Below are 56298 nucleotides of genomic sequence, written 5' to 3'. Positions count from 1 at the left end.
GCGGGCACCGTGCTGGCGAGGAGGTCGACGCGCTCGAGGTCGTCCGCGAGGACCTGCACGTGGGTGGCGACATCGAGGGCACGGGCGAGGTCGACCAGCGACGCGGCCCGATCCGGGTCGCGCACCAGCACCGTCAGTTCGCGGGTGCCGAGCCCGGCGAGCGCGAGGAGGATGGAGCGGGCCGTCGCACCGGCGCCGACGATGGCCGCGCGGCGCGGCACCAGATCGGTGTGGAGGCGCCACGCCAGCGCGAAGCCGGGGACGTCGGTGTTGTGGACGCGGGGATGGTCGCCCATCACCAGGGTGTTGCCGCCCCCCACGAGTTGGCTCGGCTCGTCGACCTCACCGTAGGCGAGGATGGCCTCCTTGTGCGGGGCGGTCACGCTCAGCCCCGCCCACTGCGAGTCGGCCAGGCGCTCCCGCACGAACCCGTCGAGCTCGCCCGCGGTCACGTCGACAGCCTCGTACGTCCAGTCGAGATGGTTCGCCTCGTAGCCGGCGCGGTGGATGGCGGGCGACAGGGAGTGCTCGGCGGGGTCACCGATGACGGCGCAGCGCATGGTTCAGCAGCGTCCGGTGTTGGCCTGGCACCACTGCTGGAACTTCACCACGTTGGCCTGGTGCTCCTCGTAGGTGTTGGCGAACAGCGTCTCGCCGCTGTCCAGATCCACCGTCACGAAGAACAGCGCGTCGGAGTCCGCGGGGCTCAACGCGGCGTTGATGGCCGTCTCGCCGGGGTTGTTGATGGGCCCTGGCGGGAGCCCCTCGTAGAAGTACGTGTTGTACGGATTGTCGGTGGCGCGCTGCTCGGCGGTCGTCGTGACCCCGCCGTCGCTCCCCGCGAAGTAGTGCACCGTGGAGTCCATCTCGAGCTTCATGCCGGCCTCGAGGCGGTTGTAGATCACTGCGGCGACGAGTGGCTGGTAGTCGGAGTTGTGCACCTCGCCCTCGATGATCGAGGCGACGGTCAGCACGGTCATGGGGTCCGAGCCCATTGCCTCGGCCCGCTCCACCAGGTCCACCCGGTTGGCGACGGTGTTGAACTGGCCCACCTGGGTCTGGAGGATCGCGAACGGGTCGACCGGCTCGGCCACCACGTAGCGGGCGGGGAACAGGAAGCCCTCCAGCTTCCCGCCGGCCCACTCGGGCAGCCCCAACTCGCCCGCACGTCCCGCTGCTGCCTGGATCTCCTCCAGCGGGACCCCCAGCTCGTCGTGGATGCGCTGCTGTTGCTCGGCGAGCGTGAGCCCCTCGGGGAACGTGATCCAGATGCGCTGGATGTTGGCCGGGTCCAGGAGCATCGCCATGGCCGTCTCGGCAGGAAGCTCCTTGCGGAGCTTGAATCGGCCGTACTGCAACTCGTTCGACTGGCCGGAGCGCTGGGCCACGGTGCGGAACTTCCGGACGGACTTCACGACGCCGGCCTCGTAGAGGATGTCGCCGATCTGGGTGATCCCCGCGCCCCGCGGGATCACCACCTCGACCTCCGCGCCGCCCTCGCCGACGTAGTCGTCGTCCGGGGTGACGAGGCTGGTGTACAGCTCCGAGGCCTTGGAGTAGGCGTACCAGCCGCCGCCGATCAGCACGGCCAGCGACAGCACGACGGCGAAGACGCCGCGCCCGTAGTAGGCCACCTGGTGCCAGTCCAGCGGCTTCTTCTCGTCCAGCCCAGCCATCAAACCTCCCGTTCCACGACTTCGCCCGCGGGCAGTCCCGTGCGGGCTTCCGCGTCGAGCGCGGCCTGCAGGATCTCCACGGCCGCGGCCTGGTCGATGATGCCGCGTTGGGAACGCGTGCTGCGACCGGCGCTGCCAAGACTACGTGAGGCAGCCGCAGTGGACATGCGCTCGTCGACGAGGCGGACCTCGGTCGGGGCGATCGAGTCCGCGAGCGCGCGCGCCCTGGCGATGACGAACTCGGCGGCCGGGCCGTACTCCCCACGGAGGTTGATCGGCAGCCCGACGTAGACGATGCCCGGCTCGTACTCCTCGACGACCGCGCGCAGGGCGCCCAGCTCGGCCGGGCCGGCCGTCACAGTCTGGACCGGGTACGCGAACGAGGTGCGCGCGCCGGCCGCGGCGATGCCGATCCGGGCCTTCCCCCAGTCGACGCCGAGCCTCGCGGAATCAGGCATCGACCACGGCGGCGCGGATGGCGGCGAGCGCCTCGGGGGCCTTCGACGCGTCGGCGCCGCCGCCCTGCGCCAGGTCGTCCTTGCCTCCGCCCTTGCCGCCCAGCGCACCGGAGGCCAGGCGGATCAGCTCGCCGGCCTTCAGGCCACGGGCGCGGGCCGCCTCGTTGGTCGCGACGACCACCGCCGGCTTGGCGTCGCCGCCGACGAGCGCGACGACACCGGGGGTGCCGCTGTCGAGCCGGGCCCGGAGGTCCGTGGCGAGCGTCCGCAGGTCGCCGCCGCCCACCCCGGGCAGCTCGGCGGCGAGCAGGTTCGTCGCGCCGACGTGCTCCAGATTGGCCAGCAGTGCGTCGGCGCCGGCGAGCAGCTTCTCCGACTGCAGTTGGGCGATGTTCCGCTCGGCCTCCTTGAGCTGCGCCACGAGCTTGGCGATGCGGTCGGGCAGCTGCTCGGGCTGCACCCGGAGCGTGTCGGTGAGCTCACGGACCAGTGCGCGCTCCGCGGCGAACTGGCGGAAGGCGTCGGCAGAGACGAGCGCCTCGACACGCCGCACCCCGGAGCCGATGGACTGCTCCGAGAGCAGGTTCAGCACGCCGATCTGGGCGGTGGAGGCGACGTGGGTGCCGCCGCACAACTCCCGCGACCAGGGGCCGGCGAGTTCGATCATGCGCACGAGCGGCGGGTACTTCTCCCCGAACATGGCCATGGCCCCGAGGTTCTTGGCCTCCTCGAGCGGCATGACGTGCTCGCTGACCGCGAAGTTGTCCAGGATCGCGCGGTTGGCCCGCTCCTCCACCTCGCGCCGCAGCTCGTCGCTCATCCCCTGCGCCGCGGAGTAGTCGAAGCGCAGGTAGCCGGGCTTGTTGTAGGAACCGGCCTGGGTGGCTCCGCTGCCGATGAGCTCACGGAGCGCGGCGTGCACGATGTGCGTGGCGGTGTGTGCCTGCGCGGCGCCGTGGCGCGCGACCGGGTCGACGAGCGCGTCGGCCAGCGCACCGTGCGACAGCTCGCCGGAGACGTTCACCTTGTGCACCACGAGCCCGGGGACGGGACGCTGCACGTCGAGGACCTCGAGGCTGAAGTCCGGACCGAGGATCTGGCCCTGGTCCGCGTCCTGGCCGCCCGCCTCCGCGTAGAAGGGGGTGGCCTCCAGGACGAGCTCGACGGTGGAGCCGTCCGCGGCGCGGTCGGTGACCTGGCCGTCGACGATGATGCCGCGGACCCTGGTGGCCAGCTTCAGGTCGTCGTAGCCGGTGAACGGCGTCTCGCCCTGCTCACGGAGCTTGCGGTAGGCCTCCTGGTTGGCGGCGCCGCCCTTCTTGGCCTTGGCATCCGCGCGGGCGCGCTCCTTCTGCTCGCGCATCAGCGCGTCGAACGCCCCACGGTCCACCTTGAGGCCCTGTTCCTGGGCCATCTCGATGGTCAGGTCGATCGGGAAGCCGTACGTGTCGTGGAGCTGGAACGCCTCCTGGCCGCCGAGCGTGGTGGCGTGGGCGTCCTTCGCCCGGGACACCGCGGTGTCGAACAGGACCGTTCCCGCCTGCAGCGTGCGGCGGAACGACTCCTCCTCGGCCGCGGCCGCCTGCGAGACGCGGTCCCACGCCTGGCTGATCTCGGGGTAGGACTCCTCCATGAGGGCCTTCGATACGGGCAGCAGCTCGCCGAGGACCGGGTCCTGCACGCCCAGCAGTCGCATGGCGCGGATGGCTCGGCGCAGCAGGCGTCGCAGGACGTAGCCGCGCGCCTCGTTGCCGGGCGTGACACCGTCGGTCATGAGCATGAGGGAGCTGCGGACGTGGTCGGCCACAACACGGAAGCGCACGTCGTCCGCCTCGTTGGCGCCATAGCGGCGCCCGGACATCTCGGAGGCCTTCTGGATGACGGGGAACACCTGGTCGATCTCGTACATGTTCGCCACGCCCTGCTTGAGGTAGGCGATGCGCTCGAGCCCGGCGCCGGTGTCGATGTTGCGGTGCGGCAGCGGGCGCAGCACGTCGAAGTCGTCCTTGGCGCGGACCTGGGAGAGCTCCTCCTGCTGGAACACCAGGTTCCAGATCTCCAGGAAACGGTCCTCGTCCGCGTCCGGTCCCCCGTCGGGCCCGTACTCCGGGCCCCGGTCGACGTAGATCTCCGAGCAGGGGCCGCCCGGGCCGGGGACGCCCATGTGCCAGTAGTTGTCCTTGAGGCCCCGCTCCTGGATGCGCTCGCGCGGCACGCCGACCTGCTGCCACAGGTCGATGGTCTCCTGGTCGCCGTGCAGTGCGGTAACCCAGATCTTCTCGGGGTCGAAGCCGAGCCCGCCCTCGGACTCGGGGTTGGTCACCAGCTCCCAGGCGTACTCGATGGCGCCGGCCTTGAAGTAGTCGCCGAAGGCGAAGTTGCCGAGCATCTGGAAGAACGTGCCGTGCCGGGTGGTCTTGCCGACCTCGTCGATGTCGAGCGTGCGGACGCACTTCTGCGCCGAGACGGCGCGCTTGAACGGCGCGGGCTCGTCGCCGAGGAAGTACGACTTGAACGGCACCATGCCGGCGTTGACGAACAGCAGCGTCGGGTCGTTGTAGAGCAACGAGGCGCTCGGCACCACCGTGTGGGAGTGGCGCTCGAAGTGCTCGATGAAACGGTTGCGGATGTCCGCTGTCTTCATGGTCCTAGTTCTCCGGGAGGTTCAGTTCTCTACGCAACTCGGCTTCACGTTCGGCCATTGCGGTGCGGAAGGTGGCGGTGAAGCGGCCCAGGTCGAGGGCCGCGTCGTCGCCGTGGGCGGCGATCTGCCTGCGCAGGGGCTCCGGGACGTACTCCCGGTAGATCCTCCTGCCGCGGAAGATGACGTACGAGGCGGCCGCGGCGCCGGCGCTGAACCAGAAGAAGCCCTTCACTGCCGGGTCCCCTGGATGGCCTTGCGCACGCCGTAGCTGAAGGCGGCGGTCTTGACGAGCGGCTTGCGGAACACTGCGCCCATCAGGTTCGAGAACTGGGCGGCGTCCTCGGACACGTCGGCCGCGTGGGCGGCGACCTTCCCCGCGTCCTCCGTGACGGTGCCGATCCGGTCCAGTTCGGCGTTCGCGCTGGCCACTGTCACCCGGAGGTCGTCGAGCAGCGGCACGGCGCGGTCACCGACCCGCCCCAGCAGCTCGCGCGCCTCGTCGAGGGTCTTGTTGAGCTTGATCAACGGCACCGCGACGAGCGCGACGAGGACGCACAACGCGATCGCGGCCACCATGGCGGCCAGTTCAGCGACGCTCATCGTCATCTCCTCGGGTCCTCGACGGCGTAACTCTATCCGAGAGCACTTCACGGATCGAACGGACGCGTTCGGCGATGTGCTGCTCCACGCCGTTGCTGGTGGGCTCGTAGTACACAGTCCCCACGAGGTCCTCCGGCAGGTAGGTCTGGGCCACGATGTTGTGCGGATAGCTGTGCGGGTACTTGTAGCCCTCGCCGTGCCCGAGCTTCTTGGCCCCGGAGTAGTGGGCGTCGCGCAGGTGCGCGGGAACGGGTCCCCCCTTGCCCGCCCGCACGTCGGCGATGGCAGCGTCGATCGCGGTGTAGGCGGCGTTCGACTTCGGGGCGGTCGCGGCGACGACGGTGGCGTGCGCCAGCGTGATTCTCGCCTCGGGCATGCCCAGGAGCTGGACGGCCTGGGCGGCGGCGACGCAGGTGGGCAGCACGTTGTTCGCCGCGAGTCCGATGTCCTCCGACGCGGAGATCATCAAGCGGCGCGCGATGAACCGGGGGTCCTCCCCCGCCTCGAGCATGCGGGCGAGGTAGTGCAGGGCGGCGTCGACGTCGGAGCCGCGGATCGACTTGATGAACGCGCTGATCACGTCGTAGTGCTGGTCGCCGTCGGGGTCGTAGCGCAGCGTGGCGCGGTCCACCGCGCTGGAGAGGATCGCCGGCGTCACCACCTGCTCGCCGAGGGCGACGGCGGACGCCGACGACTCCTCGAGGTAGGTGAGCGCCCGTCGGGCGTCGCCCCCGGCCATGCGCACCAGTTCCTCCCGGGCGGCGTCGTCGAGCTCGACGCGCCCGCCGAGACCCCGCTCGTCGACGAGGGCCCGCGCCACGAGCGCGTGGATGTCGTCATCGGTGAGCGGCTTGAGCCGCAGCAGGAGGGACCTGGAGAGCAACGGGGAGATGACCGAGAATGACGGGTTCTCCGTGGTGGCCGCGATGAGCGTGACGATCCGGTTCTCCACGGCCGGCAGGAGTGCGTCCTGCTGGGTCTTCGAGAAGCGGTGCACCTCGTCGATGAACAGCACTGTGGGGGTGCCCTTGTGCAGCGCACGACGTGCCGCGTCCAACTCCGCGCGGATCTCCTTGACCCCGGCGGAGACCGCCGAGACCTCGACGAACCGCGCACCCGACTCGCGGGAGACGATCGACGCCAGCGTCGTCTTGCCGACCCCTGGCGGGCCCCAGAGGAACACGCTCATGGACTGGCCCTCGACGAGGCGGCGCAGCGGCGAGCCGGGTGCCAGCAGGTGCTGCTGGCCGACGATCTCGTCCAAGGTGCGCGGCCGCATCCGGACGGCCAGCGGGGCGCCCTCGTCGCGCGCAGCGGACAGCGAGCCGACCGGCTGGTCGGTGTCGAGGTTGCCGAAGAGGTCGTACGTCACGCCCTCCAGCGTAGCCGGGCCCACCCCGCCGCCCGGCTCGGTGATCCGCCGATCGGTGAGCGTGGCCATCGGGGACGACCGACTACGGTGGAGGACATGCAGCTCTCGATCCTCGACCTCGTGTCCGTGTCCTCAGAACAGTCCGTGAGCGCCGCGATCGAGGCGTCGATGCGGGCAGCCGAGGTCGCGGACCGACTCGGGTACCGGCGGCTCTGGTTCGCCGAGCACCACAACACGGCCGCGGTGGCCTCGTCGTCGACGGCCCTCCTGATCGGGCAGGCGGCGGCGCGGACCGGCCGGATCACCGTCGGCTCGGGCGGCATCATGCTGCCGAACCACTCGCCGCTCGTCGTCGCCGAGGACTTCGGCACCCTCGCCAGCATGTTCCCCGGCCGCATCGAGCTCGGCCTCGGCCGGGCACCCGGCACGGACCCCGTCACGGCCAGGGCGTTGGCCCGTTCCAGCGCCGAGCCGCAGGACTTCATGGACAACGTCCGGCTGATGCAGACCTGGTTCGACTCCGGCCAGGTCGGCGGCATCACCGTCGGCGTGGCCAGAGGTACGCGCGTCCCGATGTGGCTGCTCGGCTCCTCCACCGCGGGGGCCACGATGGCCGCCATGCTCGGGCTGCCCTACTCCTTCGCGTCCCACTTCGCCCCCGACATGCTCGAGCAGGCCGTCGCCACCTACCGGGACCACTTCAACCCCGGGGCGCCCACCGCCCAGATCGAGCAGCCCTACGTCTCGATCGGGGTGAACGTGCTCGCCCACGAGGAACCCGGAGCGGCGGAGCACCAGTTCACTACCACGCAGAAGATGTTCCTCGCGCTGCGCCGCACCGGGGGCCGGCTCCCCCTCCAGCGGCCGGGCGCCTTCGACGAGGAGATCACCGACGTCGAGATCCAGATGATGGAGCACATGCTGCGCTACCGGGCGGTCGGGACGCCCGACGTGGTGGCGACGCGCCTGCGCGAGATCGCCGAGGCGACGGGCGCCGACGAGCTCGTCACCGTCACCTACGCCCACGACCCCGCCGTCCGGTTGCGCTCGCTGGAGCTCGTCGCAGAAGCCTGCGGGCTGGGATGACCACCCACTACCGCGCCGTCGTGATCGGCGCCGGCCAGGCGGGGCTCGCCGCCTCGCACGAGCTGCTCACGCGCGGACTGCGCCCATGGCACGACTTCGTGGTCCTCGACGCCAACGACGCCCCGGGCGGGGCCTGGCGGCACCGCTGGGACTCGCTGACCCTCGGCAAGGCCCACGGGATCGCGAGCCTCCCGGGGCTGCCGTTCGGTAAGGCCGACGAGACGGTGCCCGCGTCCGTGGTCGTCGCCGACTACTACGGCGACTACGAGCGCAAGTTCGGACTGCCCGTGGTCCGACCCGCGCCGGTCACCAGGGTCACCTCGCCCGACGGTCCTCGCCGCGGCCCCCTGCGCGTCGAGTACGAGCACGAGGGCGCCCGGGTGCTCACCACCGACGTCCTCCTCAACGCCACCGGCACCTAGGACAACCCGTTCGTCCCCCACATACCGGGCATCGAAGGCTTCCGCGGGAGGCAGCTCCACACCGTCGGCTACACCCGGGCCGAGGACTTCGCCGGGCAGCGGACGCTCGTCGTCGGTGGCGGTCTCAGCGCCGTCCAGTTCCTGCTGGAGCTCGAGCCGCACACCGAGACGCTCTGGGCGACGCGCCGGCCCCCGAACTTCACCGACCGCGGCTTCGACGCCGGCTGGGGCCTGGCCGTCGAGCACGCCGTGCGCGAGCGCACCTTCGCCGGGCAGCCCACCGCCTCCGTGGTGCGCACCACCGGCATCCCCCTCTGGCCGCCCTACGTCGACGGGGTGGAGCGCGGGCTGCTCGTGAGCAGGGGCATGATCGACCGCATCCTGCCCGACCGTGTCCGCTTGGGGGCGCCGGCCGGCGACCGCGCGGAGGGCCTCGGCCCGGCCGCGACGGACCGGCTCGTGCTGCCCGCGAGCTGGCGGCCCTTCCCGCCCGGCCACGAGGAGCCTGTGGACGTCATCTTCTGGAACACGGGGTTCCGCCCGGCGATGCGGCACCTGGCGCCACTGCGGTTGCGGGCCGCGGGCGGCGGCGTGCGGATGGCCGACGAGGTCACGGTCGCCGACGACGACCGCGTGTACCTCGTCGGCTACGGGTCCACGGCGTCCACGGTCGGGGCGACCCGCGCAGGCAGGCTGGCGGGTCGCCTCGTCGCGGAGCGGTGCGGGGATCAGCCCAGCGCGACCTTGATGACCGTGCCGCCCGGGGCCACCGAGCCGGTGGTCACGTAGGCGTAGCCGTCGCGGATGGCCACCCCGTAAGGCGCGAAGAGACCGTCGACCACGGTGGACACGCTGCCGTCGGACTCGATCCGGACGAGCGAGCCCATGACGCCGCCGAGCAGGCCGGTGTCGGAGATCTGCACCGCGTACAGGGTGTCGCCGTCCCAGGCGAGGTCGGTCACATTGGTGAGTCCGGTCGCGTAGGGCTCGAGCTCTCCGTCGCTCAGTCGGTAGACGGTGGAACCGCCCTGCGGGAATGGGAAGCCGGTGAGCTGCCCGATGTACCAGTGGCCGTCGGGGCCCTGCACGGTCGCCGTGGGTACGGGCTGTGCCGGGAACGGGTCCGGAGCGCCGGGGAACGGAGGATCAGTGAGGACTGGGTCCAGCACGGCCAGGACGTCGGTCACGCCGCCCTTCTTGGCGACGGCCAGGACGTCGTTGGCGCCGGCGTCGGTCACCACGAGGTTGCGGCCGTCCTCGGAAAGGTCCACGGGGTTGGAGTCGATGCCGCCGCCGAACGGGTCGTTCGCGGCCTCGAAGGCGAGCAGGTCGGCGCGGACGCTCACGTCGTAGCTCCGGCCCATGAGCTTCACGTCGACGACGGTGCCGAACAGGGCTCCGTCCTCACCGAGCGAGTCCCGGAACTCCAGGGAGCCGCCCATGCCCATCGCGACGGTCAGCGTCCGGCCGTGCACGAGCACGTCGAAGGGTCCGATGGCATCCGACGCGCTCACCGCCGACGGCAGCCCCTCCACGATCCGGCTCTGCTCGCCGTGGCGGGAGAGCAGCGTGATCGAGCCCGTGTCGTAGACGCAGGTCTCCCCGAACTCCGGGTGGTCGCCGCAGGCGCCGGACTCGCCCGCCGCGACGCCGGACTCGGCGATGTACAGGTCGCCGTTCGGCGCGAAGGACAGTTTCCTCGGGCTGTTCAGCCCCGTGGCCACCACCTCGACCGACGGGTCCGCCCCGTGGCTGTCGGCGGCGGCCGGTGCCGCAAGTGCGGCGGTCCCCAGCAGGGCCATCGATGCGATGGCTGCGGACGCGGTTCGTCGTAGCATGATCCCTCCCCAAATCAGCTGACGCCGCGGCGGTGCGCCCCGGCGCGCGCAACACACTATGCAGCGCGCACCGGGAAGGGAACCATGGGAAGATTCAACGTTTCGGGCCTCCCGTTGGGTGCTCCCGTCAGGCCTTGGCCTCCTTGGGTTCCGGCTTGAAGTCCACCCCGGCCTCCTTGCGCTGCTGGGGCGTGATCGGTGCCGGCGCCTGGGTCAGCGGGTCGTAGCCGCCGCCCGACTTCGGGAACGCGATGACGTCGCGGATGGAGTCGGAGTCGCTCAGGAGCGCGACGATACGGTCCCAGCCGAACGCGATGCCGCCGTGGGGAGGGGCGCCGTAGGCGAAGGCGTCCAGCAGGAAGCCGAACTTCTCCTGCGCCTCCTCCTCGCCGATGCCCATGACCTTGAAGACCCGCTCCTGGATGTCGCGGCGGTGGATACGGATCGAGCCCCCGCCGATCTCGTTGCCGTTGCAGACGATGTCGTAGGCGTACGCCAGCGCGTTCCCCGGGTCGGTGTCGAAGTCGTCGAGGTTCTCGGGCTTCGGGGAGGTGAAGGCGTGGTGCACGGCGGTCCAAGCGCCCTCGCCGACGGCGACGTCCCCTTCGGCCTGGGCCTCGGAGGTGGGCTTGAACAGCGGCGCGTCGACGACCCAGACGAAGCTCCAGGCTCCCTCGTCGCGCAGGCCGACGCGGTCGGCGATCTCGTTCCGCGCGGCGCCGAGCAGCCCCTGGGAAGCGGCTCGGCCCCCGGCGGCGAAGAAGATGCAGTCGCCCGGCTTGGCACCGGTGCGCTCGGCGAGGCCCGCGCGCTCCTCGTCGGAGAGGTTCTTCGCCACGGGGCCGCCCAGTTCGCCGTTCTCGTCGAGCGTCACGTAGGCGAGACCCTTGGCGCCGCGCTGCTTCGCCCACTCCTGCCAGGCGTCGAAGGTGCGGCGGGGCTGCGAGCCGCCGCCGGGCATGACGATGCCGCCGACGTAGGGCGCCTGGAACACGCGGAAGCTCGTGTCCTTGAAGTACTCGGTGAGCTCGGTGATCTCGAGGTCGAAGCGCAGGTCGGGCTTGTCGGAGCCGTAGCGGTCCATCGAGTCGCGGTACGTGAGCCGCGGGAAGGGCGTCGTGAGCTCCACGCCGATCAGCTTCCAGATCTCGACGATGACCTCCTCGGCCAGCGCGATGACGTCCTCCTGGTCGACGAAGCTCATCTCGATGTCCAACTGGGTGAACTCGGGCTGGCGGTCCGCACGGAAGTCCTCATCGCGGTAGCAGCGGGCGATCTGGTAGTAGCGCTCCATGCCGGCCACCATCAGCAGCTGCTTGAACAGCTGGGGCGACTGGGGCAGGGCGTACCAGGAGCCGGGCGAGAGCCGGGCGGGGACGAGGAAGTCGCGGGCACCCTCGGGGGTGGACCGGGTGAGCGTGGGGGTCTCGATCTCGACGAAGTCGTGGGCGTCCAGCACGCGTCGGGCCGCTTGGTTGACCTTGGACCGCAGCCGGATGTTGGCGCCGGGCTTGGGGCGGCGGAGGTCCAGGTAGCGGTACTTCAGCCGCGCCTCCTCGCCCACGGTGACACGCTCGTCGATCTGGAACGGGAGTGGCGCGGAGGTGTTGAGCACCTCGAGCGCTGAGATGGCAACCTCGATCTCGCCGGTGGCCAGGTCGGGGTTCTCGTTGCCCGCGGGCCGCTCCTCGACGATGCCCGTCACCTTGATGCAGTACTCGTTCCGCAGGTCGTGCGCGCCGGTGGCCTCGAGCAACTCGTCGCGGATGACCACTTGGGCCCTACCCGAGGCGTCCCGCAGGTCGATGAAGGCGACTCCGCCATGGTCCCTGCGCTTGGCCACCCATCCGGTGAGGACGACTTCCTGGCCGACGTGTTCCTTGCGCAGCGTTCCGGCCTGGTGCGTGCGAATCACGAGTATTCCTTTCGATCAGGCTGCATAGACGGTGCAGCTCCGCCGACGAGTGTACTAAACGCGCCCCGTGCCCGCTCCCGCGGACCCAGCCATTTTGGGTAGGCTTGCGTTGCGTATTCTCGGCATGCTTAGGTTAGGCTCGCCTAACGAAGGAGACGCATGAACATCTCACGCCGAACGCTGGTGTCCGGACTGGCCGGCCTCGCCACGATCGCCCTGGCGGCCTGCGCCGGCGATGACGCCGCCACTCCCGCGGGCGCGCCCGGCACGTCCGGGGGCGGGGCGGGCGACGACGCCGCCTCCTCCGACTCCGCCTGGCCGGTCACCGTCGAGCACATCTACGGGACCACCACCATCGAGCGGAAGCCGCAACGCGTCGCCACGGTCTCATGGGTGAACGCCGACGTGGTCCTCGCCCTCGGCGTCGTGCCCGTCGGGATGGACACCGACACTTGGGGAATGAATGCCAACAACTCCACGGACTGGAAGGACGCCAAGCTCGAGGAGTTGGGGGCCGGCTGGGACAGCGATGCCGCGCCGGCGCAGTTCGACGTCGCCAGCGGCATCGACTTCGAGGGGATCGCCTCCGTCACCCCGGACCTCATCATCGGCGCCTACTCCGGCATGACAGAGGAGGAGTACCAGCGGCTCAGCGAGATCGCCCCGGTCATCGGCCCCGGCGTGGCCGCCTACCAGACCCCCTGGCAGCAGTCGACGGAGATGATCGGCGCCGCGCTGGGGCTCTCAACGGAGGCCGCGGCCATGGTGGCGGAGACCGAGGAGGCGGTGCGCGAGGCGGGGGTCGGTGCCCATCCCGACTTCGGCAGGGTGACCGCCATCGCCGGCAACCTCGATCCCGCCCAGAACGTGATCAGCATCTACGGGCTCGGCGACAACCGGAGCCGCTTCCTCGAGATGGCGGGGATCCCCGTCGCCGAGTTCGTCGGCGCGAACGGCGGCTCGGACAACTTCTACTTCGAGTGGTCCACGGAGCGGGCGGACGAATTGGCCTCCGACCTCTTCTTCACCTGGCTGCCCGAGGGCACGGACGCCGGCGCCATCGCGGCGCATCCGCTGTTCGGCCAGATCCCCGCGGTGCGCGGCGGTGGCCTCGTGGTCCTGGGCAGCGACGCCGAAGTGCTTGCCATTTCCGCGGCCAGCCCCCTGAGCCTTCCCTGGGTGCTGGACAAGGTGATGCCGGCGTTCGCGGACGCCACGGCCCGCGTCCTCGCGTCCTGAGGCGACGCCCTTGTCCAACCGCCGCCGCTACGCAGTCGCCGCCCCGGTCCTGGTGGGAGTGGTCGTGCTGCTGGCATTCGGGTCGCTGGCGGTCGGGGCCCGGAGCACCGGCCCCGACGTGGTGTGGTCGGCCCTGACGACGCCCGGCACCGCGGACGGCGACCACCTCGTCGTGCTCGCCCGCCTGGCCCGGACGGTGGACGGGCTCGTGGTGGGCGCGTCACTCGGGCTCGCGGGGGCAACCATGCAGGCCATCACCCGCAACCCGCTCGCGGACCCCGGCATCCTCGGGGTCAACGCGGGTGCCTCGGTGGCGGTGATCCTCGCGCTGGCGCTCGGGGTCGGCAGCCTCCCGGGCATCGCCCTCGCGGCCACGGTGGGGGCGCTCGTGGCGTTCGTCGTCGTGTACGCCATCGCCGCGCTGTCCCCCGGCGGCCCCCAGCCGATCACCCTGGCGATCGGCGGCGCGGCGGTAGGGGCTGGGCTCACCAGCGTGGTCGCGGCCATCGCGCTGCTGAGGCCGGCCGCGCTGGAGCGGTTCCGTTTCTGGCAGGCCGGTGTCCTGGGCACGCGCGGGGTGGAGTCGGTGCCGGGGGTCGCGGTGTTCCTCGTCGTGGGCGCGGTCCTCTGCCTCGCCACGGCCCGGACCCTGAACCAGTTGGCGCTCGGCGACGACGTCGCCCGCTCCCTCGGCAGCCACGTCGCGGCAGTCCGCGTCCTCGCGGCCCTCGGTGCGGTGATGCTCGCCGGGACCGCCACCGCGCTCGTCGGTCCCATCGGCTTCGTCGGGTTGGTGGTGCCGCACCTCGTACGGTTGACCTGCGGTCCCGACCACCGCTTCCTGCTGCCGCTGTCGATGCTGGCGGGCGCGGCCCTCCTGCTCGGCGCCGACATCGTCGGACGGACAGCGGCTCCCCCGGGCGAGATCGCCGTCGGCATCATGACCGCGCTGCTGGGCGCCCCGGTGATGGTCGTCCTCGTCCACCGACGCGTGAGGGTCCGGCTGTGACGCGCCCGACCGTGTGGACGGCGACCTGGCTGGGCGCCGGGCTCCTCACCGCGCTCGTGGCCTCCGTGGTCCTGGGCCAGCGACTGATCGGGATCGCCGAGCTGCTCGCGCTCGCCTCCGGTGAGGCGGGCGGCGGGCTGGAATTCATCCTCTGGCAGAGCCGGCTGCCAGTGGCCGTCGCGGGCCTGCTGGCGGGCGTCGCGCTGGGCCTGGCCGGGGCGCTGTTCCAGTCCCTCCTCCACAACCCGCTGGCCAGCCCCGACGTGATCGGCGTCCAACTCGGGGCGTCGGCCGCCGCGGTGGCCGGCATGGTGCTGGGCGGGCTCGACGGCTGGGCGGTGTCGTTCCTGGCGCTGGCCGGGGCGGCGGTCGTGGCCTTCGGGATCTACGGGCTGTCCCACGGGGCGCGCGACGTCGGCGGCGCCCTGATCCTGCACGGCGTCGCCGCGGGCGCCCTGCTCGGAGCCGTGGTCGTACACCTGCTGACGAGGGCAGACGCCCGTCAGGTCGGAGACGTCTACCGGTGGCTCACCGGGTCGCTGAACTCCACCACGTGGGCGGAGATCGGGGCGCTGGGCCTCGGCCTGGCGGTGGCGCTCCCCCTCCTGCTCGCGGCCGGCCGCTGGCTGCGTCTCCTCGAACTCGGCGACGACGCGGCGTCGTCGCTGGGCGTCCCGGTGGGCGTGGCGCGGGCGCTCCTCGTCGGTCTCGGCGCCGCGCTCACCGGATTCACCGTCGCGGCGACGGGGCCCATCGCCTTCGTGTCGCTCATGGCAGGACCGCTGGCGCGGATCACGAACCGGGGACGTACGTCGTTGCCGCTGGCCGCGCTCTGGGGAGCGCTGCTGGTCACCGCCGCCGAGACCCTCAGCCACTCCGCCTTCGGCGGCACCAACCTGCCCGTCGGCGTCATCACGGGAGCCCTTGGCGCGCCCTTCCTCCTCTGGCTGCTCACGAGATCGCGGAGGCTCTGATGCACACCCTCGAGGCCCGGGAACTCACCCTCGGCTACGGTGGCGCGCCCATCGTCACGGACCTGTCCCTCGAGCTGCCGGCCGGCGCGGTCACCGCGCTCATCGGACCCAACGGCTGCGGGAAGTCGACGTTGCTGCGCGGCCTGAGCAGGCTGCTGCGACCCGCCGGTGGGCAGGTGCTGCTCGGGGGACGGGACCTGCAGGACTTCAGCGCCCGCGAGCTGGCGCGCCGCCTTGGCCTCCTCCCCCAGGCGCCCATCACCCCCGGGGGGATCACGGTCGGGGAACTCGTCGCGCTGGGCCGGGCCCCGCACCAGGGCTGGTTCTCTCGTTCCAGCACCGAGGACCGCCGGGCGGTGGAGGCGGCGCTGGAGGCCACCGGCACGTCGGCGCTGCGGGAACGGCTCGTCGACGAGCTCTCGGGCGGCCAGCGGCAACGCGTCTGGATCGCGATGGCGTTGGCCCAGGACACGGGCGTCCTACTGCTGGACGAACCCACCACGTTCCTGGACCTCGCCCACGCGCTCGAGGTGCTCGAGGTCATCCGGCACCTGAACCGGGAGAAGGGCGTCACCGTGGTCATGGTGCTGCACGACCTCAACCTCGCCGCCCGCTACGCCCAGCACCTCGTCCTGATGGCCGACGGCTCGGTCACCTCGGCCGGCGGCGCCGCCGACGTACTCACCGAAGCGCACCTCGCGTCCTCGTTCGGGCTCCGCGCCCGTGTCGTGGCCGACCCCGTGACCGCCACCCCCATGGTGGTGCCCATCGAACCCACCCCCGTCCACACGGAGATGACATGACCTCGAGAAGCCGCACCAGCCCCACCCTCGCCCTGGCGGGAACGGTGACGGGGGTGGAGGACCTCTGCCCCACCCTCCGCCGGGTGACACTGGGCGGCCCGGAGCTCGCGCACCTGGGGGTGGCCGGCCCGACGCTCGACCTGCGCCTCAAGCTCGTCGTCCCCGACGCCGGCGCGGACTTCGCCTCTGTCCTCGAGTGCCTGGCCGAGGTCCGGCCCGACGCGCCCGGCGGCGACGACGCGGGCTGGTACCGGCGGTGGCTGGCGCAGCCGGAGCACCGGCGTGGCGCCATGCGCACCTACACGGCGCGGGAGCTTCGGCACACCGCGTCCGGGACCGAGCTGGTGGTCGACTTCGTCCTCCACCTCGACGAGGTCGACGGCGAACTCGTCGGTGGTCCCGCGACGCTGTGGGCGGCTCGCGCGACCGTCGGTGACCCCGTCGCCGTCGTCGGCCCCAACCGGGCGGTCTGCGGGGCCGACTACGGCGGCATCGAATGGCGCCCGGGCAGGGCGCGGGAGGTGCTGCTCGTCGGCGACGAGACCGCGGTCCCGGCCGTGGCGGCCATCTGCGCCGAGCTGGCACGGCAGGACGACCACCGGACCTGGCGCGGACGAGCCCTCCTCGAAGTGCCCACCCGGGCCGACGCGCTGCCCATCGCCGCGCCGCCGGGCCTGGAGGTCGCCTGGCTGCCCCGCGACGGTGCGCCCCGGGGCAGCCTGCTGCCCGCCGCCCTGGCAGACGCGGCGCCGCCCGCCCGCCGCCTCCAGGTCGCAGTGGAGGACGTGGACCTGGATCGGACCATCCTCTGGGAGACCGGCTCGGGCAGGGCCGCCGAACGATACGCCTGGGTCGCGGGCGAGGCGGGAAGCCTGAAACCTCTGCGCCGATGGCTGCTCGGCCCGGCCGGGTACACCCGCGACCAGGTGGCGATCATGGGCTACTGGCGCGAGGGAATGGCAGGCTGAGGCCGCTTCTGCGCCGAATCGGCCACCTCGTCGGGCCCGCTCTGGCATAGTCGTCCCCGCCGGGGCGAAGGGGCCTCGGCCCTGCACCGGAGGACCAAGCAATGACGCCCACCACCACCGAACTGCTCGACGGCATCGTCGCGCGCGTGATCGAGACCGAGCGGCTCAGGACCGGGGTCCTGGAGCGCGAGGGAGACGACGCGGCGGCGGCACCCGAGGACACGGTGGTGTTCGTGCACGGGAACGTCTCCTCCGCGCTGTTCTGGCAGGAGACGATGCTTGACCTGCCCACCCACCTGCGCGTCATCGCCATCGACCTGCGCGGTTTCGGCGCGAGCGAGGTCCTGCCGGTCGACGCCACGAGGGGCCTGCGTGACTTCAGCGACGACCTGCACGCCGCGCTGGTCGCGCTCGGTCTCGGGGCGGTGCACCTGGTCGGCTGGTCCATGGGTGGCGGCGTGGTCATGCAGTACGCCCTCGACCATCCGGTGCTGTCCCTGACGCTGCAGGCCCCCGTCTCCCCGTACGGCTTCGGAGGCACGCGCCGCGACGGCTCGAGGATCACCGACGACGACGCGGGCGTCGGTGCGGGCGGCACCAATCCGGACTTCGTCGCCCGGCTGCGCGCCGGTGACCGAAGCGCCGACGAGCAGACCTCGCCCCGCTCGGTGTTCCGCTCGAGCTACGTCGCGCCCGGGTACCTCTCCCCGCATGAAGACGTGTGGGTCACGTCGATGCTCACCACGTCGACCGAGGAGGGAAACTACCCCGGCGACTCGCGCCCCAGCGACCACTGGCCGGGCTTCGCCGCCGGGGACACGGGCGTCCTGAACACCATGGCGCCGAAACACTTCAACGCCTCCGGGATCGTCGGCCTGGAGAGCAAGCCGCCGATCCTCTGGGTCCGAGGGACGGCGGACGCCATCGTGTCCGACACCTCATTCTTCGACATCTTCCACCTCGGGGCCCTCGGCATCATCCCCGGTTGGCCCGGCGCCGATGCCGCGCCGGCGCAGGAGATGGTGTCGCAGACCCGGGACGTGCTCGACGCCTACCGCGCCTCGGGCGGGGAGGTCGTCGAGATCGCGTTCGAGGGCGTCGGCCACTCGCCCCACCTCGAGCGGCCGGAGGACTTCCGTCGGGCGCTGCTGGGTCACATCTCCCGCTGACGCGCGGCGGGTCATCTACTGTGGCCCCATGGCCCTGCCCGCGATGCCCCACCCACACCTGATCGTGCTCCGCAGCACCGCGACGATCGTCCTCAGCGCACTCATCGCGCAGGCCGGCTGGGCGTCCGCCTTCCTCGGCGGAGAGCCGCGCTACCTGCGCCACCACCAGGTGGGCGCGCTGGTGACACTCGCGGTCTGCGTCGCCTCTGCGCTGGTGTACCTCCTGCTCCGGCGCTCGGCCGGGCCGGTCAACGTCGTCCTCGCGGTGCTCGTCGCGGTGCTGGCGGGCGTCCAGTACGCGCTCGGGGAGGCCTCCGCCGTCGCGGTCCACATCTTCCTGGGGATCCTGCTGGCGATGACGGGCACCGCGTTGACGTCGTGGACCTACCGGCACCGGATGCCGGTCGATTCCCCCTAGCGGCCGTCGACCGGGTCGCCGCCGAGCGGTCCGACAGCCGGAATGGGGCCGCCGTCGTCGGCGCCCGTGCGTCGCCAGCGGGCGATCAGGTTGCCGAGGTGGTAGATCAGGAGCGCAGCCGCGGCGCCCAGCACGATGGCGCCGAGCTGGAAGTCGCCCCACGCCACGTTGAAGCCGGCGATCGCGATCACCAGGGAGACTGCGCCGGTGTACTGGTTCACCGGCCGGGAGAAGTCGACCCGGTTGTCCACCCAGATCTTGATGCCGATGATGCCGATCAGCCCGTAGAGCGCCGTGGTGACTCCGCCGAGGACGCCCGCCGGGATGGAGTTGAAGAGGGCACCCACCTTCGGCGACATCGCGAGCAGGATCGCCGTCAGCCCGGCCACCCAGTAGGCGGCGGTCGAGTACACGCGCGTTGCCGCCATCACGCCGATGTTCTCGCCGTAGGTGGTGGTGCCGGAGCCGCCGAAGAAGCCCGCCAGCGTGGTGGCGGCGCCGTCGGCGATGAGGGCCCGCCCGGTCTGGCGGTTGACCGACGCGTCGGTCATGGTGGCGACGGCGCGGACGTGGCCGACGTTCTCCGCGATCAGGACCAACACCACCGGGAGGAACATCGCGATGACGCTCCAGGTGCCGGGGGACGCGAAGTCGGCGACGTGGAACTCGGGCAGCCCGACCCAGGCGGCGTTGCGCACCGCGGTGTAGTCGACCTCGCCCCGCACCACGGCCACGAGGTAACCGACAACGACGGCCAGGAAGATCGCGATGCGGCCGAGGAAGCCGCGGAACCAGACGCTGAAGAGGATGACGGACACGAGCGTCACCGTGGCGGTGAAGGGCGCCACCTCGTAGCTGCTCCACGCGACCGGCGCGAGGTTGAACCCGATCAGCGCGACGATGGCGCCGGCCACCACCGGCGGCATGAACCGGTCCACCCATTCGACGCCCACGAACTGCACCACGAAGCCGACCGCGGCCAGGAGGAGGCCCACCGCGACAATGCCAGCCAGCGCCGAACCCATCCCGCCGGAGGCGGTGGCCGCGGTGACCGGGGCGATGAAGGCGAACGATGAGCCGAGGTAGCTGGGCAGCTTGTTGCGTGTGACCACGAGGAACAGCAGCGTTCCGAGCCCCGAGAAGAGCAGCGTCGTGGCGACGGGGAATCCGGTCAGCACCGGTACGAGGAAGGTGGCGCCGAACATCGCGACGACGTGCTGGACGCCGATCGCCACCGTGGCGCCCCAGCCGAGGCGCTCGTCGGGGGCCACCACCCTCCCGGGTTCTACGGTGCGGCCGTTGCCGTGCAGGGTCCAGATGGGCATGCGAACTCCGTTGCTGGTTGGTGCGATCGGCGTCACGATAGCGGGAGCCGACGCACGCCGGAGCGTCGCCCCCGGAAGATGAACGCTACGGGCGGGGCGTCACTGGCCGGCGACGACCTGTGGTAGGCGATCGGCTTCCGGCGGCAACCACGACGAGGCGTCCGCGTGGACCTGCTCCCCCGAGCGGATGTCCTTGACGGAGTCCTCACCGAACCACACGTACGGGATGCCGCGTCGCTCGGCGAACCGGATCTGCTTGCCGAACTTGTCCGCCTTGGGCGCCACCTCGACGGCGATGCCGCGGGACCGCAGTCGGGCGGCGACGGCGATGGCCGCCTCCCGGCGATCCTCGCTGTCCACCGCGACCAGCACCGCGGACGGGACGCTGCGCGTCGCCGTGATCCGGCCCTTGGCGATCAGCGGCGCCAGGATGCGGGTGATGCCGAACGAGTAACCGACGCCGGGGAAGGTCACCTTGCCGTCCGAGGCGAGCGAGTCGTAGCGACCGCCCGACGCCACCGAGCCCAGCCTCTCCGAACCGTCCAGGAAGGTCTCGTAGACCGTGCCGGTGTAGTAGTCGAGGCCGCGCGCGATCTTCAGGTCCGCGACGACGTGCTCCGAGCCCGCGACACGCACCAGTTGCGCAAGCTCGGCCAGTCCCTGCTCCAGCAGGTCGTGCTCCACGCCGAGGGCGCGGACCTCGTCGACGAAGGACTCGTCGCTGCCCGAGATCCCGGCCAGCGCGACGCACCGCTGCGCGACCGACGCCTCCAGCCCCAGCTCATCCGTGAGGAGGTCGCGGACCGCGTCGGGCCCGATCTTGTCGTACTTGTCGACGCGCTGCAGGACGGCGGACGGCTCGTCGATGCCGAGGCCGCGGTAGAAGCCCTCGGAGAGCTTGCGGTTGTTGACGTGGATGGTCGCGGTCGGCAGGCCGAGCTCGTCGTGCAGCCGGGAGAACACGTCGAGTGCGACGAGCGGGATCTCCACATCGTGGTGCGCGGCGAGGGCGTCCTGTCCGACGATGTCGATGTCGGCCTGCAGGAACTCGCGATACCGACCCTCCTGCGGCCGCTCCCCGCGCCACACCTTCTGCACCTGGTAGCGGCGGAACGGGAAGGCGAGATGGCCGGCGTGCTCGAGCACGTAGCGCGCGAACGGGACGGTCAGGTCGAAGTGGAGCCCCAGCTCGGCGGTGTCGTCGTCCGCGGCGTGCAGCCGCTGGACGACGTAGATCTCCTTCTCGATCTCGCCCTTGCGCGCGAGTTGCTCGAGCGGCTCCACCGCACGGGTCTCGATCGACGCGAAGCCGTGGAGCTCGAACGTCTCGCGGACGATGTCCAGCACACGCTGTTCGACGATCCGCCCGGCGGGCAGGAATTCCGGGAACCCGGACAGGGGTTTGGGGCGCGCCATCAGTCCACCTCGAGGAAGCTGTCTTGCAGGTAGGGGTTGCCGGCGAGTTCGGCGTCGAGCGTGGTCTCCGCGCCGTGGCCCGGCAGGAGGGTGAGTGCGCCGTCGAAGCCGGCCTTGATGCGGCGAAGGGACTCGCGCATCTCGGTCATGCTACCGCCGGGGAAGTCGGTGCGCCCAATGGTGCCGGCGAAGAGCACGTCGCCCGTGAACACCACGCGCTGGTCGCCCGCGGTCACGTCCAGGACGGTGGAGCCCTTCGTGTGCCCCGGGGCGAGCATCGTGCGCACCCGGAAGCCGCCGATCTCCTGTTCCTCCGCCAAAGTGACGAGGTCGCGGACCGGCGGCAGTTCGTCGGTGCCGCCGAGCATCTGCGGCAGGAACTTCGCCGAGTTGGGGCTGAGGGCCAGGCCCGGGCGGGTGAGCAGCGGCTGGTCCGGCTCCGACAGCCACAGCGGCACCTCGTAGCGTTCGGCGAGCTTGTGGGCGTCGCCGACGTGGTCGATGTGGCCGTGGGTGCCGACGAGCGCCACCGGCGTCAGACCCAGGCGATCGATCTCCGCGACCACCGATTCCTCGCCCAGCAGGCCGGGGTCGACGACGATGCAGTCCGTCGCGCGATCGTGCTGGCGCACCAGGTAACAATTCGCTTGCCACGGTGAGACGGTCAGTCGGTGAATGAGCACAACAGCACCCTATCCATATAGATTGTGCGCATGAGCGAAGCACAAGCGCCCGCGGACTTCGGACGTGTCGACGACGACGGCACCGTCTACGTCCGCGTTGGTGACACCGAACGAAGCGTCGGCCAGATCCCCGACTCCACCCCCGAAGAAGCCCTCGCCTTCTACGTGCGCCGGTACGAGAACCTCGCCGCCGAGGTCCAACTGCTGGAGTCGCGTGTCAAGGCCCAGGCCATGAGCCCCGAAGAGGCCAAGCAGGCCATCCGGACCGCCAAGACGAATGTGGCCGAGGCGAACGCCGTCGGCAACCTCCCCGCACTGACCGAGCGCCTCGAAGCGCTGGAGGGCGAGCTGCCCGCGCAGATCGAGGCTCGCAAGGCCGCCCGCGCGGAGGCGAACGCGGCCGCCGTCGCCGCCAAGGAGGCGATGGTCCAGGAGGCCGAGACGCTCGCCGCCGGTGAGGACTGGCGTGGCGGGGTCGACCGGTTCCGGCAGCTTCTCGAGGAGTGGAAGCAGCTGCCGCGCGTCGACCGCGCGACCGACAACGAGCTCTGGCACCGGTTCAGCTCCGCCCGTACCACGTACACCCGCCGTCGCAAGGCGCACTTCGCGCAGCTCAACACCCAGCGTGACGAGGCGAAGGCCATCAAGGAACAGATCATCGCCGAGGCGGAACCGCTGGCGACGTCCACCGACTGGGGCGCCACCTCGGGGGCCTTCCGGGACCTGATGGCCCGGTGGAAGGCCGCCGGATCCGCGCGCCGTGCGGAGGACGACGCGCTGTGGGCCCGCTTCCGCGCGATCCAGGACCAGTTCTTCAACGCCCGCTCCGAGGCGCAGAACGCGGTCGAGGGCGAGCAGGGCGAGAACCTCACCAGGAAGAACGAACTGGTGGCCCAGGCGGAGTCCGACCTGCAGGGCGTCACCGACGTCGAGCAGGCCAAGGCCATCCACCGCGACTTCCTGGCCAAGTTCTCCGAGATCGGCCACGTCCCTCGCGGCGCGATGCGCGACATGGACGCCCGCGTCCGCCGGCTCGCCGAGAAGGTCGCCGCGCTGGAGGCCGAGGAGTGGCGTCGCACGGACCCCGAGGCGCGCAAGCGGGCCGAGGACACCGTCGCGCTGTTCGAGGGGCAGGTCTCCAAGCTGCGCGACGAACTCGCCGCCGCCGAGGAGAAGGGCGACGCCCGCAAGGTGAAGGACGCCAAGAAGTCGCTCGAGACCTACGAGTCGTGGCTCGCGCAGGCGCGCGAGACCCTGGCGGAGTTCCGGGCCTGACGACCCGCTGGCGCGCGGCCGGCTCCCCCGGCCGCGTCGCGCGCTAGCCCTGGGCCCTGTAGACGTCGAACACGCCGGGGACGCGCCGGACCTGGTTGATCACGTGCTGCAGGTGCGTCGGATCGGCGGCCTCGAACGAGATCTTGCCGTTGAACTCCTTGTCCCGGTTGGTGTTGATCGCGGCCGAGACGATGTCGATGTGCTGCTGCGACAGGATCGTCGAGATGTCGGACAGCAGGGCTGCGCGATCCATGCCCGTGATCTGCAGCGTCACCGAGAACCTCGCGTTCGGGTCCGCATCCCAGGCCACGTCGACGATCCGCTCGGGCTGCTCCAGCAGGGCCGGGACGTTGCTGCAGGTGCGGAGGTGGACGCTGACGCCGTCACCCTTGGTCACGAAGCCCACGATGTCGTCGCCCGGCAACGGGTTGCAGCACTTCGCGAACTTGGCGACCACGGAGTCGTCGCCGCTCACCAGGACCTGCGACGTGGCGGACGTCTTCGGGCCCTTGCGCGAGAAAGCGATGTCCTCGGTGACCGTGTCGATCGTCTCGTCCTCACCGCCGTGCAGGGAGACGAGCTTGTTGACCACGTGCTGGGCGCCCAGGTGCCCCTCGCCGATCGACGAGTAGAGGGTGGGCACGTCCTTCTGGCTGAGCTCGTGGGCGACCGCCGTCAGGTTCTCGAGGTTGAGCAGTCGCTGCAGCGGGACGCCGTGGCGTCGAAGCTCCTTGGCGAGGATCTCCTTGCCCTGCTCGATCGCCTCGTCGCGACGCTCGCGCGAGAAGTACTGGCGGATCTTCTGCTTGGCGCGCGAGGTGACGACGAAGCTCAGCCAGTCGCGGCTGGGGCCCCCCTCGTCGGTCTTCGCGGTCAGGATCTCCACCTTGTCGCCCTGCTGGAGCTTCGTGCTGAGCGAGACGAGGCGCCCGTTGACGCGGGCCCCGATGCAGCGGTAGCCGACCTCGGTGTGGACCGAGAACGCGAAGTCCACCGGGGTGGCGCCCACCGGCAGCGCAGTGACCTCGCCTTTGGGCGTGAACACGAAGATCTCGTCGGAGTTGATCTCGAACAGCACCGAGTCGAGGAACTCCGACGGGTCGTCGGCCTCCTTGCTCATCACGCCGAGCTGGTGCATCGCCCGCAGGCCGGCCTCCTCGGGGGTGATCCCCTCCCGGAGGTTCTGCTTGTACTTCCAGTGCGCCGCGACGCCGTACTCGGCCTTGCGGTGCATCTCGTGGGTGCGGATCTGCAGTTCCACGGGCTCCTTGTTGGCCCCGAGGACCGTGGTGTGCAGCGACTGGTACAGGTTGAACTTCGGGTTGGCGATGTAGTCCTTGAACCGTCCCGGGATCGGCTTCCAGGCCGCATGGGCGACGCCGAGCACCGCGTAGCAGTCGCGGACGTCGTCGACGAGCACGCGCAGGCCGATGAGGTCGTAGATGTCGCGGAAGTCGCGGCCGCGCACCATCATCTTCTGGTAGATCGAGTAGTAGTGCTTCGGCCGCCCGTACACCGTCGCGGTGATCTTCGCCTCAGCCAGCAGCTTCTGGAACTGGGCGATGAGCTCGCGGAGCGTCGCTTCGCGTTCGGGGGCCGCCTCCTGCACCATCTGGGCGATCTCGTCGTAGAACTTGGGCTCGATCACCTGGAAGCTCAGGTCCTCGAGCTCCCACTTGATGGTGTTCATGCCGAGGCGGTGCGCCAGCGGTGCGAAGATGTTCAGCGTCTCGGTAGCGATGCGGATCTGCTTGTCGGGGCGCAGCGACCCGAGCGTGCGCATGTTGTGCAGCCGGTCCGCGAGCTTGATCACGAGCACCCGCACCTCTTCCGAGGTGGCCATGATCATCTTGCGGATGGTCTCGGCCTTCGCCGTCTCGCCGTAGGTCAACTTGTCCAGCTTGGTGACGCCGTCGACCATGCGGGCGACCTCGTCACTGAACTCCTGCCGCACCTGCTCGAGCGTGTAGGCGGTGTCCTCGACGGTGTCGTGCAGCAGCGCCGCGACGATCACCGGCTCCGTCATGCCGAGTTCGGCGAGGATGGTGGCGACCGCGAGCGGGTGCGTGATGTACGGGTCGCCCGACTTGCGGGTCTGGTCGCCGTGGTACTGCTCGGCCGTGCGGTAGGCGCGCTCGATGACCTCGAGGTCGGCCTTCGGGTGGTTGGCCCTGACGATGGAGAAGAGGGGATCCAGCACGGCCGACTTCGGCCGGACCGAACCGAGGCGGGCGAGCCTCTGGCGCATCCGCTGCCACGGTTGCTGCTGTTCGACTACCTCACGGGTGTCCATGGGCACCTCCCTTCCTCATCTGGCGCCCAAGTCTACGCTCAGTCGACGAGCGGCTGCATCGTCTGCGGATCCGCGGGCGCCGCCCGCCGGACGACGATCAGCTGGTCGCCGGTCTCGATCCGGGCCACAGTCGAGTCGTAGAAGCGCCGCAGCGTGTCGTTGCGGATCACGCCGATGACGCGCTCCCCCACGACGGCCGACGGTGACTGGCCGACCTCGGTCGGGAGCGCCTGCCGCTGGTGCACCTCCAGCCCCTCGCCGCCTGTGAGCATGTCCTGGATGATGGCGCCCAGGTCCGGTCCGATGGCCGTGAGGCCCAGGAGCCGGCCGACGGTCTCGGAACTGGTCACGACGCTGGTGGCGCCCGACTGCTTGACCAACGGGACGTTCTGGTGCTCCCGCACCGCGACCACCACGTTGGCGTTCGGGTTCAGCTGACGCACGGTGAGCGTGGTGAGGATCGCGGCGTCGTCGCGGTCGAGGCTGATGACGATCTCGCGCGCCTTCGGCACCTCGGCGCGCCTGAGCAGGTCGCGGCGCGTCGCGTCCCCGAGGAAGGCGGCGAGGCCGTCGAAGTTCGCGTCGGCGATCGCGCTCTCCTTGCTGTCGATGACGACGATCGACTCGGGGGCCTCGCCCTGGCGCCGCAGCGTGTTGACCGCCGACCGGCCCTTGGTGCCGTAGCCGATGACGACGATGTGGTTGCGCATTTTCTTCCTCCAGCGGGAGTCGCGGATGGACCGGCTGCCCTCGTTGGCGAGCACTTCGATGGTGGTACCGACGAGCAGCACCAGGAAGCCGATGCGCAAGGGCGTGATCAGGATGGCGTTCAGCAGCCTGGCGTGCGGGGCTACCGGCGTGATGTCGCCGTAGCCGGTGGTGGTGACCGTGACCGTCGAGTAGTACAGGGCGTCGATGAAGCTGACCCCGTCGCCCACGTTGTCCGAGTAGGCGTCGCCGTCGAGGTAGACGATCAGCGTGCTCGCCAGCAGGATCAGCATGGCGAGCACTGCCCTGCGGGTGAGCTCCCGGAACGGCGACTCCACGATCCGCGGCAGGCTCACCAGCGTCAGGGTGTTCTCCCGGAGCTTGGCCATGTCAGGACCGTACCAGCGACGTCACCCGGTGGATGCCGCGCGCCGCGAGGAGCTCGCGCCCCTTCAGGAACTCCAGCTCGAGGACGACCGCGACGTGCACCAACTCGGCGCCCATCTGCGACAGCAGCCCGGCCGTGGCGCCGACCGTGCCGCCGGTGGCGAGCACGTCGTCGATCACGAGCACTCGCGCCCCCGGGTCGATGGCGTTGCGGTGCACCGTCAGGGTCTCGGAGCCGTACTCGAGGTCGAAGGCCTGCGAGTAGACATCTCCGGGGAGCTTCCCCGGCTTGCGGACCGGGACGAAGCCCGCGCCGAGTTCGAGCGCGACGGGAGCGGCGAACATGAAGCCGCGCGCCTCCATCCCGACGACGACGTCGATACCCTCCGGGGCCGCGGCTGCCAGCAGGTCCACGGCCATCCGGAAGTGCGACGCCGACGCGAGCAACGGCGTGATGTCCTTGAACACCACCCCCGGCTTCGGGAAGTCGGGGACGTCGACGATCATGTCGGCGAGGGACTGGTTCATCGCCCGCCCTTGCGATCGGCCCGGCTGGTGTGGGTCCGGCGCTGCTGCCGGGGCAGCGGGGCGACGGGCACGTCAGCCACGGCGGTGGTCGTGGTGGTGCCGGCCGCGTGGTGACCCTGGGCGCGGTACTCGGCCCGCGCGCGACGCTTCTCCATCTCGGCCCGGTGGGCCACCATCTCGGGCGTGCGCTCCTTGAACCAGGCGAGCAGCGGCGTGGCGATCACGATGGACGACACGGCGCCGGCGATCATGCCGACGAGCAGCGCGAGGCCGAGGTCCTTGAGCGGGTTGCTGTTGCCCACGACACCGGCGATGAACATGGCCAGCACCGGCAGGACGCCGATGACGGTCGTGTTCACCGACCGCACCAGGACCTGGTTGATCGCCAGGTTGGCCTGCTGCGAGTAGGTCTTGTTCGTCTCCGCGAGGTCCTTCGTGTTCTCGCGCACCTTGTCGAACACCACCACGGTGTCGTACAGCGAGTAGCCGAGCACGGTCAGGATGCCGATCAACGTCGACGGTGTGACCGTGAAGCCCACGATCGCGTAGACGCCGAGGGTGACGACCATGTCGTGGGCGAGGGCGATGATCGCCGCGACGGACATGCGCCAGTCGCGGAAGTAGACGGCGATCAGGCCCATCACGAGGACGATGAACACGGCCACGGCGACCGCGGCGTCGCGGGAGATCTTGGCCCCCCAGGAGCCGCCGATGGTGTTGTAGGTGACCTCGTCGGTGGATGTCCCGACGAGCTCCGCAATGTCCGTACGCGTCTGGGTGATCTCCTGCGGGGTCAGCGAGCGCGTCTGGATGCGCACCGCGGAGTCGCCGATGGAGAACACCTGCGCGTCCAGCTCCGGCACTGTGAACTCGTCGGTGGCGCTCCGGATCTCCTCCACGGTCCCCGCCTGCACGGCGACGGGCGCCTGGAAGTCCGTGCCCCCGAGGAACTCGATGCCCAGCGAGAGTTGCCTGACCATCAGGACCAGCAGCGAGAGGACCACCAGGCCGCCCGTGATGGCGAACCACAGCTTGCGGTTGGCCATGAAGTCGTAGCTGAGCTTGCCCGTGTACAGGCGGTGCGCGATGCCTTCGCGTTCCTCCGTCTGGGTCATCATGCCTCCTTCCGGCGGACGCGACGGCCGAGCAGCTGCTGCCGCGACACACCCATGTGATCGGCGCTGAGGCCGGAGAGCTTGTGACCCTCGCCGAAGAACTTCGTCCGGGCGAGCAGCGAGACCATCGGCTTCGTGAACCAGAACACCACGGCGAGGTCGATCAGGGTGGTGAGGCCCAGCGCGAACGCGAAGCCCTGCACACCGCCCACCGCGAGCACGTACAGGACGAACGCCGAGAGCAGGGACACCGCGTCGGCGATCAGGATGGTGCCGCGCGCCTTCCTCCAGCCGCTCTCCACGGACGACCGCAGGCTGCGCCCCTCGCGGATCTCGTCGCGGATGCGCTCGAAGTAGATGATGAACGAGTCCGCCGTGACGGCGATGCCGACGATCGCGCCCGCGATCGCGGGCAAGCTGAGCGTGAACCCCACCCCGGAGCCGAGCAGGACCATCGACGCGTACGTCATGCCCGCCGCCACGACGAGCGAGCCGAGCACCACGAGGCCCAGGCCGCGGTAGTAGATCAGCGCGTAGACCGCGACGATCGCGAGCCCGAGGAGGCCGGCGATCACGCCCACTCGCAGCTGCTCGCCGCCCAGCGTCGGGGAGACGCTCTCCACCTGTGAGGGCTCGAAGTCCAGCGGGAGCGAGCCGAACCGCAGCACATTGGCCAGGCCCTCCGCCTCATCGGGCGTGAACTGGCCCGTGATCTGCGCCTGGCCGGTGGGGATCGCCGCCTGCACGGTGGCAGCGGAGCGCACCTTCCCGTCCAGGACGATCGCGAACATGTTCGTGGGCTCCGGCTTGGACACGAGCGCCCCGGTGAGCGCGCCGAAGCGCTGGGCGCCGGTGCTGTCGAAGTCGAGCGTGACCGCCCAGCTCAGCTCGCCCTGCGGGATGCCTGCCGTGGAGTCCTCCACCGACTGCCCCTGCACGCCGACCGGGCCCAGCAGGTACTTGTAGACGCCCGCCTCGTCGCACACGACCTGCGCCTGGTCCATGGCCTGGGCCGGGGGCTCGTCGCACTGGTACTCCTGCAGGAGCTGGTAGTCCTCCTGCGTGGGCTGGTAGGCCAGCACCTCGTCGACGTCGAGCAGCACGCCCTTGCCGCCCTCGGGCCGGGGCAGCGGCGGCACGTCGGCCGTGCCCTCGTCGACCGGCGGAGTGGCGCCGACGACCTGCAGCACGGGCCGGAACTCGAGTTGCGCGGTGGCGCCGACGAGTTCCACGAGATCGTCGCGGCCGATGTTCGGGGCGGAGACGATGATGTTGCGGTCGCCCATGGTGGTGACCGACGCCTCGCCGACGCCGAGCCCGTCGACGCGTTGCTGGATGATGCTCACCGCGAGCGCCAGCGACTCCGCGTCGACCGTGGGGTTGGTGGCGGTGAGCGTGATGGTCATGCCGCCCTGGAGGTCGAGGCCCAGCTTGGGGGCCCAGGTCCGCGCGGTCGCCATCAGCGTGAACATGAGGGCGATGAGCACGGCTAGCGCCAGGAGTACGAGACCCGGACGCGAGCGGTTGGAAGATCTGGTGGCCACAGCAGAGTTACCTGCGGCCCTCAGCGCTTGTCGGTGTCGGTGTCGGGCCGATTCGGGTCGTCGATGACGGGCCCGTCCGTGCGGGGCTCGTCGCTGACGACGTCGTCGCGCGCGGGCTCGTCGAACATCGCGCGGAGCTCCTCGTCGGTCGCGACCGGGGCGTCCTGGACGTCGGCGTCGGCGTCGGTGACCACGGGGGCGTCGTCGAACTCGAACTCCTCCTCGTCGGCGGTTACCGCACGGGAGACGTGGCCCTTCAGCACCGTGACCTCGACACCGGGTGCGAGTTCGACGATGAACTGCCGCTCACCGGCGTGGACGATCGTCGCGAAGACGCCCGAGGTCAGCAGCACACGGGATCCCGGGGCGAGGCTGTCCACCATCTGCTGGTGTTCCTTCATCCGCTTCTGCTGCGGACGGATCATGAGGAAGTACATGATCGCGCCGAAGACGACGATCATCAGAATGATATCCATTGGAACTTACTTTCCGTGGCTTACAGATTTGTCGGCTTGGGGCGCAAGCCACCGCTCAGAATAGCCGACTCCGGTCGGTTCGTTGGGACTCGCCGGCGTCGAACAGCGACGTCTCGGTGCCCGCCGGGGCGGTCAGCCCCAGGTGGGCGTAGCCGGCGGCCGTCGCGACGCGCCCGCGGGGGGTGCGCATCATGAGGCCCTCGCGGATCAGGAAGGGCTCGGCCACCTCGGCGATGGTGTCGATCTCCTCACCGACGCTCAGCGCCAGGGTGGAGAGGCCGACGGGGCCGCCGCCGAACTTCCTGATCAGCGAGTCGAGGACCGAGCGGTCGAGTCGGTCGAGCCCGCGCTCGTCGACCTCGTAGAGCTCCAGGGCCGCCCTCGCCACTCCCCTGCTCAGCCTGGGGTGGCCCTTGACCTGGCCGAAGTCGCGCACGCGCCGCAGCAGCCGGTTGGCGATGCGCGGGGTGCCGCGGCTCCGCGAGGCGATCTCATGGGCGGCGTTGGTGGCGAGGTCGACGCCGAGCTTGCCCGCCGACGACGTCACGATGCCCGCCAGGTCGGCTTCGGCGTAGAAGTCGAGCTGGGCGGTGAAGCCGAACCGGTCCCGCAGCGGTCCGGGCAGCAGCCCGGCCCGCGTGGTGGCGCCGACCAGCGTGAACTGGGGCAGGTCGATGGGGATCGCGGTCGCACCCGGGCCCTTGCCGACGACCACGTCGACGCGGAAGTCCTCCATGGCGAGGTAGAGCATCTCCTCCGCCGGCTTGGAGAGCCGGTGGATCTCGTCGATGAACAGCACCTCGTGCTCGTCGAGTCCGGAGAGGATCGCCGCGAGGTCGCCGGCGTGCTGGATGGCCGGCCCGGAGGTGATCCGCAGGTTGACCTGCAGCTCGTTGGCGATGATCATCGCCAACGTCGTCTTGCCCAGCCCGGGCGGCCCGGAGAGCAGCACGTGGTCGGGAGCCGTGCCGCGGTGCCGGGCGGCGTCCAGCACGAGCGCCAGCTGCTCCCGGACTCGGGGCTGCCCCTCGAACTCGGCGAGGGCCCTGGGACGGAGCGCCGACTCGAAGTCGCGCTCCTCGATCGTGGCGTCCGGGTCCACCGGCGACTGGTCCGTCATCGCTTCGCCAGCGCAGACAGGGCGGCGCGCATGAGCTTGCCGATGCCGATGCCGGGATCCTCCTCGGCCAGCGGAGCCACGGCGTCACAGGCCTTCTCCGCCTCCTTGGTGGACCAGCCGAGGCCCTCCAACCCCTCGACGAGTTGGCCGCGCCACAACTGCTCGGCGGTCGCCGGCTGCGGCGCGTCGCCGTCGGAGCCGGCGTCGGCAAGGAGGAGGACCTTGTCCTTCAGTTCGAGGATGATCTTCTGCGCACCCTTGGGGCCGATGCCCGGCACGGTGGTGAGCCGTCGGACGTCCTCCGCGCTGATGACCCGGCGCAGTTCGCCGGGGCTGAACACGCTGAGCATCGCCGCGGCGACCTTCGGCCCCACCCCCGAGGCCGTCTGCATGAGCTCGAACGCATCTCGTTCCTCGGGCGTGCCGAAGCCCCACATCGTGAGGGAGTCCTCGCGCACCACAAGGCTGGTGTGCACCGTCATCCGGTCGCCGATGCGGAGGGTGGCTGCCGTGCCGGCGATGGTGTTGGCCCGGTACCCGACGCCGGCGACGTCGATGACGAACCACGTCGCGCCGGCCGCGACGACGGTGCCCGTCAACTGTGCGATCATCACTTCCCTTTCAGCGCGGCCACGGCGGCCGCATATCTGTTGGTCCTCGGGCCCCGCCAGGCGTGCGTCACGGCGATCGCGAGCGCGTCGGCCGCGTCCGCCGGCTTCGGAGGGCCCGCCAACCTGAGGATCCTGGTCACCATGAGGGTGACCTGCGCCTTGTCGGCGGTCCCCGAGCCCGTCACCGCGGCCTTCACCTCGCTTGGCGTGTGGTAGGCCACCTCCAGGCCGGCCCTCGCCCCGACGAGCGACGCGACACCGGCGGCCTGCATGGTGTCGGCCACCGAGTGCAGATTCTGCTGCGCGAAGACCCGCTCGATCGCCATCGCCTCGGGCCGGTACTCCTCGATCCAGCGCAGGAGCTCGGCCTCGATCGTGACCAGGCGATCGGGCGTGGAGCGCGAGGCCGGTGTTCGGATGACGCCGACGGCGACGAGGCTCGCCCGGCCGATCCTGGCGTCCACGACACCGACCCCACAGCGCGTGAGGCCCGGGTCGATGCCTATGACACGCACCCGCGCGCCCGTCAGTCCTCGGCCAGCGCGGCCTCGACCTCGGGGGTCAGATCGAGGTTCGTGTAGACGTTCTGCACGTCGTCCGAGTCCTCCAGCGCGTCGATGATGTTGAACACCTTGCGCGCGGTCTCGGCGCTGTCCACGGGAGAGTCGAAGGAGGACACGAACTGGACCTCGGCGGAGTCGTACTCGAACCCGGCCGCCTCGACGGCCTTGCGGACCTCCACGACGTCGTTGGGGTCGCTGATGGCCTCCCACTGATCACCCGCGTCGGCGACCTCCTCGAGGCCGGCCTCCAGCGCGGCTTCCATCACGTCGTCCTCGGAGAGGGTGCGGCCGCCCTGCTGCTTGGGCAGCGCGACGACGCCCTTGCGGGAGAACATGCGCTGCACCGAGCCGACGTCGGCCATGGTGCCGCCGTTGCGGGTGACGGCCACGCGCACCTCGGAGGCGGAACGGTTGCGGTTGTCGGTGAGGCACTCGATGAGCATGGCCACGCCGGCCGGGCCGTACGCCTCGTACATGATGGTCTCGTAGTCGGCGCCGCCGCCCTCAGCCCCCGAGCCGCGCTTGACGGCACGATCGATGTTGTCGTTCGGGACCGAGGACTTCTTGGCCTTCTGGATCGCGTCGTACAGCGTCGGGTTCCCGCCGGGGTCACCGCCGCCAATGCGGGCCGCGACCTCGATGTTCTTCACGAGCTTGGCGAACAGCTTGCCCCGCTTCGCATCGAGTGCGGCCTTCTTGTGCTTGGTGGTTGCCCATTTGGAGTGCCCCGACATGGCGACCTTTCGATCTGTGCTTGGTACGAACGCACAAAGCCTACCCCTGCCGCGCGGGATTCCCCGGCATCAACGCCAGATGCGGCGCCGCCCGCCCGCGGCGGGGCGCGGCGCGGCCTGCTCCCAGAGCCTGCGCCAGCGCGGCATGGAGGCCGGCACGACGTCGGGCGCCCCGAGGCGTCGCCGCTCGACCTCCCACCACGACAGCTCGCCCTCGCCGACGAGGAACTCGACGCGGGCCTGGATCTCCTGGGTCACCTCGTCGATGCCGAGGGTGCGGACGTAGATCGGCGCGCCGAACCGCACGGACACCTTGGGCCTGCGGTTCAGCCGCAGCTTCAGGGTGTCGGTCAGGCGGTAACCGCCGACGATGCCGACGGGCACGATCGCCACGGAGTGCTGGGCGGCGAGCTCGGCGGCCACCGTCGTGAACTCCCCCACCAGCCGGCCGCCGCGAGGCTCGTCGGCGAAGGTCACCACGTTGCGCCCCTTGGCCAGCGACTTGCTGAGCGACAGCGAGTTCGGCCGCAGCCGCCTCGGCAGCGCCATGTGGAGCAGCTGGTGGTCGAGCCGACCGGCCTCGTTCACGGCGAAGATGAACGGCGTCTCGAGGCCGATGAGCGCGTCGCGCCCGACGACCTCGAGTTCCACCCTGGGGGCGAACAGGCCGGAGAGGTTCAGCGCGCCGAGCTGCTGCCAGCCGAGCCGGCGCGACGGGCGCTCCACCTTGGGCGGTGCCCCGGCCGGGCGCACCCGGGGCGCGGTCCAGAGGGCGAGCAGGTCCGCGGCCAGCGTGAAGCGGGGCCGTGGGCGGCGACGGTCGTCCTGCGCCCAGCTCTTGAGTGACCTGCTCATCGCACGTCACCCAGCGGCAGGCCGGGGCCATGCAGGTACGTGATCGACGGCTCGCGGCCCACGGTGTTCGACGCGATCTCGAGCGCGTCGGCGTAGGTGCTGGCCGATCGGTGCCCGAACAGGTCCGCCGTCCGGCGGTTGCCGCCCACCCAGATCACGTCGCTGAGCGAACGGGTGGCCTCGGCGACGCGGTACCACGTCTGGAACGTCCGCAGCGGATGGTCGGCGAACTGCTTGCGGTAGAGGTCGACGTACCACTCGTCGGAGCAGGCACGCTCCTCGAAGTCGGCCATCCCGGCCGGGTCCACGGTCTCGGGGAGGATCTTCGCGAAGAAGTCGGCGGCGGACGACTGGCGGCGGTTGGAGAACCTGGGCGCCAGCGGATGGAACGCGATGGCGACGCCGCCGTCGCGGACGAAGGGGGTGCCGGTGTGGCTGCCCAGGCGACGGGCCAGCGCGTGGTGCGCGGCGTTGATGGGCGAACCGACCGGGTCGCCGTCGTCGAAGGCCCCGCCCCAGGCGCCGGTGACGACGACGTCGGCCCGGCCGACGACCTCCACGCCGTTCGCCGCCTGCCACACGGAGGCCGCCTCGTCGTAGACCTGCGCGGGGGCGCCACCCACGACGTCGACCACCGCGTAGTCCGCGGAGGGGGTCGAGTAGAGGCTCTGGCTGCCGGTCCTGGGCAGGGCGGCGGCGAGCTGCCGGGCGGCGGCGAACGCCAACTGGTCGGCGAGCTTCCACTCCCACTCGCGCTTGTGCGCGAAACGCAGGGCACCCGACAGGTGGGGCTGTCCCAGCACGGCCTGCACGGCGAAGACGTTCAGGCTCGAGTGGATCGTCTCGTGGACCCGCTTCGCGAATCCCCGGTCGGAGTCCGGGCTGCCGAGCCGGCGCAGGGTCGCGACGTCGGCGATCCCGGCGCTCAGCGGGCAGGGCTCACCGTGGCCGAACTGGGCGCCGATGGCGACCACGAGGTCGGACTCGGCGACGCGCCTGTTGACGCAGATCGCGTGCCCGTCGACCTCCCCGATCGCGACGGCGTCCTCGGAGGTGACGTCGTGGCTCTCGATCCGGCCGTCGGGCTGGAAGCTCGTGGCCACGCGGTCGCCCAGGACGCGGGTGATGTCGACGGGGTTCCAGCGCTTGTTGAGGCCGCCGCCCACCACGATGGCGACGTCGTCCACACCCGCCCGGGCCGCCAGTTCGAGGACCCGCTCGACGATGCTGCGCCGGACGTCGAAGCGCATCCGTGGGCGGGGGCGATCGGTGTCGAGGACGACGAGCGTGAGCTTGGTCGACGGGGTCAGCCGCTGCTCGAGCGGCTCCGTACCGGCGGGCGCCTCGAGCGCGGAGTCGATGAGCCGGATCGGGTTGGTCGAGACGTCCGCGTCCGCGGGGTAGACGACCTTGGTACCGAGACCGAAGCGGCTGAGGCGAAGCTGGTCGCCGGAGAACGTCAGGAGTGCGGGGGTGCGGTCGTCGACCTCGAGCACGAAACCTGGACGAGACATGTTGGTCCTTTCTACGCCTTCGGCATTTTCCAGCGAGGGATGGGGCTCATCGAGGGCCAGTCGATGATCGACCACCCGCGTTGCTTGGCGGCGCGCATCAGTCCGATGTCGGGGCTCACGGCGACGGGGTAGCCGACGGAGCCGAGCATCGGCAGGTCCACGTGGCTGTCGGCGTAAGCGTAGGACTGGTCGAGGTCGATGTCGTGGAGCGACGCGTAGTGCTTGAGCCACGACGAGCGGGACTCGCCGACCATCGGCGGCCCGCTGAGGAAGCCCGTGCAGCGGCCGTCCGCGTCGACGGCGAGGTCCGCCGCCACGATGGTGTCGAACAGGCCCTCGAACGGCCGGGTGAGCGGCCGGATGACGCCGGTGATCAGGATGGTCGTGTGCCCGGCGTCGCGGTGCTCGCGGATCCGGCGGATGGCGTCGGGCGACATCCGGTCCAGGATGAGCGGCGCGAGGCGCTCGTCGACGTAGCGCTCCAGCTCCCCCAGGTCCGCGCCCGCGTAGCGGCGGTAGATCGAGCGGAGGAACACACCGCGGTCGCGACGCTCGGCACCCAGGTACGCGGGCAGTGCGGCGAGGAGCTTCCCCATCTCCCCCACCCGGCTGAGCGGCGAGAGTTCGGGCATCTTCGTCCACAGGTACGTCTCGACGACGTTCGTGGCCATCACGGTGCCGTCCAGGTCGAACGCGGCCAGCACGTTGCCGGACGCCGGCTTCAGCGGGCGGAACGTGGCCGAGCGGTTCTTGCGGCGCTTCCGCGCGGCCTCCAGGCGGCGCACCGGGTCGGTGATCGCCGGGATGTGCACCTCCTCGAGGTAGTGCCGCCAGTCGAAGGACGCCGAGTCGAAGCCGAAGCGCTCACGGTCGTCCGGGTGGAGCGAGTTGTGCAGGGCCAGCGTGCTGTCGTCGACGAAGTGGAGCTCCGACTGCAGGTACTCGCCGTAGAGCGTCAGGTACTTGCCGAGGAACGAGAGCTGCTTCTTGGTGCGGTCGACGGCGGCCGCCATCGCGCGCACGCGCTTGCCGCGGGGCGCGAAGCTCAGCACCTTGTCGGCCGCCTGGGTGGCCTTCTCGCCGAGCCACATGCGGCGGGCGACGGGTTCGACGCCGGGGAAGTTCCAGGTGGCGAGCTCGGTGGAGCCCTGGCCCTCCGTGTAGGGGTGCGCCTCGAAGTACGCGCGCACGTGCTCGTAGATCCCGCGGAAGGTGAGCGGGTTCCGGGCGCCGGAGCTGCAGTGGTAGTACTCGGGGCTGCCGACCTCGGGCTCGGTGGCGCAGACCGCGACGATCGCGTTGACCACGAAGTCGCACGGGATGATGTCGATGACCGCGTCCGGGGACGCGGGGAACTCCGGCAGCTGGCCGCGGCCGTAGGCGAGGATGATCGGGTCGGCCATCTTGAAGCCCTCGATCCAGCCGGCGTGCGGGTACCGCAGCGACGACTCGACGATGGCGGGGCGGACCACCGAGACGCGGATGTCCTTGCCCATGTCGGCGACGACGCGCTCCCCCATCGCCTTGGCGAAGGTGTACACGTCGGTCCAGCCGAGCGAGCGGGCGCGCTCGGTGCCGGCGGCGACGAGCTCCTGCTTGACCCACTCCTGGCGGCGGCGCTCGGTGTCCTCCGAGGTGGTGAGGTAGCCGGCCTGCCGGTGCAGGGCCTCCGCCTGCTTGCGCAGCTTCGTGAGCTGCTCCGAGGAACGGGACCGGGCCTCGACGTGCTCGGCCATCCGCAGCGCCGCGGCGGCCTCCGCGTCGTAGTCGACCTCGTGCACGTGCGGCGCCTCCGGGATGGCCCCCCGGCGTCGGCCTGCGGTGTAGGCGGTGGAGACGTGTACGTAGTGCGGGATCCGCTCCAGGTTGCCGTCGGCGTCCGACGCGGACTCCAGGAAACGCTGCAGCAGTGCCTTGGTGCCGATGACGTTGGTCATGAAGGCCTGGTCGATCGGCGGGTCGAAGGACACGTCGCCGGCGCAGTGGACGAGCACGTCGATGTCGCGGGGCAGCTCGGGCACGTTGGGGAGGTCGCCCGAGATGACCTCGACGCGCTCCGCCATCAGCGCCTCCACCGAGCCTGCGGCCGCGACGAGGTCCTTGAAGATCTTCTTGCCCAGCAGTTGGGCGACCCGCTGGGCGGCCGTGACCGAGCCCTTGGGCCGTACGAGGACCGCCGTCCGCGTCTCCGGGCAGTCGTTGAGGAATGCCCAGAGCATCTGCTCGCCGATGAAGCCGGTCACGCCGGTCATGGCGATCTTCTTCCCCGCGAGCAGGTCGCGGAGGCGGCCGTCCAGCAGCGGCGGGACGTGGACGCGTTCGGCTACGCCGAACGTGGACGCCGGGGGCCTAGGCATGCCCGGGCCCTTCCGCGACCGCCAGCGCTTCCTCGATGGTGAAGCGCCCGACGTAGAGCGCGGTGCCGACGATCGCGCCCTCGACGCCGGTGGGCACGAGTTCGCGCAGCTGCCGGAGGTGGTCGAGGGAGGCGATCCCGCCGGAGGCGATGACCTTCTTGCCCGACCGCTCGGCCACCGCGCCGAGCAGGTCGATGTTGGGCCCGGTGAGCATGCCGTCGGCCTGCACGTCGGTGACGACGAAGCGCTCGCAGCCCGCGGAGGCGAGGCGGTCGACGGTCTCCATCCAGGGGCCGCCCTCGGTGGTCCAGCCGCGCGCGGCGAGGTTCTCGCCGCGGACGTCGAGGCCGATGGCGATCCGGTCGCCGAACTCGGCCAGGATCTCCTCGCACCACTCCGGCCGCTCGAGTGCCGCGGTGCCGATGTTCACGCGCCGGCAGCCGGTGGCGAGCGCGCGCTCGAGGGAGGCGTCGTCGCGGATGCCGCCGGAGAGCTCGACGTTCACGTCGAGCTGCTCGATGATGCCCGCGAGGAGGGCCGCGTTGTCGCCGCGGCCGAACGCCGCGTCGAGGTCCACGAGGTGGATCCAGCGCGAGCCGGCGTCCTGCCAGCGCCTCGCGGCCTCCAGCGGATCACCGAATTCCTTCTCCGTACCCGCCACGCCCTGCACCAGCTGCACCGCGCGGCCGCCCTGCACGTCAACGGCAGGCAGCAACTCCAAGATGTTCACGGGGCCCAACACTACTAGTTGGACGACAGCCAGTTCTCCAGCAACTTCAAGCCCGCGTCCCCGCTCTTCTCGGGGTGGAACTGGGTGGACACGACGTTGTCCTGCTCGACCGCGGCGACGAAGCGTACGTCCTCATGGGTCGAGTAGGTGGCGCCCCGCACGGCCTGCTGGACCGCGAAGGAGTGCACGAAGTAGAACCGTTCCTGCCCGATCCCCCGGAACAGCCGCGAGGACTGCTGGGCGTCGACGGTGTTCCAGCCCATGTGCGGCAGGCGTCGGGCCATCAGCCGGCTGACCACGCCGGTGTAGATGCCGATGCCCTCCGTGGCGGCGCCGCCCTCGGTGCCGGAGTCGAAGAGGATCTGGTGGCCCACGCAGATGCCGAGCAGCGGGCGCTCCATGCTCACCCAGCCGCGGATGTAGTCCACCCCGCCGAGCTCCGCGAGGTTCTGCATGCAGTCGGCGAAGGCGCCGACGCCCGGCACGACGAGGCCGTCGCAGGACCCGAGCTCCTCGAGCCGGGAGGTGACGCGCACGTCGGCGCCGACGTTGCGCAGCGCCTTCGCGGCGGAGTGCAGGTTGCCGGACCCGTAGTCGAGGATCCCGACGGTCTTGATCACAGTGCTCCCTTGGTGCTGGGGATCCCCTGCTGGCGGGGGTCGATCTCTACGGCCTCGCGCAGTGCACGCGCGAGCGCCTTGAATTCCGCCTCGACGATGTGGTGCGGGTCGCGCCCGGAGCGGAGGGTGAGGTGGAGGCAGAGGCCGGCGTTCAGCGCCAGCGCCTCGAACACGTGGTAGGTCATGGAGCCGGCGTACGGCACCCCGCTCCCGCCGATCAGCGCGTACGGCTGGCCGTCCGGCTCGCCCTGGCACGTCACGTAGGGCCGTCCCGCGACGTCGACGACGACCTCCGCGACCGCCTCGTCGAGCGGGACGACGGCGTGTCCGTAGCGGCGGATGCCCGCCTTGTCGCCGAGCGCCTCCTTGAGCGCCTGGCCGATGACGATTGCGACGTCCTCGACGGTGTGGTGGCCGTCGATGTGGAGGTCGCCCTCCGCCTGCACCTCGAGGTCGATGAGCGAGTGCTTCGAGAGCGCGGTGAGCATGTGGTCGTAGAAGCCCACACCGGTGCTGATGGTGGACTGGCCGGTGCCGTCGAGCTCGAGGGTCACGGTGATGCGTGACTCGCTGGTGGACCGGCTGTGGGTGGCGGTGCGTGCCATCAGGACTCCTTCTCGGGGTTCATGTCGTCGAGCGCGTCCTTCAGCGCCTGCATCTCCTCAGGGGTGCCGGCGGAAGCGCGCAGGTAGCCGTCGGGGCCCGTCTCCCTGATGAGGACGCCGCGGTCCAGCAGCCCCTGCCACACGGCGTGCCGGTCGCGGAACCGGCCGAAGAGGCTGAAGTTGGCCTGGGAGGGGACGACGTCGTAGCCGCGGCCGCGCGCCCAGTCCTCGAACGCGCGCGCCTCGGCGGCGAGTTCCGCCACCTTGGCGAGCAGCTCGTCGGCGTGGCGGAGCGCGACCCGCGCCACCGCCTGGGTCTGCGCGCTCAGGTGGTACGGGAGCCGCACGATCCGGCAGGCGTCCACGATGGCCGGGTCCGCGGCCATGTAGCCGACCCGCCCGCCGGCGAGTGCGAACGCCTTGCTCATGGTCCGGCTGACGACGAGGCGGGGGTGCTGGTCGAGCAGGCTGATCGCCGACGGCTCGGCGGAGAACTCCTGGTAGGCCTCGTCGACCACCACGATGGCCTCGGTCTGGCGGCAGATCTGGTCGATGGCCTCGAGCGGGATGCCGGTGCCGGTGGGGTTGTTGGGCCGCGCGAGGAGGATCACGGTGGGCTCGTGGATGTCGATCGCGCCGAGCACGAGGCCCGCGTCGACCGAGAAGTCCTCCCGCCGCGGGTAGGCGACGAACTTCGTGAGGGTGTTGCGGGCGTACTCGGGGTACATGGAGTAGGTGGGCGCGAACGTGAGGACCGTGCGACCCGGGCCACCGAAGGCGGTGAGCAGGTGCAGCATGATCTCGTTGGACCCGTTGGCCACCCAGATGTTGTCGACGGAGAGCCCGTGCCCGAGGTAGGCGGCGAGGTCCTGCCGGAGGGCGGTGGCCTCCCGGTCCGGGTAGCGGTTCAGCGTCGTAGCGGCCGCCACCACGGCCTCGGCCATCTCGCGGGCGACGGCCTCGGACGGCGGGTACGGGTTCTCGTTCACGTTCAGGACGGTGGGCACCACGATCTGCGGGGCCCCGTAGGGCTCCTCGCCGACGAGGTCGTCGCGCAGCGGCAGGGATTCGATGTCCATCACGCCTCCCCCCTGATCTCGATGGCGCGGGCGTGGCCGGGCAGGTTCTCCGCCCGGGCGAACCGGGCGACGCCGTCGGCGATCGCGGCGAGCGCGTCGGCCGAGTAGTCGATGACGTGGACGGTCTTCATGAAGCTGCGCACGGTCAGGCCCGAGGAGTGGCAGGCGCAGCCGGCCGTGGGCAGCACGTGTGTGGAGCCCGCGGAGTAGTCGCCGAGGGAGACTGGTGCGTAGTCGCCGACGAAGATCGCGCCGGCGTTGCGGACCCGTGCCGCGACGGCACGGGCGTCCCGGGTCTGGATCTCGAGGTGCTCGGCGCCGTAGGCGTCCGCGACGGCCACTGCTTGGGCGACGTCGCGCACCATCACGATCGCCGACTGCTCACCGGTCAGCGAGGTGCGGATCCGCTCCTCGTGGGCCTGGCCGCTCACCTGCCGGGCCAGCTCGGCCTGCACCGCGTGGGCGAGCGACTCGGAGTCGGTGATGAGCAGGGAGGCCGCCATGGGGTCGTGCTCGGCCTGGGAGATGAGGTCCGCGGCGACGAACGCCGGGTTGGCGGCGTCGTCGGCCACGATGGCGATCTCGGTGGGCCCGGCCTCGGAGTCGATGCCGACGAGGCCGCGCACCGCCCGCTTGGCCGCGACGACGTAGATGTTGCCGGGCCCGGTGATGAGGTTGACGGGGTCGCAGAGGCCCTCGACGCCGTGGGCGAACATGCCGATGGCCTGCGCGCCACCGACCGCGTACACCTCGTCGACGCCCAAGATGGCGCACAGGGCCAGGATGTTCGGGTGCGGCAGCCCCCCGAACTCCTTCTGCGGCGGGGAGGCGACCGCGATGGATGCCACCCCGGCCACCTGCGCGGGCACCACGTTCATGATGACGCTCGAGGCCAGCGGCGCGAGGCCGCCCGGCACGTAGAGGCCCACGCGCGAGACGGGGATGTTGCGCAGTCCGACGACCGCTCCCTCGGCGAGGCGGGCGGAGGGCCCGTCGGTCTCGAGCTCGAGCTGCTCCGCCACGGCGCGGCGGCGGGCGATGGAGGTCTCGAAGGCGCTGCGCAGGTCGGGGTCCAGCTCGGCCTCGGCGCGGGCGATGGCCTCCGCGGGGACGCGCAGGTGCTCCGGCGCGACGCCGTCGAAGCGCTGCGACAGCTCGCGCAGGGCCTCGGCACCGCGCTCGGCGACGTCATGGAGGATCGGTGTGACCACCTCGACGGCGCGCTCGACGTTGAATTCGGCGCGCGGGAGCAGGTCCCGGTACCGGCCGGAGATTGAGGTGAAGTCGACTACCCGAAGCACAGTTGTGCAGTTTACCGGGCCGCGTCGAGTGCCTCGTCGCCGTCCACGGAACGCTCGGGCAGGAACGCGGCCAGCAACATGATGGGGGTCACCGCCGCGAACGGCGCCGCGGCCAGCGCGGACAGGGAATGGAGCACCAGGTCCATCTGGACGAGGTCGCCCGGGCGGCTCGCGGCGAGGCGCTCGGTGAGTCCGGAGCCGCCGATCATCTCCCCCACCTGCCAGGCCACCAGGGACAGCACGATGGAGCCCACGAGGCTCAGGGCGACGAGGAGCCAGCCCCGCTGGTGGAACCACAGCCACGTCAGGACGCCGATGCCGAGACCGAAGACCACGACGATGATCGTGAACGCGGCGTCGCCGCCGATGACCTCCGCGTGGTCGCGCTCCGAGAGGACCGCGCGGAGGTCGTCGTCGATGCGGTAGTGGGCGCGGGGAGACAGCGCGGCCCACACGACGCCCGCGAGCACGCCGGCGGCGGTGCAGGTGATCAGCTGGGCGAGTGCGCGCCAGCGCGCGCGCTCCCAGATCGTGGCGGAGGCGATCCGGGCCATCAGTGGACCATCCTCACCGACGTGGGCCCCAGCAGCGCCTTGAGGTCCGCGAACAGCGGGGAGCTGAGCTGCACCGTGTACCCGTCGCCCAGCCGGAAGCGGGTCCGGCGCGAGGGCTCGCGAACCTCGAGGTGCACCTCGGCGGCGCCAGGATGCGCGGAGAGCACCCGCTTGAGCTCGGCGACCAGCCGCGGGGTGCAGCGCGTCGCGGCCATGGTGAGCAGCACGGGGCCGGAGGCGCCGTCGGCGTTGAAGTGCGGCGCGGTCACGTTCTGCGCGCGCATCCGCCCGCGGTCCTCCCCCGCCTCGACGACGCCCTCCACAGCGACGATGGTGTCCGGTTCCAGCATCGCCGAGACCCGCTCGTAGACCCTCGGGAAGACCGTGACCTCGATGGAGGTGGTGAGGTCCTCCAGCACGATCTGCGCGTAGATCGCGCCCGTCTTGTTGACGCGCCGGTTGACGCTCGTGATGAGGCCGCAGAGGGTCGTGTTGCCGCGGAACCCCTCCTCGCCGACGGTCGCGGCAATGGGGCGTTCGCTGTGCTCGGCGAGGACGTGCTCGAGCCCGTTCAGCGGGTGGTCGGACACGTACAGACCGAGCATCTCGCGCTCGAACCCGAGCTTGGTCTTGCGGTCCCACTCCTCCACGGGCGGGATCGCGACGTGCTCCACCGGCTCCGAGTCCGTCTCCATGCCGAAGCCGAACAGGTCGTCCTGGCCATTGGCGGAGTTGCGCTTGATGTCGATGATGGAGTCGACCGCCGCCTCGTAGATCGAGATGAGCGAGCGACGGGTGTGGCCCAGTTCGTCGAAGGCGCCAGCCCGGATCAGCGACTCGACGACGCGCTTCGAGCACATCTGCAGGGGCGCCTTGTCGAGGAAGTCGTTGAAGTCCTTGGCCGGGCCGAGCTTGTCGCGCTCCTTGATCCACGCGTCGACCACCTTGTCGCCGACGTTGCGGATGGCGCCGAGCCCGAAGCGGATGTCCTTGCCCACGGGCGTGAACGCGATCTCCGACGAGTTCACGTCGGGCAGCAGCACCTGGATGCCCATGTGCCGACACTCGGAGAGGTAGATGGAGAGCTTGTCCTTGTCGTCGCGCACGGACTGCAGCAGGGCGGCCATGTACTCCACCGGGTGGTGGGTCTTCAGCCATGCGGTCCAGTAGGAGATGACGCCGTAGGCGGCGGAGTGGGACTTGTTGAAGGCGTAGTCGGAGAACGGGAGCAGGATGTCCCACAGCGTCTTGACCGCAGACGGCGAGTAGCCGCGCTCGAGCATCCCGGACTCGAAGGTGACGAACTGCTTGTCCAGCTCGGACTTCTTCTTCTTGCCCATGGCGCGACGGAGCATGTCTGCGCCGCCGAGCGTGTAGCCGGCCACTCGCTGGGCGATGGCCATCACCTGCTCCTGGTACACGATGAGGCCGTAGGTCTCGTCGAGGATGTCGGCCAGCGGCTCGGCGAGCTCGGGGTGGATCGGCTCGACGGGCTCGCGCCCGGTCTTGCGGCGGGCGTACTTGTTGTGCGAGTCGGCGCCCATGGGGCCGGGCCGGTACAGCGCGACGACGGCGGAGATGTCGGCGAACGAGTCGGGCTGCATCGATCGCAGGAGCGTGCGCATGGGCCCGCCGTCGAGCTGGAACACGCCGAGGGTGTCGCCGGCGGCGAGCAGCTTGTACGTCTCGGCGTCGTCGAGCGGCAGCTGCTCGAGGTCGACGTCGATGTCCTTGTTGCGCTTGATGTTCGCCACCGCGTCGGCGATGACGGTCAGGTTGCGCAGCCCGAGGAAGTCCATCTTGATGAGGCCCAGGGCCTCGCAGCCCGGGTAGTCGAACTGCGTGATGATTGCCCCGTCGGACTCGCGCTTCATCAACGGGATGACGTCGATGAGCGGCGAGCGGGACATGATGACGCCGGCGGCGTGGACGCCCCACTGGCGCTTCAGCCCCTCGATGCCCATCGCGGTGTCGACCACCGTGCGCACGTCGGGGACCTTCTCGTAGAGCTCCCGGAACTCCGTGCCCTCCGCGTAGCGCGGGTGCTCGGCGTCGAACAGCTTGGGCAGCGGCACGCCCTTGCCCATCACGTCGGCGGGCATGGCCTTCGTGATCTGCTCGCCGACGGCGAAGGGCATGTCGAGGACGCGGGCCGCGTCCTTCACGGCAGCCTTCGCCTTGATGGTGCCGTACGTGATGATCTGGGCGACGTTCTCCTGGCCGTACTTGCGGGTGACGTAGTCGATCACCTCCGAGCGGCGGCGGTCGTCGAAGTCGATGTCGAAGTCCGGCATCGAGACCCGCTCGGGGTTCAGGAAGCGCTCGAAGAACAGGCCGTGCTCGATGGGGTCCAGGTCGGTGATGCGCAGCGCGTAGGCGCACATCGAACCCGCGCCCGAGCCGCGGCCGGGGCCGACCCAGATGCCGTTGCGCTTCGCCCAGTTGATGAAGTCCGCGACGACGAGGAAGTAGCCGTTGAACCCCATCTGCGTGATGACGCTCGACTCGAAGTCGGCCCGCTGCTGCACCTCGGCCGGGATGCCGTCCGGGTACCGCTCGTGGAGGCCGCGCTGGACCTCCTTGTGGAACCAGGACTCCTCCGTCTCCCCCTCGGGGACGTCGAACCGGGGCATGTACAGACCCATGCCCTCCTCGAAGCTCGTCTCGATCTGCTCGGCGATGCGCAGCGTGTTGTCGCACGCCTCGGGCAGTTCGCGGAACAGTTCGCGCATCTCCTGCGCGGACTTGAGGTAGTAGCCGGAGCCGTCGAACTTGAAGCGGTCGGTCTGCGCCTTCCGGGCACCGGCGGAGACACAGAGCAGCGTGTCGTGCGCGTCGGCGTCATCGGCGTGGACGTAGTGGAGGTCGTTCGTCGCCACGAGGGGCAGCCCGAGTTCCTTCGCGAGCTTGAGGAGGTCGTGGCGGACCTTCGTCTCGATCGAGAGGCCGTGGTCCATGAGCTCGACGTAGAAGTTGCCGGCGCCGAAGATGTCGCGGAACTCGGCGGCCGCCTCGACGGCGTTCTTGTACTGCCCGAGGCGCAGGAACGTCTGCACCTCGCCGGAGGGGCACCCCGTCGTGGCGATGAGACCCTTGCCGTACTCGTTGAGGAGTTCGCGGTCCGCGCGGGGCTTGTAGAAGAAGCCCTCCAGGGAGCTGCGGGTCGAGAGCCGGAAGAGGTTGTGCATGCCGGCCGGGTTTGCCGCCCACATCGTCATGTGGGTGTAGGCGCCCTTGCTGGCCACGTCGTCGCCCGTGCCGTCGCCGAACTGGACGCGCTTGCGCTCCGAGCGGTGGGTGCGCGGGGTCAGGTAGGCCTCGAGACCGATGATGGGCTTCACGCCATAGTTCTTGGAGGCCTTGTAGAACTCGTACGCGCCGTAGAGGTTGCCGTGGTCGGTCATCGCCAGCGCGGGCATGCCCAGGCTCTCGGCCCCCTTGAACAGGTCGTCGATCCGGGCGGCGCCATCCAGCATCGAGAACTCGGTGTGAGTATGCAGATGAACGAACGAGTCCGACACCCGAATTTCCTCCTAGCCCGTGGACGACACCCCACCTTACCGCGCCCGATCCGGGGTCGCCGGTCTAGGATTGCCACATGTTGGGTGGCGAGATCGTACCGGTGCGGCCGACGCCGATGTTGACCCCCTGGGGCGAGTTGCTCGACGAGGAGCACCCCCTCCCCGAGTACCCGAGGCCCCGTCTCGCGCGGGACGCCTGGCTCAACCTGAACGGCCGTTGGGACTTCGAGATCACCCCCGCGGACCGGCCCGAGCGGCCTGCGTTCGCCGGCAGCATCCTGGTGCCGTTCGCGCCCGAGGCCCCCCTCTCCGGGGTCGGGCGGGTGCTCCAGCCGGACGAGTACGCGTGGTACCGGCGGTTGTTCACGCTGCCCCGGGGCTTGGGGAGCGGTCGGGTCCTCCTGCACTTCGGGGCCGTCGACCAGGACTGCGAGGTGTGGGTGGACGGCACCCCGGTGGGCGGTCACCAGGGCGGTCACCTCCCGTTCACGATCGACGTCACCGAGGCACTCTTCCGCGACGAGCACGAGCTGGTCGTGCGGGTGCGTGACGTCACGGACACCAGCCACCGCAGCCGGGGGAAGCAGTCGCTCCGGCGCGGGGGCATGTGGTACACCCCGTCCTCAGGGATCTGGCAGACCGTGTGGCTCGAGTCCGTGCCGGACCAGCACGTGACCGCGCTCGACATCGTCCCGCTGCCGCAAGAGCAGGCCGTGGAGGTCACCGTCGGCGCATCGGCGCCCGGGCACGCGCTCGTCCGGGTCAGCGCCGCGGGCGACGAACTGGCTGTCGCCGACGTCCCCACGGGCGCGCGCACACGGATCCCGCTGCCCGGCGCGCGCCTCTGGTCCCCGGAGAACCCCTTCCTCCACGACGTGCGGGTGGAGCTGGGCGACGACCTCGTGACCAGTTACTTCGGCATGCGGTCGGTGGGGCTGGGGAAGGACCGGCACGGCAGGACGCGGCTGCTCCTCAACGGGGAGCCGTACCTGCACAGGGGCCTGCTGGACCAGGGGTACTGGCCCGACGGGTTGCTCACCGCCCCGTCGGACGAGGCGATGGTCAACGACATCCAGCTGGCGAAGGACCTCGGTTTCAACATGCTGCGCAAGCACGTGAAGGTCGAGCCGGCGCGCTGGTACTACCACGCCGACCGCTTGGGGATGCTGGTGTGGCAGGACATGGTCTCGGGCGGCGAGCGGCAGTCCAAGGGCGTGACGCATGTCCCCGTCGCCGTCCCGCTCCGCATCGACGACGCGCGACACGCCGTGTTCGGCCGGGCCGACGAGGAAGGGCGGGCCGCCTTCCTGCGCGAGCTCGACGGGACGGTCGAGCACCTGCGCAACCACCCGTCGATCGTGACCTGGGTCCCCTTCAACGAGGGCTGGGGCCAGTTCGACGCCAACGCGGTCGCCGACCGGGTGAAGGGCCTGGACCCGACGCGCCTCGTCGACCACGCGAGCGGCTGGCACGACCAGGGCGGCGGCGACGTGACGAGCCTGCACTCCTACCACCGCCGCTTCCGGCCCGACGACAAGGTCTTCGCCGGTGAGCGCGCCGCGGCGCTCACCGAGTACGGCGGTTACTCGCACCGGGTCCCGAACCACACCTGGGGGGACCGGGAGTACGGGTACAAGAAATTCGTCAACCGCGGCCACTTCGAACTCGCCTGGCACAAGCTGCAGCGCACGGAGGTCGAGCCTGCCATCGAGCGGGGGCTGTCCGCCTTCGTGTACACGCAGCTGAGCGACGTCGAGGACGAGACCAACGGGCTCGTCACGTACGACCGACGCGTCGTCAAGGCCGACCCCGAGCAGTTCCGGGCCACCAATGCCGCCCTCGAGGCGGCGTTCCGGCGCTCGCTCGGCGCGGGGCCGCAGACCGTGCACGTCGTCGAGCGCGAGATCACCGCGGTCACGCCCCTGACGCGCCCCGACGGACGCCTCAACCCGGAGGCGGTGGGCTGGATGCGCAAACCGCTCATCGTCACCGACGGGATCGGCGAGGGACTCCGCGGGCTCGGGCGCAACAAGCGCTGGGAGTACTGGGGCGTCACGACGCCCAACCACGTGGTCGCGCTCACCATCGCCGACCTCGACTACCTCGGCATCCTGAGCCTGTGGTTGCTGGACCGGGCGACGGGCGAGGAGATCACGAGCGAGGCCACGCTTCCCTTCGCCGGCGGCATCGAACTGCCGCCCACGCTCGGCGACGGCCGTGCGTTCGGCCGCAGCAAGAAGCTGCAGCTGCGCGTCGACGAGGTGCCGTCGGGCTCACGGCTGCGGGCGTCGAGCGACAGGGTGGTGTTCGACATCGTCGCCCACCGGCCCGAGGGCAGCGAGGCGCTCGGCGTCGTCGTGCCGTGGAGCGAGTCGCTGTTCCAGTACACCGTGAAGGACGTGGCGCGGCCCGCCACCGGTGCGATCTGGATCGACGGCGTCGCGCACGACCTGCCGAAGCCGCACTCCTTCGCCACCATGGACCACGGGCGCGGGCGGTGGCCCTACGACGCCCGCTGGAACTGGGGCGCAGGATCGGGGTTCGACGGCGTCCGACGGATGGGACTGCAGGTCGGCGGCAGGTGGACCGACGGCACGGGCGTGGTGGAGAACGCGCTGTTCGTCGACGGCCGGCTGCACAAGATCAGCCAGGAGCTGCGTTGGGAGTACACGCCCGGCGAGTGGCTGAGGCCGTGGCGGGTGGTCGGCGACGGTGTCGACCTGGAGTTCGCACCGTTCCACGTCCGTGACTCGGTGACGAACCTCCGGGTGTTGAAGTCCGAGACCCACCAGTGCTTCGGTGAGTGGAGCGGCAGCGTGCACGTCGCCGGCCGAGCCGTGAGGTTGGAGGGGCTCACGGGCTGGGCCGAGGACGTCCACAACCGGTGGTGATGGCAGCGCGAAGGTAGCGAGCGCTGCCGCGGTTCACCGTCGACCGATACGCACCTTCCACACCTCGGGGCCGTTCTCGAGGTAGTCCCAGGTGAACTCGTCCGCGTGCTCGGCCGCGAACTGGTAGTACAGCGGCTTCGGATCGTGGTCGTTCACCAGTACGAACGCCCCGTCCTTCTCCAACCCGAAGAAGGTGTTGAAGATGGTCGAGTGGCGCTGGGCCGGGGCGAGCCGGCGGACGTCGAGTTCCTGCGTTTCGGTCATGCGGAGCACATTACTACAAAGTATTTGTAATTAATATCCATCGTCAGGAGCATGTCAGGAGCCGACTTGACGCTACGCTCGGCGGGCCGCACACCTGGACGGAGTACCCATGAGGACCGACTACGACAGCTTCGCCGAGGACTACAACAGGGAGAACGAGACCAGCCTCCTCAACGCCTGGTACACACGGCCGGCGATGCTCGATCTCGTGGGCGATGTCCGGGGCAGGCACGTCCTGGACATCGGCTGCGGGGCCGGCCCGCTCGCTGCTGATCTCGTCGAGCGGGGCGCGCGTGTCTCCGGCTTCGACAGCAGCCCGGCGATGCTGGAGATAGCCCGCCGAAGGCTCGGGGACCGAGCTGACCTGCGGGTCGCGGATCTCGGTGAGCCGCTCCCCTACGACGACGAGAGCTTCGACGTGGCCTGCGCTGCCCTGGTGCTCCACTACCTGCGCGACTGGGAGGGGCCGCTGGCCGAAATCCGGCGGGTGCTCCGCCCGGGTGGCCGGCTCGTGGCCGCGGTCAACCACCCGCTGGCCTACGCGATGACGGAGCAGAAGTACTTCGGGATCGTGCAGCACGAGCTCCGGCACTCGTTCGCGGGCCGTGAAGCCAGCCTCTTCATGTGGCACCGGACCCTCCACGACATCTCGTCGGCGGTGAACGCCGCGAACCTGCGCATCGTCTCGCTCCACGAGCCACCGGTGGCCGACGACACACCGGAGGAACTGCTGCCCCCTTCCGGCGTCCGGCGATTCATCAGCTTCCTGTTCCTCGTACTCGAGAGGGAGGGCGCCACGGCCTGACGGCCGGCGGTTCCTCAACCCCATGGGCTGAGGAAGAAGGTGATTGGATTGATCCCGAGGCTGAGCAGCAGCCCGCTCGCCCCGAGGACCGCGGCCAGCAGCGCGGCGACGAAGCCGCGCAGGGGCGTGGGCCAGTTCCGGGTTCCCGTGCGCGACGACGACCAGGCGAGGACGGCGGCGCTGACGAGAGCGACGACGACCCCGACGAAGAAGGCGAGACGGTAACGGCCGGGATCCACTGGGTCGATCGCACCCTCCGCGAACACGGAACCGAAGCCGTACAGCATCGCGTGCGACACCACGAGGCCCCAGACGAGGACCCCCAGCCCGATGACCGTCAGGACGCTGAAGCCGAGGGCCCACCACATGGGCACCGACGGGTGGCCTGCGCCCTCGGGAGACCGGGTCATGGCGTCAGGCGATCGGGTGTCGCGCCGTTGATGGCATTCCTGATCACACGCGCGTCCCCATCGAGGAGGTCACGGGCGCGTTCGTGGGTGTTCGGCTCGATCTCCCATCCGTCGCCCGGGTAGCGGGGAATCACGTGCAGGTGGAAGTGGAAGACGCTCTGGAAGGCGAGCTCACCATCGCACAGCAGCACGTTGATGCCGTCCGGGCGGAACTGCGAGCGACGCAGCGCCCTGGCCAGCGCGTGGCCGACTCCCCAGATCCGCGCCCCGGTGCCCGGGTCGAGGTCCTCCAGCCCGACCATGTGCCCGCGCGGGACGACGAGTAGGTGCCCCGGCGTCACCGGGTAACGATCCATGAACGCGACCACGGCGTCGTCCGAGTACACGAGGCTGGCCTCGGCTCGTCCGGCGGCGATGTCGCAGAAGAGGCATTCCGCCGTCTTCGACTCCCGTGTCATGCATGAATCGTCCCAGCGTGCCGGGCCGGGCGCAATACCCGATGAGACCCGCGCATCACTGCGGGACGGGCGTGGCTAGGATTCCTGACTGACAAGGGCGCATGGGCGCCACCAAGGAGGATGTAGCGGTGACAGGGACGATCGAGGACGAGCGGACGCAGGATTGTGCCCCGGACACGGGGACCCTCACGTCGCCGCCCGCGCGTATCTCCGCACGCGAGATCCTGCCGGTGCCGGCGGCGTTGACGCTGCTCGGGCTGCTCGCCGTGTATCTCGTGGCCGAGTGGACCGGGAACCCGGTCAACGCGGTGGTGCTGGCGATCGTCGTCATGATCGCGCTGTGCCTGATCAGGGTGCCGGTGATGATCGCCCTCATCGCGTCGGCGCTGCTCGGCGGCCTGCAGGCCGGCCTTGGGATCGACGGCGCGCTCGGCGCGTTCAACGACAACCTCCTCATCGGCGCACAGGTGGGCCTCACGTACGTGATGGTGGGCGCACTCGCGGTCGCGCTCGCCCGCAGCGGCCTGCTCGAGGTGTTCGCCCGGTGGGTGAGCCGGAAGGCCGGCACCGACGAGGCGGCCACCGGACGTGGGGTGAAGTGGGCCCTGTTCGGGCTGTTCGTGGTCGCGTCGCTGCTCTCCCAGAACCTCGTGCCCGTCCACATCGCCTTCATCCCCATCCTGATCCCGCCGCTCCTCGGCGTGCTGAACCGGCTGAAGGTGGACCGCAGGGCGGTGGCTTGCATTCTCGCCTGCTCCATGAGCGCCAGCTATCTGCTGTTGCCCACCGGTTTCGGCGCGATCTACCTCAACGAGATCCTGCTGGCGAACTTCAACGACGTGGGCACGGCCTACGGGCTCAGCGGAACCGCGGACATGGCCCCCAGGGCGATGTTCTGGCCGGTCATGGGCCTCGTCGCGGGCATGTTCTTCGCGGTGTTCGTCTCGTATCGCCGTCCGCGGGAGTACCCCGAGCCGGTGGCCGGAAGCGCCGTGGAGGTCGAGGAGTCCTCGGCGCCCGTCTCACCGCGCCCCTTCCAGTTGGTCATGACGCTCCTCGCGCTCGCAGTCGCGCTGTTCTTCCAGATCGCGTTCGACTCGCTGCTCGTCGGCGCCATGGTCGGTTTCCTGCTCCTGACGGTCTCAGGGGTCTTCCGGTGGCGGGAGCAGGACGACGTGTTCACGACGGGTCTGCTGATGATGGCGCAGATCGCGGCGATCATCACGGTCGCCTCGGGGTTCGCCGGTGTCCTGACGGCGACGGGCCAGATCGATCCACTGATCCAGGCGTCGGCCGACTTCATCGGGGACAACCGGACGTTCGGCGTGTTCCTGATGCTATTCGTCGGGCTGTTCATCACCATCGGCTTCGGGGACTCCTTCGCCAGCGTCCCGATCCTTGCGCCGATCTACATCCCCTTGGCCGTCGAGCTCGGGCTCGGCCCGCTCGCCGTCATGGCGCTCCTCGGCGCGGCCGCCGCCCTGGGCGATGCCGGCTCCCCCGCCTCGACGATCTCGCTCGGCGCCACGTCGGGCCTGGCGGCCGACGGCAGGCACGACCACATCCGGGACACCGTGATCCCGACGTTCCTGCACTGCAACGTCGGCATGCTGCTGTTCGCCGGGGTCGCCGTCGCCCTGCTCTGAGCGGAATCGGCGGGAACCGGAGTGCAACAAACCGGGCGGCCGCTGGCGCATGAATAGAGTTGGCGCATGACCGTTCCCGTAACGCTTGCCATCCTCGGCGCCTCCGGCGACCTCGCCCACCGACTGCTGTTGCCCGGTCTCGGCACGCTGCTCAACACCAATCCCGAGTACGAGGTGACCCTCGTGGGTTGCGCGGTGGACGACCTGTCGCAGGAGGAGTGGCAGGAGCGCGTTCGCGGCGCGCTCGGTGGTAAGTGCCCGCGGGCGAGCATCGAGCAGGTCATCGCCACCACGCGCTACGAGCAGCTGGACCTCACCAATGCCGAGGCGCTGCGCAAGCTGCTGGACGGCCTGGGCGACGCCCCGGTGCTGTATCTCGCACTACCGCCCGCCGTCACCTTCCAGCTTTGCGAGGCACTCACGACGATCGAGCTCCCCAAGGGCCTTCGCCTGGGCCTCGAGAAGCCGTTCGGCTCCGACCTTGCGACGGCCCGCGAGCTCAACAAGATCCTCGCCCGTCTCGTGCCCGAGAACCAGATCTTCCGCATCGACCACTTCCTGGGGAAGTCGGTGGTGCTGAACCTCCTGGGCCTGCGTTTCACCAACCGCGTCTTCGAGCACGCCTGGAACAACCAGAACATCGAACGCGTCGAGATCACCGTCGACGAGGCCCTCGCCCTCGAAGGGCGTGCCGGCTACTACGACCGCGCCGGCGCGATGCGCGACATGATCCAGAGCCACCTGCTCCTGGTGCTGGCGCTGTTCGCCATGGAGGAGCCGCCGTCGCTGAACGAGCGCGACGTCCGCGACCTGATCGCACTCATGCTCCGCCACACGCACCTGTGGGATGACGACCCGGCGGCTTCCTCGCGTCGCGCCCGGTACACCGCGGGGAGCCTCCAGGGAGAGCAGATCCCGAACTACGTGGACGAGCCCGGCGTGAACCCGTCGAGGAACACCGAGACGCTCGCCGAGGTCACCGTCCGGATCAACACCGACCGGTGGTTCGGGGTTCCCTTCCGCTTGCGCAGCGGCAAGGCGCTGGGCGACGCGAGGAACGGCATCACCGTCGCCTTCCGGCCCGTCGACCACGTGCCCGAGGGCTTCACGCAGGCTCCGCCGAACGTGCTCAGCATCGGCATGAAGCCGGCCAACATCAAGCTGGGCCTCTCGACCAACGCCGAATCGAACCGGTTCGAACTGAACCAGTCGGTGCTCGCGACCGACCTCGCGGAGAGCCCGCTCAAGCCTTACGGCGAAATCCTCGACTCCATCTTCCGTGGCGATCCGCTCCTGACCGTCCGTGGCGACGTGGCCGAGGAATGCTGGCGGATCGTGGAACCGGTGCTCAAAGCCTGGCAGCACGGACTCGTCCCGATGGACGAGTACATCGCGGGCGGCGCCGGCCCGTCGAACTGGAAGGCGTAGCCATCTCCGTCGCGGCTCTGCGGGCGTGGCGCCGGTCGATCGGGACTCACGGCGCTACCGTGACGAGATGACGCAAGAACCCGACGCGACGCCGGCACAGCCCGGCTGGAAGCGCGCCCTCGGCATCGTGGGGATCCTGCTCCACCTCGTGGTCGGCTACTTCTACCTGACGGCGGGTCTGGTGGTGCCCGGGGCGTGGCTCGTGGTCTTCCTCCTGGTCTGGGTGGCCCTGCTGGTAGTGGCCATCCGGTTGTTCCGTCCCCGCCCGCTCCTGGTGCTCCTGGTGCCCGTGGTGGCGTTGGCCCTGCTCGTGGGTGGCGTTTCGGTCGGCGGGGCGCTCTTGGACTGGACGGCGTAGGCAGGCCTTTGACGCGTTCAGTCGTCCATGGCCTCGATTCCCAGCGCCTTCAACTCTGCTGCGTTCCTGCGTATCTGTTCGATCATGGCGGGGTCCGGCAGCGCAAAACCGGTGACTTCGCCGACGACGCGCAACGGCTCGCGCGTCCGGTACGACCTCGTCGGGTTGCCGGGGAACTTCTTGTCGGTGACGTTGGGATCGTCGTAGATCGGTCCGAGCGGCTCGACGCGATAGACCCGGGGTCGCCCGTCACCCTGCGCCAGTGCGGCAGCGAGCGGCGCGCCGAACTGAGAGGCCGTGAGGTAGATGTGGTTCGAGCGCTTGCCCGATCCGTAGTTGGTGTCCCACCCTGGGGTGAGCAGGTCGCCGGGTCGCAGGTCGGCTTTCGTGCCGTGGAAGAAGGGTCCGGGGTCGTCCGCCGGTTGCGGCGTCGGCCGAGGATCGCGGATGAGTCCGTCCAGCCGGTGCATCAGCACACCGATCCTGTCCGTCGCCGGCGGGACCCGGGGGTACCGATCGAGCACCAACCGGACCGTCGCTGTCATTCGTCGGGCGGCCGCATCGAGCATGTACTCGGCGACCACAGGATCCTCTCCGCGCCACGCCTCGGCGGCTCGTGCGGCATGCACCGCCGAACCGAGGATGTGGCGGACCTGACTTGCCTGCGCGAGGGGGTGCAGGAAGGCGGACGCGGCCGCGTCACCCGCAGCGGTGGCGGCGCTTGCGGCTGCCTCGGTGGGCGCCTCCCGTCCCGCACTGTGTGCCGCTGCCGCGGCGTCGCGCAGCCGGTTCGAGCGCGCGGCCCCCTCAGTGAACGCCCTCGCTGCCGCCAGCGCCTCGGCAGGGCGCTGGTCATGAGACAGGGTCTCCTCGACGATCGTCATCGTCGGCTCAGCGCAGGCCGTGGCGTACGCCGTCACCGCTCGAAGCTCGTCGATGGTCAGCTCGAAGTCCAAGGGGTACCTTCCCCGCGGCGGCCGTCGCGCGGCTCAGGCCGCCTTCAGGCTCGCGCGATTGAGCCGGCTCAGCGTTTCGTTGACGTCGGAGTACACGACCGTCACGTCGGTGATTCCAAAGCCGGCGAGCCGCTCGGTATGCATCGCGACGTATGCCTCCGCTTGTTCCCGGGTCTCGAAGAGGTAGATGCCCCCGGAGAGGCCTGCAGCCTGGTCCTCGATCCACACCTTCCAGATGAAGCCGGGCTCAGCGTTGATCGATTCAGCAAGGCCACGGAACGCCTCCGCCATCTCGGTGCCCCACGGACCCTGCATGGGAAAGTTCACCTGTACCAGTACAGCCATGACCGTCCTCCTCGTCGTGGTGGAGGTCACGCTACGCCGAGTGATCGAGGACGCACAAGACGGCTGCTGTGCAGTACGCGGCATCAGAGAAGCAGTTATCCACAGACGACATAAAGGCCTTCGGGTTGTCAGTGGTAGCCCGTAGAATTGTTCACATGTTCGAGATGGTGCCGATGACCAGCGCAGACGCGTTCGCCGCAGTCGCGCACGCACACGAACACCGCCGCGCGGC

The 56298-nt window shown here is 70.3% G+C and carries 53 protein-coding genes and 1 pseudogene (1 of these 54 only partly in view); 17 read left to right on the top strand and 37 right to left on the bottom strand.

All coding sequences use genetic code 11. From position 1 onward, the window contains the following. The 7 genes in view from BLR46_RS12525 to BLR46_RS12495 are tightly spaced (at most 4 nt apart) and all read right to left on the bottom strand, a layout consistent with a single transcriptional unit that may run on beyond the window. Window positions 1-560, bottom strand: partial view of a shikimate dehydrogenase family protein gene (locus tag BLR46_RS12525; RefSeq protein WP_093252829.1) — the 5' portion only. The gene continues 250 nt to the left of window position 1, outside the view; only the first 560 of its 810 coding nucleotides appear in the window; its start codon is at window positions 558-560; the stop codon falls past the left edge of the window. Between the two features lie 3 nt (window positions 561-563). Then, entirely contained in the window at window positions 564-1676 is a 1113-nt protein-coding gene (gene mltG, locus BLR46_RS12520) for an endolytic transglycosylase MltG (RefSeq protein ID WP_093252826.1), read from the bottom strand. Next, window positions 1676-2134, bottom strand: a complete 459-nt coding sequence (gene ruvX, locus BLR46_RS12515; RefSeq protein WP_093252823.1) for a Holliday junction resolvase RuvX — start codon at window positions 2132-2134, stop codon at window positions 1676-1678. Before ruvX ends, mltG begins: the two co-directional genes overlap by 1 nt. Beyond that, the gene (alaS, locus tag BLR46_RS12510; RefSeq protein ID WP_093252820.1) at window positions 2127-4778 is read right to left on the bottom strand and encodes an alanine--tRNA ligase; all 2652 of its coding nucleotides are present in this window, start codon (window positions 4776-4778) and stop codon (window positions 2127-2129) included. Before alaS ends, ruvX begins: the two co-directional genes overlap by 8 nt. Before the next feature lie 4 nt (window positions 4779-4782). Continuing rightward, a complete protein-coding gene (locus tag BLR46_RS12505; protein WP_093252818.1) occupies window positions 4783-5010 on the bottom strand; it encodes a DUF6167 family protein in 228 nt (75 codons plus the stop codon). Continuing rightward, entirely contained in the window at window positions 5007-5378 is a 372-nt protein-coding gene (locus BLR46_RS12500; RefSeq protein WP_176761772.1) for a DUF948 domain-containing protein, read from the bottom strand. Before BLR46_RS12500 ends, BLR46_RS12505 begins: the two co-directional genes overlap by 4 nt. Then, window positions 5365-6750 (bottom strand): replication-associated recombination protein A, encoded by a 1386-nt coding sequence (locus tag BLR46_RS12495; protein WP_245701720.1) that lies wholly within the window; start codon window positions 6748-6750, stop codon window positions 5365-5367. Before BLR46_RS12495 ends, BLR46_RS12500 begins: the two co-directional genes overlap by 14 nt. Before the next feature lie 96 nt (window positions 6751-6846). Here BLR46_RS12495 and BLR46_RS12490 point away from each other — a divergent pair, with 96 nt between their 5' ends. From BLR46_RS12490 to BLR46_RS15305, 4 genes and pseudogenes are all read left to right on the top strand, one after another. Further along, entirely contained in the window at window positions 6847-7836 is a 990-nt protein-coding gene (locus BLR46_RS12490; RefSeq protein WP_093252810.1) for an LLM class flavin-dependent oxidoreductase, read from the top strand. After that, the gene (locus tag BLR46_RS15310) at window positions 7833-8258 is read left to right on the top strand and encodes an NAD(P)-binding protein (RefSeq protein ID WP_218118458.1); all 426 of its coding nucleotides are present in this window, start codon (window positions 7833-7835) and stop codon (window positions 8256-8258) included. The genes BLR46_RS12490 and BLR46_RS15310 overlap by 4 nt, the downstream gene beginning before the upstream one ends. A 21-nt stretch (window positions 8259-8279) precedes the next feature. Beyond that, window positions 8280-8495 (top strand): annotated as a pseudogene (locus tag BLR46_RS15620) (pyridine nucleotide-disulfide oxidoreductase); the annotation flags it as partial. Between the two features lie 12 nt (window positions 8496-8507). Next, on the top strand, window positions 8508-9047 hold the full coding sequence (locus tag BLR46_RS15305; protein ID WP_093252808.1) for an NAD(P)/FAD-dependent oxidoreductase: 540 nt from the start codon (window positions 8508-8510) through the stop codon (window positions 9045-9047). Here the strand turns inward: BLR46_RS15305 and BLR46_RS12475 are convergent. Together BLR46_RS12475 and aspS are read right to left on the bottom strand one after the other, a co-directional pair. Further along, window positions 8987-10096, bottom strand: a complete 1110-nt coding sequence (locus BLR46_RS12475; protein WP_143008295.1) for a ScyD/ScyE family protein — start codon at window positions 10094-10096, stop codon at window positions 8987-8989. The genes BLR46_RS15305 and BLR46_RS12475 overlap by 61 nt on opposite strands. 127 nt (window positions 10097-10223) lie before the next feature. Continuing rightward, on the bottom strand, window positions 10224-12011 hold the full coding sequence (gene aspS / locus BLR46_RS12470) for an aspartate--tRNA ligase (RefSeq protein ID WP_093252804.1): 1788 nt from the start codon (window positions 12009-12011) through the stop codon (window positions 10224-10226). A 159-nt stretch (window positions 12012-12170) separates the two neighbouring features. Here aspS and BLR46_RS12465 point away from each other — a divergent pair, with 159 nt between their 5' ends. From BLR46_RS12465 to BLR46_RS12435, 7 genes are all read left to right on the top strand, one after another. Continuing rightward, on the top strand, window positions 12171-13250 hold the full coding sequence (locus tag BLR46_RS12465) for an ABC transporter substrate-binding protein (protein ID WP_093252801.1): 1080 nt from the start codon (window positions 12171-12173) through the stop codon (window positions 13248-13250). A 10-nt stretch (window positions 13251-13260) separates the two neighbouring features. Further along, window positions 13261-14259: a FecCD family ABC transporter permease gene (locus tag BLR46_RS12460; protein WP_093252799.1), complete on the top strand. Its 999-nt coding sequence runs from the start codon at window positions 13261-13263 to the stop codon at window positions 14257-14259. After that, window positions 14256-15233 (top strand): FecCD family ABC transporter permease, encoded by a 978-nt coding sequence (locus tag BLR46_RS12455; RefSeq protein ID WP_218118457.1) that lies wholly within the window; start codon window positions 14256-14258, stop codon window positions 15231-15233. Before BLR46_RS12460 ends, BLR46_RS12455 begins: the two co-directional genes overlap by 4 nt. Next, window positions 15233-16036, top strand: a complete 804-nt coding sequence (locus BLR46_RS12450; protein ID WP_093252797.1) for an ABC transporter ATP-binding protein — start codon at window positions 15233-15235, stop codon at window positions 16034-16036. Before BLR46_RS12455 ends, BLR46_RS12450 begins: the two co-directional genes overlap by 1 nt. Then, window positions 16033-17004, top strand: a complete 972-nt coding sequence (locus tag BLR46_RS12445; RefSeq protein ID WP_093252794.1) for a siderophore-interacting protein — start codon at window positions 16033-16035, stop codon at window positions 17002-17004. The genes BLR46_RS12450 and BLR46_RS12445 overlap by 4 nt, the downstream gene beginning before the upstream one ends. A gap of 101 nt (window positions 17005-17105) precedes the next feature. Further along, window positions 17106-18173: an alpha/beta fold hydrolase gene (locus BLR46_RS12440; RefSeq protein ID WP_093252792.1), complete on the top strand. Its 1068-nt coding sequence runs from the start codon at window positions 17106-17108 to the stop codon at window positions 18171-18173. Between the two features lie 28 nt (window positions 18174-18201). Next, window positions 18202-18591, top strand: a complete 390-nt coding sequence (locus BLR46_RS12435; protein WP_093252790.1) for a hypothetical protein — start codon at window positions 18202-18204, stop codon at window positions 18589-18591. Here BLR46_RS12435 and BLR46_RS12430 read toward each other — a convergent pair. The 3 genes from BLR46_RS12430 to BLR46_RS12420 all read right to left on the bottom strand — a co-directional run bounded on the left by BLR46_RS12430 (window position 18588) and on the right by BLR46_RS12420 (window position 22015). Beyond that, window positions 18588-19916 carry a uracil-xanthine permease family protein gene (locus tag BLR46_RS12430; protein ID WP_093252788.1) on the bottom strand — a complete coding sequence of 443 codons (1329 nt, stop codon included), beginning with the start codon at window positions 19914-19916 and terminating at the stop codon, window positions 18588-18590. The two genes, BLR46_RS12435 and BLR46_RS12430, sit on opposite strands and share 4 nt — an antisense overlap. A gap of 99 nt (window positions 19917-20015) precedes the next feature. Beyond that, the gene (gene hisS / locus BLR46_RS12425; protein WP_093252786.1) at window positions 20016-21332 is read right to left on the bottom strand and encodes a histidine--tRNA ligase; all 1317 of its coding nucleotides are present in this window, start codon (window positions 21330-21332) and stop codon (window positions 20016-20018) included. Beyond that, on the bottom strand, window positions 21332-22015 hold the full coding sequence (locus BLR46_RS12420) for an MBL fold metallo-hydrolase (RefSeq protein ID WP_093252783.1): 684 nt from the start codon (window positions 22013-22015) through the stop codon (window positions 21332-21334). Before BLR46_RS12420 ends, hisS begins: the two co-directional genes overlap by 1 nt. A 30-nt stretch (window positions 22016-22045) precedes the next feature. On the opposite strand from BLR46_RS12420, the gene BLR46_RS12415 reads away from it, so the two are divergent. Beyond that, the gene (locus BLR46_RS12415; RefSeq protein ID WP_093252781.1) at window positions 22046-23290 is read left to right on the top strand and encodes a DUF349 domain-containing protein; all 1245 of its coding nucleotides are present in this window, start codon (window positions 22046-22048) and stop codon (window positions 23288-23290) included. Window positions 23291-23333: 43 nt separating this feature from the next. Here BLR46_RS12415 and BLR46_RS12410 read toward each other — a convergent pair whose 3' ends face one another. The 20 genes from BLR46_RS12410 to dnaE form a co-directional block, all read right to left on the bottom strand. Further along, window positions 23334-25583: a RelA/SpoT family protein gene (locus tag BLR46_RS12410; RefSeq protein WP_093252779.1), complete on the bottom strand. Its 2250-nt coding sequence runs from the start codon at window positions 25581-25583 to the stop codon at window positions 23334-23336. A gap of 38 nt (window positions 25584-25621) precedes the next feature. Beyond that, complete coding sequence (locus BLR46_RS12405) at window positions 25622-26680, bottom strand: potassium channel family protein (protein WP_093252777.1); 1059 nt, start codon at window positions 26678-26680, stop codon at window positions 25622-25624. A 1-nt stretch (window position 26681) separates the two neighbouring features. Beyond that, window positions 26682-27206 (bottom strand): adenine phosphoribosyltransferase, encoded by a 525-nt coding sequence (locus tag BLR46_RS12400; protein ID WP_093252775.1) that lies wholly within the window; start codon window positions 27204-27206, stop codon window positions 26682-26684. Then, on the bottom strand, window positions 27203-28321 hold the full coding sequence (gene secF / locus BLR46_RS12395; RefSeq protein ID WP_093252772.1) for a protein translocase subunit SecF: 1119 nt from the start codon (window positions 28319-28321) through the stop codon (window positions 27203-27205). The genes BLR46_RS12400 and secF overlap by 4 nt, the downstream gene beginning before the upstream one ends. Continuing rightward, complete coding sequence (gene secD / locus BLR46_RS12390) at window positions 28321-29793, bottom strand: protein translocase subunit SecD (RefSeq protein WP_093253262.1); 1473 nt, start codon at window positions 29791-29793, stop codon at window positions 28321-28323. The genes secF and secD overlap by 1 nt, the downstream gene beginning before the upstream one ends. Window positions 29794-29885: 92 nt before the next feature. Then, complete coding sequence (gene yajC, locus BLR46_RS12385) at window positions 29886-30341, bottom strand: preprotein translocase subunit YajC (RefSeq protein ID WP_093252769.1); 456 nt, start codon at window positions 30339-30341, stop codon at window positions 29886-29888. Between the two features lie 55 nt (window positions 30342-30396). Next, window positions 30397-31461 (bottom strand): Holliday junction branch migration DNA helicase RuvB, encoded by a 1065-nt coding sequence (gene ruvB, locus BLR46_RS12380; protein ID WP_093252767.1) that lies wholly within the window; start codon window positions 31459-31461, stop codon window positions 30397-30399. Continuing rightward, window positions 31458-32072, bottom strand: coding sequence for a Holliday junction branch migration protein RuvA (ruvA, locus tag BLR46_RS12375; RefSeq protein ID WP_093252765.1), 615 nt, complete (start codon window positions 32070-32072; stop codon window positions 31458-31460). The genes ruvB and ruvA overlap by 4 nt, the downstream gene beginning before the upstream one ends. Further along, on the bottom strand, window positions 32072-32578 hold the full coding sequence (ruvC, locus tag BLR46_RS12370; RefSeq protein ID WP_218118472.1) for a crossover junction endodeoxyribonuclease RuvC: 507 nt from the start codon (window positions 32576-32578) through the stop codon (window positions 32072-32074). Before ruvC ends, ruvA begins: the two co-directional genes overlap by 1 nt. A 20-nt stretch (window positions 32579-32598) precedes the next feature. Continuing rightward, entirely contained in the window at window positions 32599-33369 is a 771-nt protein-coding gene (locus tag BLR46_RS12365; RefSeq protein WP_093252761.1) for a YebC/PmpR family DNA-binding transcriptional regulator, read from the bottom strand. Window positions 33370-33438: 69 nt separating this feature from the next. Continuing rightward, on the bottom strand, window positions 33439-34224 hold the full coding sequence (locus BLR46_RS12360; RefSeq protein WP_093252759.1) for a lysophospholipid acyltransferase family protein: 786 nt from the start codon (window positions 34222-34224) through the stop codon (window positions 33439-33441). After that, window positions 34221-35738, bottom strand: coding sequence for a lactate racemase domain-containing protein (locus BLR46_RS12355; RefSeq protein WP_093252756.1), 1518 nt, complete (start codon window positions 35736-35738; stop codon window positions 34221-34223). The genes BLR46_RS12360 and BLR46_RS12355 overlap by 4 nt, the downstream gene beginning before the upstream one ends. An 11-nt stretch (window positions 35739-35749) precedes the next feature. After that, window positions 35750-38095, bottom strand: a complete 2346-nt coding sequence (locus tag BLR46_RS12350; RefSeq protein WP_093252754.1) for an HAD-IB family hydrolase — start codon at window positions 38093-38095, stop codon at window positions 35750-35752. Then, a complete protein-coding gene (gene priA, locus BLR46_RS12345; RefSeq protein ID WP_093253260.1) occupies window positions 38088-38825 on the bottom strand; it encodes a bifunctional 1-(5-phosphoribosyl)-5-((5-phosphoribosylamino)methylideneamino)imidazole-4-carboxamide isomerase/phosphoribosylanthranilate isomerase PriA in 738 nt (245 codons plus the stop codon). Before priA ends, BLR46_RS12350 begins: the two co-directional genes overlap by 8 nt. A gap of 14 nt (window positions 38826-38839) precedes the next feature. Further along, complete coding sequence (hisH, locus tag BLR46_RS12340) at window positions 38840-39445, bottom strand: imidazole glycerol phosphate synthase subunit HisH (RefSeq protein ID WP_218118456.1); 606 nt, start codon at window positions 39443-39445, stop codon at window positions 38840-38842. Continuing rightward, the gene (gene hisB, locus BLR46_RS12335; RefSeq protein WP_093252752.1) at window positions 39442-40050 is read right to left on the bottom strand and encodes an imidazoleglycerol-phosphate dehydratase HisB; all 609 of its coding nucleotides are present in this window, start codon (window positions 40048-40050) and stop codon (window positions 39442-39444) included. The genes hisH and hisB overlap by 4 nt, the downstream gene beginning before the upstream one ends. Next, window positions 40050-41129 (bottom strand): histidinol-phosphate transaminase, encoded by a 1080-nt coding sequence (locus BLR46_RS12330; RefSeq protein ID WP_093252751.1) that lies wholly within the window; start codon window positions 41127-41129, stop codon window positions 40050-40052. The genes hisB and BLR46_RS12330 overlap by 1 nt, the downstream gene beginning before the upstream one ends. Next, entirely contained in the window at window positions 41129-42430 is a 1302-nt protein-coding gene (gene hisD / locus BLR46_RS12325) for a histidinol dehydrogenase (protein ID WP_093252750.1), read from the bottom strand. The genes BLR46_RS12330 and hisD overlap by 1 nt, the downstream gene beginning before the upstream one ends. An 11-nt stretch (window positions 42431-42441) precedes the next feature. Then, on the bottom strand, window positions 42442-42984 hold the full coding sequence (locus BLR46_RS12320) for a hypothetical protein (protein ID WP_093252749.1): 543 nt from the start codon (window positions 42982-42984) through the stop codon (window positions 42442-42444). Continuing rightward, window positions 42984-46505 carry a DNA polymerase III subunit alpha gene (dnaE, locus tag BLR46_RS12315; RefSeq protein WP_093252748.1) on the bottom strand — a complete coding sequence of 1174 codons (3522 nt, stop codon included), beginning with the start codon at window positions 46503-46505 and terminating at the stop codon, window positions 42984-42986. The genes BLR46_RS12320 and dnaE overlap by 1 nt, the downstream gene beginning before the upstream one ends. A 77-nt stretch (window positions 46506-46582) precedes the next feature. Between dnaE and BLR46_RS12310 the strand changes: the two genes are divergently transcribed. Further along, window positions 46583-49396: a DUF2804 family protein gene (locus tag BLR46_RS12310; RefSeq protein ID WP_093252746.1), complete on the top strand. Its 2814-nt coding sequence runs from the start codon at window positions 46583-46585 to the stop codon at window positions 49394-49396. 33 nt (window positions 49397-49429) lie between these two features. On the opposite strand, the gene BLR46_RS12305 is transcribed toward BLR46_RS12310, so the two are convergent. Next, on the bottom strand, window positions 49430-49660 hold the full coding sequence (locus BLR46_RS12305) for a DUF2249 domain-containing protein (protein ID WP_093253243.1): 231 nt from the start codon (window positions 49658-49660) through the stop codon (window positions 49430-49432). A gap of 109 nt (window positions 49661-49769) precedes the next feature. Here BLR46_RS12305 and BLR46_RS12300 point away from each other — a divergent pair, with 109 nt between their 5' ends. Continuing rightward, window positions 49770-50465 (top strand): class I SAM-dependent methyltransferase, encoded by a 696-nt coding sequence (locus BLR46_RS12300; protein WP_093252744.1) that lies wholly within the window; start codon window positions 49770-49772, stop codon window positions 50463-50465. A gap of 14 nt (window positions 50466-50479) precedes the next feature. Here the strand turns inward: BLR46_RS12300 and BLR46_RS12295 are convergent, their stop codons facing one another. After that, window positions 50480-50875 carry a hypothetical protein gene (locus BLR46_RS12295; protein ID WP_143008294.1) on the bottom strand — a complete coding sequence of 132 codons (396 nt, stop codon included), beginning with the start codon at window positions 50873-50875 and terminating at the stop codon, window positions 50480-50482. Next, window positions 50872-51333, bottom strand: a complete 462-nt coding sequence (locus BLR46_RS12290; RefSeq protein ID WP_093252739.1) for an HIT family protein — start codon at window positions 51331-51333, stop codon at window positions 50872-50874. The genes BLR46_RS12295 and BLR46_RS12290 overlap by 4 nt, the downstream gene beginning before the upstream one ends. A gap of 128 nt (window positions 51334-51461) precedes the next feature. Here BLR46_RS12290 and BLR46_RS12285 point away from each other — a divergent pair, with 128 nt between their 5' ends. From BLR46_RS12285 to BLR46_RS12275, 3 genes are all read left to right on the top strand, one after another. Beyond that, window positions 51462-52979, top strand: coding sequence for a Na+/H+ antiporter NhaC family protein (locus BLR46_RS12285; protein WP_218118455.1), 1518 nt, complete (start codon window positions 51462-51464; stop codon window positions 52977-52979). Between the two features lie 66 nt (window positions 52980-53045). Beyond that, complete coding sequence (locus BLR46_RS12280; protein ID WP_093252734.1) at window positions 53046-54407, top strand: glucose-6-phosphate dehydrogenase; 1362 nt, start codon at window positions 53046-53048, stop codon at window positions 54405-54407. A 67-nt stretch (window positions 54408-54474) separates the two neighbouring features. Next, window positions 54475-54765, top strand: a complete 291-nt coding sequence (locus BLR46_RS12275; protein WP_218118454.1) for a hypothetical protein — start codon at window positions 54475-54477, stop codon at window positions 54763-54765. A 17-nt stretch (window positions 54766-54782) separates the two neighbouring features. Here the strand turns inward: BLR46_RS12275 and arr are convergent, their stop codons facing one another. Next, complete coding sequence (gene arr / locus BLR46_RS15465; RefSeq protein ID WP_245701696.1) at window positions 54783-55721, bottom strand: NAD(+)--rifampin ADP-ribosyltransferase; 939 nt, start codon at window positions 55719-55721, stop codon at window positions 54783-54785. A gap of 33 nt (window positions 55722-55754) precedes the next feature. Further along, window positions 55755-56066 carry a monooxygenase gene (locus BLR46_RS12265; RefSeq protein ID WP_093252731.1) on the bottom strand — a complete coding sequence of 104 codons (312 nt, stop codon included), beginning with the start codon at window positions 56064-56066 and terminating at the stop codon, window positions 55755-55757. Window positions 56067-56298 lie beyond the last annotated feature (232 nt).

Origin of the sequence: Tessaracoccus oleiagri (assembly GCF_900103275.1) — a bacterium.
In the GTDB taxonomy this organism is placed as follows: domain Bacteria; phylum Actinomycetota; class Actinomycetes; order Propionibacteriales; family Propionibacteriaceae; genus Arachnia; species Arachnia oleiagri.
This window is presented reverse-complemented; position numbering and strand designations above follow the sequence as displayed.

What these genes read in the sequence shown, in the direction of transcription:
- ruvX (WP_093252823.1), bottom strand. Translation starts at nt 2,134, where the DNA reads ATGCCTGATTCCGCGAGGCTCGGCGTCGACTGGGGGAAGGCCCGGATC.
- BLR46_RS12295 (WP_143008294.1), bottom strand. Translation starts at nt 50,875, where the DNA reads ATGACCCGGTCTCCCGAGGGCGCAGGCCACCCGTCGGTGCCCATGTGG.
- mltG (WP_093252826.1), bottom strand. Translation starts at nt 1,676, where the DNA reads ATGGCTGGGCTGGACGAGAAGAAGCCGCTGGACTGGCACCAGGTGGCC.
- BLR46_RS12310 (WP_093252746.1), top strand. Translation starts at nt 46,583, where the DNA reads ATGTTGGGTGGCGAGATCGTACCGGTGCGGCCGACGCCGATGTTGACC.
- BLR46_RS12400 (WP_093252775.1), bottom strand. Translation starts at nt 27,206, where the DNA reads ATGAACCAGTCCCTCGCCGACATGATCGTCGACGTCCCCGACTTCCCG.
- BLR46_RS12330 (WP_093252751.1), bottom strand. Translation starts at nt 41,129, where the DNA reads ATGGACATCGAATCCCTGCCGCTGCGCGACGACCTCGTCGGCGAGGAG.
- BLR46_RS12430 (WP_093252788.1), bottom strand. Translation starts at nt 19,916, where the DNA reads ATGCCCATCTGGACCCTGCACGGCAACGGCCGCACCGTAGAACCCGGG.
- BLR46_RS12290 (WP_093252739.1), bottom strand. Translation starts at nt 51,333, where the DNA reads ATGACACGGGAGTCGAAGACGGCGGAATGCCTCTTCTGCGACATCGCC.
- BLR46_RS12265 (WP_093252731.1), bottom strand. Translation starts at nt 56,066, where the DNA reads ATGGCTGTACTGGTACAGGTGAACTTTCCCATGCAGGGTCCGTGGGGC.
- BLR46_RS12360 (WP_093252759.1), bottom strand. Translation starts at nt 34,224, where the DNA reads ATGAGCAGGTCACTCAAGAGCTGGGCGCAGGACGACCGTCGCCGCCCA.
- alaS (WP_093252820.1), bottom strand. Translation starts at nt 4,778, where the DNA reads ATGAAGACAGCGGACATCCGCAACCGTTTCATCGAGCACTTCGAGCGC.
- BLR46_RS12500 (WP_176761772.1), bottom strand. Translation starts at nt 5,378, where the DNA reads ATGAGCGTCGCTGAACTGGCCGCCATGGTGGCCGCGATCGCGTTGTGC.
- BLR46_RS12280 (WP_093252734.1), top strand. Translation starts at nt 53,046, where the DNA reads ATGACCGTTCCCGTAACGCTTGCCATCCTCGGCGCCTCCGGCGACCTC.
- BLR46_RS12365 (WP_093252761.1), bottom strand. Translation starts at nt 33,369, where the DNA reads ATGTCGGGGCACTCCAAATGGGCAACCACCAAGCACAAGAAGGCCGCA.
- BLR46_RS12435 (WP_093252790.1), top strand. Translation starts at nt 18,202, where the DNA reads ATGGCCCTGCCCGCGATGCCCCACCCACACCTGATCGTGCTCCGCAGC.
- BLR46_RS12275 (WP_218118454.1), top strand. Translation starts at nt 54,475, where the DNA reads ATGACGCAAGAACCCGACGCGACGCCGGCACAGCCCGGCTGGAAGCGC.
- BLR46_RS12300 (WP_093252744.1), top strand. Translation starts at nt 49,770, where the DNA reads ATGAGGACCGACTACGACAGCTTCGCCGAGGACTACAACAGGGAGAAC.
- BLR46_RS12415 (WP_093252781.1), top strand. Translation starts at nt 22,046, where the DNA reads ATGAGCGAAGCACAAGCGCCCGCGGACTTCGGACGTGTCGACGACGAC.
- hisB (WP_093252752.1), bottom strand. Translation starts at nt 40,050, where the DNA reads ATGGCACGCACCGCCACCCACAGCCGGTCCACCAGCGAGTCACGCATC.
- BLR46_RS12445 (WP_093252794.1), top strand. Translation starts at nt 16,033, where the DNA reads ATGACCTCGAGAAGCCGCACCAGCCCCACCCTCGCCCTGGCGGGAACG.
- BLR46_RS12350 (WP_093252754.1), bottom strand. Translation starts at nt 38,095, where the DNA reads ATGCCTAGGCCCCCGGCGTCCACGTTCGGCGTAGCCGAACGCGTCCAC.
- ruvA (WP_093252765.1), bottom strand. Translation starts at nt 32,072, where the DNA reads ATGATCGCACAGTTGACGGGCACCGTCGTCGCGGCCGGCGCGACGTGG.
- secD (WP_093253262.1), bottom strand. Translation starts at nt 29,793, where the DNA reads ATGTTCACGCTGATGGCGACCGCGCGGACCTGGGCCCCCAAGCTGGGC.
- BLR46_RS12450 (WP_093252797.1), top strand. Translation starts at nt 15,233, where the DNA reads ATGCACACCCTCGAGGCCCGGGAACTCACCCTCGGCTACGGTGGCGCG.
- BLR46_RS12465 (WP_093252801.1), top strand. Translation starts at nt 12,171, where the DNA reads ATGAACATCTCACGCCGAACGCTGGTGTCCGGACTGGCCGGCCTCGCC.
- BLR46_RS15310 (WP_218118458.1), top strand. Translation starts at nt 7,833, where the DNA reads ATGACCACCCACTACCGCGCCGTCGTGATCGGCGCCGGCCAGGCGGGG.
- BLR46_RS12440 (WP_093252792.1), top strand. Translation starts at nt 17,106, where the DNA reads ATGACGCCCACCACCACCGAACTGCTCGACGGCATCGTCGCGCGCGTG.
- BLR46_RS12475 (WP_143008295.1), bottom strand. Translation starts at nt 10,096, where the DNA reads ATGCTACGACGAACCGCGTCCGCAGCCATCGCATCGATGGCCCTGCTG.
- BLR46_RS12490 (WP_093252810.1), top strand. Translation starts at nt 6,847, where the DNA reads ATGCAGCTCTCGATCCTCGACCTCGTGTCCGTGTCCTCAGAACAGTCC.
- BLR46_RS12410 (WP_093252779.1), bottom strand. Translation starts at nt 25,583, where the DNA reads ATGGACACCCGTGAGGTAGTCGAACAGCAGCAACCGTGGCAGCGGATG.
- ruvB (WP_093252767.1), bottom strand. Translation starts at nt 31,461, where the DNA reads ATGACGGACCAGTCGCCGGTGGACCCGGACGCCACGATCGAGGAGCGC.
- BLR46_RS12305 (WP_093253243.1), bottom strand. Translation starts at nt 49,660, where the DNA reads ATGACCGAAACGCAGGAACTCGACGTCCGCCGGCTCGCCCCGGCCCAG.
- BLR46_RS12355 (WP_093252756.1), bottom strand. Translation starts at nt 35,738, where the DNA reads ATGTCTCGTCCAGGTTTCGTGCTCGAGGTCGACGACCGCACCCCCGCA.
- hisS (WP_093252786.1), bottom strand. Translation starts at nt 21,332, where the DNA reads ATGGCGCGCCCCAAACCCCTGTCCGGGTTCCCGGAATTCCTGCCCGCC.
- secF (WP_093252772.1), bottom strand. Translation starts at nt 28,321, where the DNA reads ATGACCCAGACGGAGGAACGCGAAGGCATCGCGCACCGCCTGTACACG.
- yajC (WP_093252769.1), bottom strand. Translation starts at nt 30,341, where the DNA reads ATGGATATCATTCTGATGATCGTCGTCTTCGGCGCGATCATGTACTTC.
- BLR46_RS12320 (WP_093252749.1), bottom strand. Translation starts at nt 42,984, where the DNA reads ATGGCCCGGATCGCCTCCGCCACGATCTGGGAGCGCGCGCGCTGGCGC.
- BLR46_RS12405 (WP_093252777.1), bottom strand. Translation starts at nt 26,680, where the DNA reads ATGGCCAAGCTCCGGGAGAACACCCTGACGCTGGTGAGCCTGCCGCGG.